This window comes from Microbulbifer maximicatervae (SeqCode), from assembly GCF_052468155.1.
This window is the reverse complement of sequence record NZ_CP174335.1, coordinates 1,792,501-1,848,784: the sequence shown is the minus strand read 5'-3', so window position 1 is coordinate 1,848,784 and position 56,284 is coordinate 1,792,501. Positions and strand designations below refer to the sequence as shown.

60 protein-coding genes, 5 tRNA genes and 2 rRNA genes (2 of these 67 running past the window's edge) are annotated in these 56,284 nt (G+C 52.4%); 8 read left to right on the top strand and 59 right to left on the bottom strand.

What is annotated here, in order from left to right:
• Together ACJJIY_RS07965 and ACJJIY_RS07960 are read right to left on the bottom strand one after the other, a co-directional pair.
• Positions 1 to 778, bottom strand: the 5' portion of a protein-coding gene (locus ACJJIY_RS07965) for an MFS transporter (RefSeq protein WP_444895274.1). The gene continues 374 nt to the left of window position 1, outside the view; 778 of the gene's 1,152 nt are visible here — the first part of the coding sequence; it begins with the start codon at positions 776 to 778; the stop codon falls past the left edge of the window.
• Positions 779 to 868: 90 nt separating this feature from the next.
• Positions 869 to 2,275: a mannose-1-phosphate guanylyltransferase/mannose-6-phosphate isomerase gene (locus tag ACJJIY_RS07960; protein ID WP_444895275.1), complete on the bottom strand. Its 1,407-nt coding sequence runs from the start codon at positions 2,273 to 2,275 to the stop codon at positions 869 to 871.
• A 159-nt stretch (positions 2,276 to 2,434) separates the two neighbouring features.
• Here ACJJIY_RS07960 and uvrA point away from each other — a divergent pair, with 159 nt between their 5' ends.
• The 6 genes from uvrA (at position 2,435) to ACJJIY_RS07930 (ending at position 10,295) form a co-directional block, all read left to right on the top strand.
• Entirely contained in the window at positions 2,435 to 5,260 is a 2,826-nt protein-coding gene (uvrA, locus tag ACJJIY_RS07955) for an excinuclease ABC subunit UvrA (RefSeq protein WP_444895276.1), read from the top strand.
• Between the two features lie 88 nt (positions 5,261 to 5,348).
• Positions 5,349 to 5,948 (top strand): hypothetical protein, encoded by a 600-nt coding sequence (locus tag ACJJIY_RS07950; RefSeq protein WP_444895277.1) that lies wholly within the window; start codon positions 5,349 to 5,351, stop codon positions 5,946 to 5,948.
• A gap of 66 nt (positions 5,949 to 6,014) precedes the next feature.
• Positions 6,015 to 6,764: a 5-oxoprolinase subunit PxpA gene (pxpA, locus tag ACJJIY_RS07945; protein WP_445359394.1), complete on the top strand. Its 750-nt coding sequence runs from the start codon at positions 6,015 to 6,017 to the stop codon at positions 6,762 to 6,764.
• Complete coding sequence (gene pxpB / locus ACJJIY_RS07940) at positions 6,761 to 7,489, top strand: 5-oxoprolinase subunit PxpB (protein WP_282934382.1); 729 nt, start codon at positions 6,761 to 6,763, stop codon at positions 7,487 to 7,489. Before pxpA ends, pxpB begins: the two co-directional genes overlap by 4 nt.
• 12 nt (positions 7,490 to 7,501) lie before the next feature.
• The gene (locus ACJJIY_RS07935) at positions 7,502 to 8,479 is read left to right on the top strand and encodes a 5-oxoprolinase subunit C family protein (protein ID WP_444895279.1); all 978 of its coding nucleotides are present in this window, start codon (positions 7,502 to 7,504) and stop codon (positions 8,477 to 8,479) included.
• A gap of 361 nt (positions 8,480 to 8,840) precedes the next feature.
• On the top strand, positions 8,841 to 10,295 hold the full coding sequence (locus ACJJIY_RS07930) for a pectin acetylesterase-family hydrolase (RefSeq protein ID WP_444895280.1): 1,455 nt from the start codon (positions 8,841 to 8,843) through the stop codon (positions 10,293 to 10,295).
• Positions 10,296 to 10,352: 57 nt separating this feature from the next.
• On the opposite strand, the gene ACJJIY_RS07925 is transcribed toward ACJJIY_RS07930, so the two are convergent.
• The 30 genes from ACJJIY_RS07925 to rpsJ form a co-directional block, all read right to left on the bottom strand.
• Positions 10,353 to 10,988: a hypothetical protein gene (locus ACJJIY_RS07925; protein WP_445359393.1), complete on the bottom strand. Its 636-nt coding sequence runs from the start codon at positions 10,986 to 10,988 to the stop codon at positions 10,353 to 10,355.
• A gap of 133 nt (positions 10,989 to 11,121) precedes the next feature.
• Positions 11,122 to 11,379 carry a YeaC family protein gene (locus ACJJIY_RS07920; RefSeq protein WP_444895282.1) on the bottom strand — a complete coding sequence of 86 codons (258 nt, stop codon included), beginning with the start codon at positions 11,377 to 11,379 and terminating at the stop codon, positions 11,122 to 11,124.
• Positions 11,380 to 11,451: 72 nt separating this feature from the next.
• Positions 11,452 to 11,838, bottom strand: coding sequence for a 50S ribosomal protein L17 (gene rplQ / locus ACJJIY_RS07915; protein WP_108731671.1), 387 nt, complete (start codon positions 11,836 to 11,838; stop codon positions 11,452 to 11,454).
• Between the two features lie 123 nt (positions 11,839 to 11,961).
• Positions 11,962 to 12,966, bottom strand: a complete 1,005-nt coding sequence (locus ACJJIY_RS07910; protein ID WP_282934387.1) for a DNA-directed RNA polymerase subunit alpha — start codon at positions 12,964 to 12,966, stop codon at positions 11,962 to 11,964.
• 44 nt (positions 12,967 to 13,010) lie between these two features.
• Entirely contained in the window at positions 13,011 to 13,631 is a 621-nt protein-coding gene (gene rpsD / locus ACJJIY_RS07905) for a 30S ribosomal protein S4 (protein ID WP_108731669.1), read from the bottom strand.
• 15 nt (positions 13,632 to 13,646) lie between these two features.
• Complete coding sequence (gene rpsK / locus ACJJIY_RS07900) at positions 13,647 to 14,036, bottom strand: 30S ribosomal protein S11 (protein ID WP_020411406.1); 390 nt, start codon at positions 14,034 to 14,036, stop codon at positions 13,647 to 13,649.
• 89 nt (positions 14,037 to 14,125) lie between these two features.
• Entirely contained in the window at positions 14,126 to 14,482 is a 357-nt protein-coding gene (rpsM, locus tag ACJJIY_RS07895) for a 30S ribosomal protein S13 (RefSeq protein WP_282934388.1), read from the bottom strand.
• A 344-nt stretch (positions 14,483 to 14,826) separates the two neighbouring features.
• A complete protein-coding gene (gene rpmJ, locus ACJJIY_RS07890) occupies positions 14,827 to 14,943 on the bottom strand; it encodes a 50S ribosomal protein L36 (RefSeq protein WP_010133825.1) in 117 nt (38 codons plus the stop codon).
• A 41-nt stretch (positions 14,944 to 14,984) separates the two neighbouring features.
• The gene (secY, locus tag ACJJIY_RS07885; RefSeq protein WP_282934389.1) at positions 14,985 to 16,331 is read right to left on the bottom strand and encodes a preprotein translocase subunit SecY; all 1,347 of its coding nucleotides are present in this window, start codon (positions 16,329 to 16,331) and stop codon (positions 14,985 to 14,987) included.
• An 11-nt stretch (positions 16,332 to 16,342) separates the two neighbouring features.
• On the bottom strand, positions 16,343 to 16,777 hold the full coding sequence (gene rplO / locus ACJJIY_RS07880) for a 50S ribosomal protein L15 (RefSeq protein ID WP_282934390.1): 435 nt from the start codon (positions 16,775 to 16,777) through the stop codon (positions 16,343 to 16,345).
• A gap of 1 nt (position 16,778) precedes the next feature.
• Complete coding sequence (gene rpmD, locus ACJJIY_RS07875) at positions 16,779 to 16,964, bottom strand: 50S ribosomal protein L30 (protein WP_020411402.1); 186 nt, start codon at positions 16,962 to 16,964, stop codon at positions 16,779 to 16,781.
• 38 nt (positions 16,965 to 17,002) lie between these two features.
• Positions 17,003 to 17,509, bottom strand: coding sequence for a 30S ribosomal protein S5 (gene rpsE / locus ACJJIY_RS07870; RefSeq protein WP_282934391.1), 507 nt, complete (start codon positions 17,507 to 17,509; stop codon positions 17,003 to 17,005).
• A 10-nt stretch (positions 17,510 to 17,519) separates the two neighbouring features.
• A complete protein-coding gene (gene rplR / locus ACJJIY_RS07865; RefSeq protein ID WP_282934392.1) occupies positions 17,520 to 17,870 on the bottom strand; it encodes a 50S ribosomal protein L18 in 351 nt (116 codons plus the stop codon).
• Between the two features lie 13 nt (positions 17,871 to 17,883).
• Positions 17,884 to 18,417 carry a 50S ribosomal protein L6 gene (rplF, locus tag ACJJIY_RS07860; RefSeq protein ID WP_282934393.1) on the bottom strand — a complete coding sequence of 178 codons (534 nt, stop codon included), beginning with the start codon at positions 18,415 to 18,417 and terminating at the stop codon, positions 17,884 to 17,886.
• Positions 18,418 to 18,429: 12 nt separating this feature from the next.
• A complete protein-coding gene (gene rpsH / locus ACJJIY_RS07855) occupies positions 18,430 to 18,822 on the bottom strand; it encodes a 30S ribosomal protein S8 (RefSeq protein ID WP_282934394.1) in 393 nt (130 codons plus the stop codon).
• A 40-nt stretch (positions 18,823 to 18,862) separates the two neighbouring features.
• Positions 18,863 to 19,168, bottom strand: coding sequence for a 30S ribosomal protein S14 (gene rpsN, locus ACJJIY_RS07850; protein ID WP_020411397.1), 306 nt, complete (start codon positions 19,166 to 19,168; stop codon positions 18,863 to 18,865).
• 9 nt (positions 19,169 to 19,177) lie between these two features.
• Positions 19,178 to 19,717, bottom strand: coding sequence for a 50S ribosomal protein L5 (gene rplE, locus ACJJIY_RS07845; RefSeq protein WP_020411396.1), 540 nt, complete (start codon positions 19,715 to 19,717; stop codon positions 19,178 to 19,180).
• Positions 19,718 to 19,748: 31 nt separating this feature from the next.
• Complete coding sequence (gene rplX / locus ACJJIY_RS07840) at positions 19,749 to 20,060, bottom strand: 50S ribosomal protein L24 (RefSeq protein WP_108731661.1); 312 nt, start codon at positions 20,058 to 20,060, stop codon at positions 19,749 to 19,751.
• A gap of 20 nt (positions 20,061 to 20,080) precedes the next feature.
• Positions 20,081 to 20,449, bottom strand: a complete 369-nt coding sequence (gene rplN / locus ACJJIY_RS07835; protein WP_067151032.1) for a 50S ribosomal protein L14 — start codon at positions 20,447 to 20,449, stop codon at positions 20,081 to 20,083.
• Between the two features lie 46 nt (positions 20,450 to 20,495).
• Entirely contained in the window at positions 20,496 to 20,759 is a 264-nt protein-coding gene (rpsQ, locus tag ACJJIY_RS07830; RefSeq protein ID WP_108731660.1) for a 30S ribosomal protein S17, read from the bottom strand.
• Between the two features lie 2 nt (positions 20,760 to 20,761).
• Positions 20,762 to 20,953, bottom strand: coding sequence for a 50S ribosomal protein L29 (gene rpmC / locus ACJJIY_RS07825; protein WP_020411392.1), 192 nt, complete (start codon positions 20,951 to 20,953; stop codon positions 20,762 to 20,764).
• Complete coding sequence (rplP, locus tag ACJJIY_RS07820; protein WP_282934395.1) at positions 20,953 to 21,366, bottom strand: 50S ribosomal protein L16; 414 nt, start codon at positions 21,364 to 21,366, stop codon at positions 20,953 to 20,955. Before rplP ends, rpmC begins: the two co-directional genes overlap by 1 nt.
• 11 nt (positions 21,367 to 21,377) lie before the next feature.
• A complete protein-coding gene (gene rpsC / locus ACJJIY_RS07815) occupies positions 21,378 to 22,058 on the bottom strand; it encodes a 30S ribosomal protein S3 (RefSeq protein ID WP_282934396.1) in 681 nt (226 codons plus the stop codon).
• Positions 22,059 to 22,077: 19 nt separating this feature from the next.
• Positions 22,078 to 22,410 (bottom strand): 50S ribosomal protein L22, encoded by a 333-nt coding sequence (gene rplV, locus ACJJIY_RS07810; protein ID WP_282934397.1) that lies wholly within the window; start codon positions 22,408 to 22,410, stop codon positions 22,078 to 22,080.
• Positions 22,411 to 22,425: 15 nt separating this feature from the next.
• On the bottom strand, positions 22,426 to 22,704 hold the full coding sequence (rpsS, locus tag ACJJIY_RS07805) for a 30S ribosomal protein S19 (RefSeq protein ID WP_069946924.1): 279 nt from the start codon (positions 22,702 to 22,704) through the stop codon (positions 22,426 to 22,428).
• A gap of 37 nt (positions 22,705 to 22,741) precedes the next feature.
• On the bottom strand, positions 22,742 to 23,566 hold the full coding sequence (gene rplB, locus ACJJIY_RS07800) for a 50S ribosomal protein L2 (RefSeq protein WP_108731657.1): 825 nt from the start codon (positions 23,564 to 23,566) through the stop codon (positions 22,742 to 22,744).
• A gap of 14 nt (positions 23,567 to 23,580) precedes the next feature.
• Positions 23,581 to 23,877 carry a 50S ribosomal protein L23 gene (rplW, locus tag ACJJIY_RS07795; protein WP_282934398.1) on the bottom strand — a complete coding sequence of 99 codons (297 nt, stop codon included), beginning with the start codon at positions 23,875 to 23,877 and terminating at the stop codon, positions 23,581 to 23,583.
• Positions 23,874 to 24,488 (bottom strand): 50S ribosomal protein L4, encoded by a 615-nt coding sequence (gene rplD / locus ACJJIY_RS07790; protein WP_020411385.1) that lies wholly within the window; start codon positions 24,486 to 24,488, stop codon positions 23,874 to 23,876. Before rplD ends, rplW begins: the two co-directional genes overlap by 4 nt.
• A gap of 18 nt (positions 24,489 to 24,506) precedes the next feature.
• On the bottom strand, positions 24,507 to 25,142 hold the full coding sequence (gene rplC, locus ACJJIY_RS07785; RefSeq protein WP_108731654.1) for a 50S ribosomal protein L3: 636 nt from the start codon (positions 25,140 to 25,142) through the stop codon (positions 24,507 to 24,509).
• 110 nt (positions 25,143 to 25,252) lie between these two features.
• Positions 25,253 to 25,564 (bottom strand): 30S ribosomal protein S10, encoded by a 312-nt coding sequence (rpsJ, locus tag ACJJIY_RS07780; protein ID WP_010133849.1) that lies wholly within the window; start codon positions 25,562 to 25,564, stop codon positions 25,253 to 25,255.
• Between the two features lie 174 nt (positions 25,565 to 25,738).
• Here rpsJ and ACJJIY_RS07775 point away from each other — a divergent pair, with 174 nt between their 5' ends.
• Entirely contained in the window at positions 25,739 to 26,215 is a 477-nt protein-coding gene (locus tag ACJJIY_RS07775; protein WP_282934399.1) for an aminoacyl-tRNA deacylase, read from the top strand.
• A 189-nt stretch (positions 26,216 to 26,404) separates the two neighbouring features.
• Here ACJJIY_RS07775 and tuf (ACJJIY_RS07770) read toward each other — a convergent pair whose 3' ends face one another.
• From tuf (ACJJIY_RS07770) to ACJJIY_RS07650, 25 genes are all read right to left on the bottom strand, one after another.
• Entirely contained in the window at positions 26,405 to 27,598 is a 1,194-nt protein-coding gene (gene tuf, locus ACJJIY_RS07770) for an elongation factor Tu (protein WP_108731642.1), read from the bottom strand.
• A 76-nt stretch (positions 27,599 to 27,674) separates the two neighbouring features.
• Positions 27,675 to 29,780, bottom strand: a complete 2,106-nt coding sequence (gene fusA / locus ACJJIY_RS07765; RefSeq protein WP_444892717.1) for an elongation factor G — start codon at positions 29,778 to 29,780, stop codon at positions 27,675 to 27,677.
• A gap of 90 nt (positions 29,781 to 29,870) precedes the next feature.
• Positions 29,871 to 30,341 carry a 30S ribosomal protein S7 gene (rpsG, locus tag ACJJIY_RS07760; protein WP_152451131.1) on the bottom strand — a complete coding sequence of 157 codons (471 nt, stop codon included), beginning with the start codon at positions 30,339 to 30,341 and terminating at the stop codon, positions 29,871 to 29,873.
• 110 nt (positions 30,342 to 30,451) lie between these two features.
• The gene (gene rpsL, locus ACJJIY_RS07755; protein ID WP_108731651.1) at positions 30,452 to 30,826 is read right to left on the bottom strand and encodes a 30S ribosomal protein S12; all 375 of its coding nucleotides are present in this window, start codon (positions 30,824 to 30,826) and stop codon (positions 30,452 to 30,454) included.
• A 250-nt stretch (positions 30,827 to 31,076) separates the two neighbouring features.
• The gene (gene rpoC / locus ACJJIY_RS07750) at positions 31,077 to 35,306 is read right to left on the bottom strand and encodes a DNA-directed RNA polymerase subunit beta' (RefSeq protein WP_282934401.1); all 4,230 of its coding nucleotides are present in this window, start codon (positions 35,304 to 35,306) and stop codon (positions 31,077 to 31,079) included.
• Positions 35,307 to 35,441: 135 nt separating this feature from the next.
• Positions 35,442 to 39,515: a DNA-directed RNA polymerase subunit beta gene (gene rpoB / locus ACJJIY_RS07745; protein WP_444892716.1), complete on the bottom strand. Its 4,074-nt coding sequence runs from the start codon at positions 39,513 to 39,515 to the stop codon at positions 35,442 to 35,444.
• 298 nt (positions 39,516 to 39,813) lie between these two features.
• Positions 39,814 to 40,182, bottom strand: coding sequence for a 50S ribosomal protein L7/L12 (rplL, locus tag ACJJIY_RS07740; RefSeq protein WP_282934403.1), 369 nt, complete (start codon positions 40,180 to 40,182; stop codon positions 39,814 to 39,816).
• A 77-nt stretch (positions 40,183 to 40,259) separates the two neighbouring features.
• Entirely contained in the window at positions 40,260 to 40,754 is a 495-nt protein-coding gene (gene rplJ, locus ACJJIY_RS07735) for a 50S ribosomal protein L10 (protein WP_282934404.1), read from the bottom strand.
• A gap of 277 nt (positions 40,755 to 41,031) precedes the next feature.
• Entirely contained in the window at positions 41,032 to 41,727 is a 696-nt protein-coding gene (gene rplA / locus ACJJIY_RS07730) for a 50S ribosomal protein L1 (RefSeq protein ID WP_444895283.1), read from the bottom strand.
• On the bottom strand, positions 41,728 to 42,159 hold the full coding sequence (gene rplK, locus ACJJIY_RS07725; RefSeq protein WP_108731645.1) for a 50S ribosomal protein L11: 432 nt from the start codon (positions 42,157 to 42,159) through the stop codon (positions 41,728 to 41,730). It abuts the gene before it with no gap.
• A 154-nt stretch (positions 42,160 to 42,313) separates the two neighbouring features.
• Positions 42,314 to 42,847, bottom strand: a complete 534-nt coding sequence (nusG, locus tag ACJJIY_RS07720; RefSeq protein ID WP_108731644.1) for a transcription termination/antitermination protein NusG — start codon at positions 42,845 to 42,847, stop codon at positions 42,314 to 42,316.
• Positions 42,848 to 42,857: 10 nt separating this feature from the next.
• Complete coding sequence (gene secE / locus ACJJIY_RS07715) at positions 42,858 to 43,226, bottom strand: preprotein translocase subunit SecE (protein ID WP_108731643.1); 369 nt, start codon at positions 43,224 to 43,226, stop codon at positions 42,858 to 42,860.
• A 116-nt stretch (positions 43,227 to 43,342) separates the two neighbouring features.
• Positions 43,343 to 43,418: transfer RNA gene (locus ACJJIY_RS07710), tRNA-Trp, on the bottom strand.
• A gap of 97 nt (positions 43,419 to 43,515) precedes the next feature.
• Positions 43,516 to 44,709, bottom strand: a complete 1,194-nt coding sequence (tuf, locus tag ACJJIY_RS07705; RefSeq protein WP_108731642.1) for an elongation factor Tu — start codon at positions 44,707 to 44,709, stop codon at positions 43,516 to 43,518.
• 129 nt (positions 44,710 to 44,838) lie between these two features.
• A tRNA-Thr gene (locus tag ACJJIY_RS07700) sits at positions 44,839 to 44,913 on the bottom strand.
• Positions 44,914 to 44,982: 69 nt separating this feature from the next.
• A tRNA-Gly gene (locus ACJJIY_RS07695) sits at positions 44,983 to 45,056 on the bottom strand.
• A gap of 56 nt (positions 45,057 to 45,112) precedes the next feature.
• Positions 45,113 to 45,196 (bottom strand) — tRNA-Tyr (locus ACJJIY_RS07690).
• A 108-nt stretch (positions 45,197 to 45,304) separates the two neighbouring features.
• Positions 45,305 to 45,380 (bottom strand) — tRNA-Thr (locus ACJJIY_RS07685).
• A 192-nt stretch (positions 45,381 to 45,572) separates the two neighbouring features.
• Positions 45,573 to 46,262: an SPOR domain-containing protein gene (locus ACJJIY_RS07680; RefSeq protein ID WP_444895284.1), complete on the bottom strand. Its 690-nt coding sequence runs from the start codon at positions 46,260 to 46,262 to the stop codon at positions 45,573 to 45,575.
• Between the two features lie 14 nt (positions 46,263 to 46,276).
• The gene (locus ACJJIY_RS07675; RefSeq protein WP_413664281.1) at positions 46,277 to 47,014 is read right to left on the bottom strand and encodes a type III pantothenate kinase; all 738 of its coding nucleotides are present in this window, start codon (positions 47,012 to 47,014) and stop codon (positions 46,277 to 46,279) included.
• On the bottom strand, positions 47,011 to 48,012 hold the full coding sequence (birA, locus tag ACJJIY_RS07670; protein WP_445359392.1) for a bifunctional biotin--[acetyl-CoA-carboxylase] ligase/biotin operon repressor BirA: 1,002 nt from the start codon (positions 48,010 to 48,012) through the stop codon (positions 47,011 to 47,013). The genes ACJJIY_RS07675 and birA overlap by 4 nt, the downstream gene beginning before the upstream one ends.
• Before the next feature lie 5 nt (positions 48,013 to 48,017).
• Positions 48,018 to 49,130 carry an alanine racemase gene (gene alr / locus ACJJIY_RS07665; RefSeq protein WP_444895287.1) on the bottom strand — a complete coding sequence of 371 codons (1,113 nt, stop codon included), beginning with the start codon at positions 49,128 to 49,130 and terminating at the stop codon, positions 48,018 to 48,020.
• A gap of 27 nt (positions 49,131 to 49,157) precedes the next feature.
• Complete coding sequence (locus ACJJIY_RS07660) at positions 49,158 to 50,348, bottom strand: ABC transporter permease (RefSeq protein WP_444895288.1); 1,191 nt, start codon at positions 50,346 to 50,348, stop codon at positions 49,158 to 49,160.
• Positions 50,345 to 51,082: an ABC transporter ATP-binding protein gene (locus tag ACJJIY_RS07655; RefSeq protein ID WP_444895289.1), complete on the bottom strand. Its 738-nt coding sequence runs from the start codon at positions 51,080 to 51,082 to the stop codon at positions 50,345 to 50,347. The genes ACJJIY_RS07660 and ACJJIY_RS07655 overlap by 4 nt, the downstream gene beginning before the upstream one ends.
• Positions 51,079 to 52,545 carry an alpha/beta fold hydrolase gene (locus tag ACJJIY_RS07650; RefSeq protein ID WP_444895290.1) on the bottom strand — a complete coding sequence of 489 codons (1,467 nt, stop codon included), beginning with the start codon at positions 52,543 to 52,545 and terminating at the stop codon, positions 51,079 to 51,081. Before ACJJIY_RS07650 ends, ACJJIY_RS07655 begins: the two co-directional genes overlap by 4 nt.
• A 136-nt stretch (positions 52,546 to 52,681) precedes the next feature.
• Between ACJJIY_RS07650 and ACJJIY_RS07645 the strand changes: the two genes are divergently transcribed.
• Positions 52,682 to 53,641: a hypothetical protein gene (locus ACJJIY_RS07645; RefSeq protein WP_444895291.1), complete on the top strand. Its 960-nt coding sequence runs from the start codon at positions 52,682 to 52,684 to the stop codon at positions 53,639 to 53,641.
• A gap of 771 nt (positions 53,642 to 54,412) precedes the next feature.
• Here the strand turns inward: ACJJIY_RS07645 and rrf are convergent.
• Together rrf and ACJJIY_RS07635 are read right to left on the bottom strand one after the other, a co-directional pair.
• Positions 54,413 to 54,528: ribosomal RNA gene (gene rrf, locus ACJJIY_RS07640) — 5S ribosomal RNA — on the bottom strand.
• Positions 54,529 to 54,729: 201 nt separating this feature from the next.
• A 23S ribosomal RNA gene (locus ACJJIY_RS07635) occupies positions 54,730 to 56,284 on the bottom strand; it runs 1,327 nt beyond the window's last position.

Here is a 56,284-nt window from a genome sequence, read left to right as displayed (position 1 = left end):
TTGGCAACATCAGCAAGAAGGTGCCGAGCATGAGTGGTCCATACAATTTCCAGTGCTCGCTAGCCGGCCAATCCAATCTATCGACTAGCACCAATGGCAAGGCGACGAACAATGCCGTGAGCAACAAGTGGGAGAAAAAGGCCCCAGAAACCAAGCGCCAAACAAGACCGCTTTTAACTACCGAACGAAAACCACTGCCATAAACTGCGGGCCGCCGAGCCGCCTCCGGAGTCGGCACCAGGCGCCAAACCAATAATCCACCCAGCAGTGCTAATCCAGCAGTGACCCAGAAAATTGCCGGCAAGCCGCCCACACCGGCTAGCGCTGGCCCCAGGATCACCGCCAGCATAAATGCGACGCCAATAGACGCTCCGATAATCGCCATCGCAATACCGCGCTTTTCATCGCGGGTTAAGTCGGCAACCAGCGCCATCACCGCAGCGGCAATAGCACCACAACCTTGCAGTACCCGCCCCACAATAAGTCCGTAAACCGAATCCGTCAGTGCAGCGATGACACTGCCCAGGGCAAACAGTGCAAGGCCGGTATAAATAACCGGCTTGCGCCCCCAGCGATCGGACAGGAGCCCCAGAGGAATTTGGAGTATCGCCTGACTCAGGCCATAGGCGCCCATTGCCAGCCCCAGCAGCATGGGCGTGCTATCGCGATAGCCCTCGCCGTACACAGTGAGAACCGGCAGGACCATAAACAGGCCCAGCATACGAAAGACATACAGGGAAGCCAGCCCACCCAGGGCGCGGCGCTCAATGGAATTCATGCAAATCCCGGAACAGCATCAAATAGGGCGCGCATTGTACAGTGAGCCGCCTCCCGGCTGTAGGGGAAACAGCACAACTTTTATCCACAACTAGTTACGACCGTACTCATCATCGAGGCGGACAATGTCATCCTCTCCGAGATAACTGCCGGATTGCACCTCAATCAGCTCCAAGGGAATCGTGCCGGGGTTCTCCAGGCGGTGGACCACCCCCAGGGGGATATAAGTCGATTGGTTCTCGGTGATCAGGACCTCTTCTTCACCCCGGGTAACCTTCGCAGTTCCCTGCACCACAACCCAGTGTTCAGCGCGGTGGTGATGCATCTGCAGGGATAGCTGCTGGCCCGGCTTCACCACAATACGCTTCACTTGAAAGCGTGGACCCGCATCAATCGAGTCGTAGTAGCCCCAGGGCCTATATACCTTGCGGTGCCTTTGGGCCTCACTGCGACCAGTGTTCTTGAGGTTACTGACCAGTTTTTTGACTTCCTGGACCCGTTGCCGGTCAGCGATCAGAAGCGCATCGTCAGTATCGACAACCACTAGGTCGGATACACCGAGAAGGCTGACCAAGCGGCTCTCACCACGCACCAGGCAGCGCTGGGAGTCTTCTAGCAACACATCACCCTGAAGCAAATTGTCATTGGCATCGCGTTTTGCCAACTCCCATAGCCCCTGCCAGGAGCCCACATCGCTCCAACCCGCATCCATAGGTACAACTGCCGCGGATTCCGTCGGCTCCATTACTGCATAATCCACAGACTCATCTGCGCAGGCTGCAAAAGCCTCTCTATCCACCCGGGTAAAATCCAGATCCCTCGCGGCACTCTTATAGGCACTGCGGCAGGCTGTGAGAATATCTGCACGGTACCGCTCCAACTCCTCCAGATAGCGGGAAGCTCGGAACAGGAACATGCCACTGTTCCAGGAGTAATCCCCGGAGGCCAGGTAAGCTTCAGCGGTTTCAGTGTCCGGCTTTTCGACGAACTCCGCCACTTTCCAAGCAGTTTCCGCCAATTTATCCCCGCGCCGAATGTAGCCGTATCCGGTCTCCGCCCGGGTCGGCACAATACCAAAGGTGACCAGATACCCCTGCTCAGCCAGGGCTCGGGCCGACTCTACAGACTCCTGAAAATTTGCCTCGTCGGAAACGGCGTGGTCTGCCGGTAATACCAGCAGTAAAGGGTCAGCTCCTGACTCCAGTGCTGCCAGGGCAGCCAGGGCAATAGCCGGTGCAGTATTGCGCGCGCAGGGCTCCAGTAAAATGGACTGGGCTCCGTGGCCGATTTCCTGCAATTGCTCGGCAGCGGCAAAACGATGCTCTTCGTTGCATACCAGGATCGGCGCCTGTAATGGCTCAATGCCCTCCAGGCGCCTTACGGTTGCCTGTAACATCGTTTCACCACCGATAAGGGGTAAGAACTGTTTAGGGTAGGCCTCGCGAGAGAGTGGCCACAGGCGCGAGCCAGTGCCACCACAGAGAATCACAGGAATCATCGAATGCTATCTGCCTGAATGTCGGGTATTGCGAAAGACAATTTTCGCACATCAGGTGGCGAGTTTATACTTGACTGTTTTTCCGGCACCGCAGTTGTGATCGCCCCGCGCGGAGCAAGTCCGAGGCCCGGCCCAGTATTAGCAGCATATAGGTAGAGCGTGGACACGATTTATGTAAGGGGTGCTCGCACCCACAATCTGAAGAATATCGATCTGGACATTCCCCGCGATAAACTGATCGTTATCACCGGCCTGTCCGGTTCCGGCAAATCTTCCCTGGCCTTTGACACCCTCTACGCAGAGGGGCAGCGCCGCTACGTGGAATCACTCTCCACCTACGCCCGTCAATTCCTGTCGATGATGGAAAAGCCGGATGTGGATACCGTCGAAGGGCTATCACCGGCTATTTCAATCGAGCAGAAGTCCACCTCACACAACCCCCGCTCCACTGTGGGCACCATCACAGAGATCTATGACTACCTGCGGCTGCTATTTGCCCGGGTTGGAGAACCCCGCTGCCCCGAGCACGACGAACCCCTGCAAGCCCAGACAATCAGCCAGATGGTGGATCAGGTACTGGCTTTACCGGAAGGCAGCAAGATTATGTTGCTGGCGCCGGTAGTTCGCGATCGAAAGGGTGAGCACCAGCACGTATTTGAACAATTGCGCCGGGACGGATTTGTGCGGGCACGGATCGACGGAGTTATCTGTGACCTGGACGACACCCCCAAGCTGGATAAGCGCCGCAAGCACACCATTGAGGTGGTGGTAGACCGCTTTAAGGTGCGTGAGGACCTGCAACTGCGTTTGGCGGAATCCTTCGAAACTGCCCTGAATCTCACCGACGGTATCGCCTCCATCAGTTTTATGGATGGAGACCAGGAAGATCGCCTCTTCTCTGCCCGCCACGCCTGCCCCGTCTGTGATTACTCACTGGATGAGCTAGAACCGCGCCTGTTCTCCTTCAACAACCCCGCCGGTGCCTGCCCCAGCTGTGACGGCCTGGGCGTCAAACAGTTCTTCGATGAAGACAAGGTAATTATCGATTCGGAAAGCAGTATTTCCGAGGGGGCCATTCGCGGTTGGGACAGACGCAACATTTACTATTACCACATGCTCGACTCCCTCGCCGAGCACTACGGTTTCGATCTGGATAAGCCCTGGAAAAAATTACGCAAAGCCCACCGCAAGGTTATCCTGCAGGGCAGTGGCGATGAAGAGATAGACTTCAGCTACGTCAATGATCGCGGCGATGTCACCGTGCGCCAGCACACCTTCGAGGGCATTATCCCCAATTTCCAACGCCGCTATCGGGATACCGAGTCCCAATCGGTACGGGAGGAGTTAGCCAAGTATCTGAGTACACAAAAATGCCCAGAGTGCCACGGTACCCGCCTGCGCCGCGAGGCCCGTCATGTCTTTGTGGATAACCGCACCCTGGCGCAAATTACTGAGCTGCCTGTAGGCGATGCGTTCGAGTATTTCGACCATGAGCTGGCTTTTAAAGGCGCCCAGAAAGAGATTGCCGATAAGATTCTCAAAGAGCTTCGCGATCGATTCCGCTTCCTCGTCGATGTCGGCCTGAATTACCTAACCCTAAACCGCAGTGCAGAAACCCTCTCCGGCGGCGAAGCACAGCGCATTCGCCTCGCCAGCCAGATCGGCGCCGGCCTCGTGGGCGTAATGTATATTCTCGACGAGCCCTCTATCGGCCTACACCAGCGGGACAACGAGCGCCTGCTCAACACCCTTACCCACCTGCGCGATATCGGCAACACGGTTATTGTGGTGGAGCACGATGAGGATGCCATTCGCAGTGCCGACTTTATCGTCGATATTGGCCCCGGTGCCGGAGTCCATGGTGGAGAAGTCGTGGCAGCGGGTACCGCCGATAAAATTACCAAATGCAAGAAATCCCTAACCGGTCAGTACCTCTCCGGCAAAAAGAAAATTGCCGTACCGGAAGAACGCTACGTACCCGACCCGGACTATTTGTTGCGCCTCGAAGGGGCCAGTGGAAATAATTTACAGGACGTCGATCTGGAGATCCCAGTAGGATTATTTACCTGTGTAACCGGTGTATCCGGCTCTGGTAAGTCCACCCTGATTAATACAACCCTCTATCCACTTGCCGCCACTGCACTTAACAAAGCAACAACCCTTAAGGCCTCTCCCTATAAAGAGGCGCACGGTCTGGAGCACTTCGACAAATGCGTGGATATTGATCAGAGTCCTATCGGGCGCACTCCTCGCTCAAACCCGGCAACCTATACCGGTATTTTTACCCCAATTCGCGACTTGTTTGCTGGCACCCAGGAAGCCCGCTCACGGGGCTATAAACCTGGACGCTTCAGCTTTAACGTCAAGGGTGGGCGCTGTGAAGCCTGCCAGGGCGACGGGGTGATTAAGGTAGAAATGCACTTTTTGCCGGATGTCTATGTACCCTGTGATACCTGTCACGGCAAGCGCTACAACCGCGAGACCCTGGAGGTACACTACAAGGGCAAGAATATCCACGAAGTATTGGAAATGACCGTGGAAGATGCACGGGAATTCTTTGACCCTGTGCCCGCAATCGCGAAGAAGTTGCAAACCCTAATGGATGTCGGCCTCTCATATATCAAGCTAGGCCAGGCTGCCACCACTCTCTCAGGTGGTGAAGCCCAACGGGTAAAACTCTCCCGCGAGCTATCCAAACGAGACACTGGGCAAACCCTGTACATCCTCGACGAACCGACTACCGGCCTGCACTTTGCCGATATCCAATTACTGCTGGATGTTCTCCATCGCCTGCGCGATCACGGCAATACCATCGTAGTGATCGAACACAATCTGGACGTGATCAAAACTGCAGACTGGATTGTAGACCTGGGCCCGGAGGGTGGCTCTGGCGGCGGGCAAATTATTGCCACGGGGACACCTGAGGATGTTGCAGAAATGGACATTTCCCATACCGGGCGCTTTCTAAAAACCATGCTGAACTAATTGAATAGGAAAGGATGCCAATCTATAGACCGGCATCCTTTCTAGCTCAATTCACTTAAAAATAACTAGTAGGTAGGTGCGACAAGATATGAAGTTATTCAATCGTGACCGCTTAAACTCAGTGATCGCAGTAAGTGCAATTATGATTTCTCTGGCATCCTTCTATGCCACCTATTTACAAGCCAGAGCTGCCAACCAACAAGTCAAAATAATGACAATGCCGGTTATCCAGTTCAGCCATGGAAACTATGATGAGAAGAGAAATCAGAATAGGATCACTTTTAATTTTCACAATGCTGGAGCTGGCCCAGCCATCCTAAAATCCGTTAGTTTTAAATATAGAAATGTAGAATACTCAAGCACCCATGATTTTTTGCAAGCCTGCTGTCAGGAGGAGCATAAAATGATGAAAAATAAATTTAATAGAAACCATAGAAATCACCACCCACCCCTTGATGAAGGCTTTCAAAGCTCTTCAGAAATAAATGAAGTTATCATTCCCGCACAATCTGAGTATCCTTTCTATTCGTTAAGTCGTGGCACTGCAACTTCTGAACTATGGGAAAAAATTAATCAAGAAAGATGGAAACTTTCGGTTTCCGCCTGCTTCTGCTCACCGCTGGGAAATTGCTATGAGTCAAATTCAAAGAAAATTTCAATGGAAGTCAGCCAGTGCCCTAACAATTAACCACTTTAATAGGCGGGTTCTTAGCGTTAAAACGCATTCGAAATATATTACAGGCAGGATGCCACAGTGAATATTGATATCAACTGCGATCTGGGTGAAGGTGCTGATTTGCGCAGCTGTGACAGGGACGCCCAAATCATGCCGTTTATTTCCCGCTGCAATATAGCTTGCGGCGGCCACGCTGGCACTCCCGAGATCATGGGTAGATCAATCGAAAACGCCCTAAAAAATAGTTTAAAAATCGGCGCGCACCCCAGCTACCCCGACAGGGAAAATTTTGGCCGCAAATCTCTAGTTATTCCTCAAAATAAATTACTCGATTCTCTTTGCGCACAAGTAAACCAACTAGAAAATATCGCGCGTAGCCTAGGAGCAACTTTAGACCATATTAAACTACACGGCGCTCTCTACAATGATACAGAGTCAAACAGAGAACTCGCTAAAAGTATTATTACCCTACTCGACAAAGAATATCCTTCACTGAAAATTATTGGGTTAGCCAACGCTGCCATGCAGTTCGCTGCTGCCAAACAAAATAAAACATTTATTCGCGAAGGATTTATGGATAGGCAGTACCTCAGCAATAACCAACTAGCTCCACGCTCAATGGCGGGTGCTGTTATTGCTGAGACAGAACAGTGCTTACAGCAGGCTATCTGCTTGGCAAAGGGCTTAGAATTTAACGATTATCTTGGTGAAAAATTGCAATTCTCTGTGGATACCATCTGCCTCCACGGCGATAATCCCCAAGCGCCCATTATCGCCAGACAACTTAATCAACATCTCAATGCAAACGGCGTGAGTATAGCTCGGTGACACACCCTGCCCCCCATATACCACTAGCTATTACCATTAACGGAGATTGTGCAGTAGATATCCGCTTTTCCGGCAAACCATGCAAAGCTCTTAGCCGGACAATTATCGGTTTGAGAGCGGCTCTATTAAATGAAGTGCATCCAGGTATCATTGATATCATTCCTGCATACCAGTGCTTAACTGTTATTTTCAATCCTTCCCTATGGGATCACAAAACCTTATACCAATTACTCACTAAAACTACCGAGGACTTTCTAAACAACCCTGCCCCCTTCACCAGTAGACCACGCATAGTGCGTATTCCCGTATGCTACGAAGAAGGCTTTTCTCCAGACCTTGAGGCATTATCAGAACATACCAAATTATCGTCACAGGAAATCATCAAACGACATACCGCACAACGTTACTTAGTGCATATGTTGGGCTTTACTCCAGGCTTCTTATACCTTGGCGGACTTGACCCAAAGCTATATTGCCCCAGAAAAGAAACTCCCCGAACCAGAATTCCCGCAGGCGCTGTCGGGATAGGTGGAGAACAAACAGGCATCTACCCACAAGCTACACCGGGGGGATGGCAAATTATTGGCCAGACACCCCTTAGTCTTTTTCAACCTGCGGAACCCTCCCCATTTATCGCTGCACCTTTAGATGAAATTGAGTTTTATGCAATAGATTCTCAGCAATTTCATATACTCTCGCAGAGTACTAAAAGTAGTTCACCCTAAAAAGGAGGGTCTATGGGTATTCACTTTCTTCGAGCAGGGCTACAGACAAGTATTCAGGACCTGGGTCGTCCAGGCATGATGCACTGTGGAATTCCATGGGGAGGTGCTGCCGACCCACTATCGATGAAAATAGCCAACCTGTTATTAGGAAACCCGTTAGGGCACCCAACCTTTGAGATCACCCTGCTCGGTCCTAGAATCGAATTCCTCTGCAATCTCACTATCGCTATAGCCGGAGGCCAATTCAGAGGTTCCTTAAATAACGAGTCAATTGATAATTTCCGAACCTATAGGGTTAAGCCTGGTGATATTTTGGATATAGCTCAAGCTATTTCCGGTGCAAGAACCTACCTTGCGATTTCTGCCAAGATAGACGCACCCAATATCTTAGGTAGCTCTGCAACTCACGTTATAAGTAAATTTGGCGCAAATAGTGGCAAACCGATCACATCTAACGAAGTCATCCACTTTAAAGAAGTCCACACCGCAAAAGAATCTGTACTAAATAAAAGGTTTCACCTTCACTACTCACATAATTCAAAGCTACGACTAGTGGCTGGACCAGAGAGCAATTTATTTTCCAAGAAATTTATTGAACACTTTTACGGCTCAACCTATCTGGTTTCTACCCAAAGCAATCGTATGGGCATTCGTCTATCCACTAAAAACAATTCTACAATTCATAAAATTACAAACGGAAAGACACAACTATCATCAGCAGGACTCTATCCCGGCAGCATTCAAGTACCACCCGATGCCAATCCTATTATTTCCTTTATTGAGGGACAGACTATTGGCGGGTACCCCCGAATAGGCCATATTATAAAATCGGAACTTCATCGCCTGGGTCAGCTAGCCCCAAAAAACAAAATCACATTTCAAGAAATAAGTATTGAAGAATCGCGTGAAATTTTCAAAAAGAAACAAGACCTAATTAAAAAACTCCAACAGAGCCTGAATCTTAATCACAGGGAGGCACTATCCCTTTAATGCAAGCATAAACATTATCAGATACAGAACTATTTAATACTCAAAAATAACAGCATAAAGTAGAGAATAAAAATTACGCCAAAATAGACAAAATAATTTTATTAAAAATTTAAATGGAATATTTTTGGACAAAAAAAGAAAAAATATTACAGAAATTCTGTGACCGGCAAGTTTCCCCTCATATCTTTCTAGACCAAAACATCATTATTAACTAACCTCATTGGGTTTTACCCAAACAGCGATTTGGACTAGCGTGCAAGTTGATTATCTATAGGGAGCAAATAAATCTCCAAACAATTATTTCAGGATCAACAAAGCACATTCCAAAGAGAAAACACACAATACCTTAAGGGGATTAATAATGATAAAAATTCTCCGCGGTTTTATTTCAATACTCTTAGCGAGTTCTCTACTTATCACAGGTCATGCAAATGCAGAACCGGGTGATTACAACTTCTGGACTACCCTAAAGCATTTGTTTGATCCACCCAATGCCGATGCGCCAGTCACCTCGCAGCAAGCTGAAGGGATGTATCCACTAACTATGGATGATCCCAGTTTTAATGATGATTTTGATCCTGGCGACTACAACACCTGGCAAAAAATTGATGTACCTACCAGTACAGGTGCCATGTGTGGGAATGGATCACCCTATAAGTTCTTTGTTCACCGTGTTCCAGATACCAGTAACACCATTTTCTATTTCGAGGGTGGAGGGGCATGCTGGGACTATGAAAGCTGCTCAGGACAAGCTGGTATTCGCGGGGCTCGCAACCCCAATGGCATTCCCGATGATTACCTAAGCAATGTGCACTTGTTAGATTTTACAAATTTCGAAAATCTTACTACCGCTGGCGTATCCCCTTTGATTTATACACATCACCCCTACGACCAGTATAAAACTGGCGAGTGGAATATGGTTTATGTACCGTATTGCACAGGGGATATCTACGTAGGCGATAAAACTGAAATATACGAGGATACTACTGGCGAGAACCCCGACCTTATCTGGCACCACAATGGATTACGCAACGTTCAGGCAGTTACTTCCTGGGTGAAAAATAATTTGCAAAAACCGAAGCAGATGCTCGCTGCGGGTTGTAGTGCAGGTAGTATTGGTGCTCTGTTTAATTATTCGAAGTTGCGCGAGGATATGAATGTCGATTATGGCTATCTCCTCGATGATTCAGGCCCTCTCTATCAGGCACCTTTAGACGGGAGTGACAGCACCCAATATCCCTCTTTACCGCTACATAAAGAAGTGCTGCGCTCTTGGACTACCTATACCGCCGATAGCGATGAAAGCTCGGAAAACCCCATCACTATGTTAAAAGCCATAACACCGGGATTCGAAGCCAATCAGCTAGCCTCACTTTATGCAGCGCTTTCCAATAAATTCCCCTCAGATCGACTGGGTATTACGCACTTTCTTGCTGACGGGAATTTTTCATCCTACTCCTACGAGAGATTTTATGAGGATATTTATAATGATCCCGATGCAGACTCCCGTTTAAATAAATTGCGACAGCGCTGGCAGAAAGATACCCATGAAAATTTGATTCCGCTGCTGGATCAAACTAGTAACTGGGGCTATTACTTCCCGATGTTCCGCAATTTAAACGAGAGCCACTGCACAACCATTATCGATTTAAACTATGGTGAGATTGCCGAGCACGGGCTTGAATTAAAAGATTTCCTCGACAACATCGTCAATCATAACGGTGGAGGCATGATTCGGGCATACGAAACCGATGAGGTTTCAGATTATGAGGACAACAGTAACTGGTTCTATGATCTGATCGGCTTGTTTATGTAATTAAAATACCCCCAGCGCTGCCGGTAACTCGCTGGCAGCGCTGAAGTGATAGAAAACCTAACTGCCATATACCGCCTCACGGGCGTCCTGAAGACGTTTACGTAAGTATTCATGTCTACTCATGCCATCGGGAAAGGACGTCATCTGCTGAACTTCCTCAACGATCGAGCGCTCAAGATCCTTATAGGTGGAAAAGCCCGGAACCTCGACATGAGGGTCGTAATCCCTGATCACCGTTTGCGCTTTATCCCGATAAATATTAAATAGCTCTTCAGCTCTTTGGGTGAACTCTGCCTGGTTAAGACTATTTTTTTCCAGCCAGGCCAACTTCATTGAAAGCGCTTCATAGCCTGTAATACGCGATTCCCGCTCTATTTTTTCAATTGCATCCCAGGCCTCTTCACCAGAGAGATTGCCCAGGTCTGCAAAGTAGTCTTTGAGCGCCTGCTTAACATTCTCACGATCCAGATAAGCCTGAACCCGAGGATGATTTAATAACTCTTCGACTTCCCCATGTTCCAGCTGGGACCAGAGTATGCTGTCAGAAATATTCTTTACTAATTCACTATCATCTTTTAGCGGCTCTATTATCTGGCGCACCTTGGCCACACTTGAGCGCACATCAATATCGTAGTGATCAACCCCTACAACGGCGAGCGTTACTGCTCCGGCAAGCAAAATCAGCTTTTTCATAATTAGTTACCGAGCAAATTAGAAATTATGTATTTGTCTGTCGGTAACTATCTAAGCAGAGAATTGGGAGAGCATGAAAGAAAATAACGCCCTCACCAATGAATAAAGTGCCAATATCTTACAGACTGATTAGCTAGCCAACCCAGTTAACAGCTTGCTCATCGTCTTTTTTTCCTACACAGGGCTCATCCTTGGTCTTCGGCGCCACATAGCCTAGCTGTTGCTCCCGCGGAAGGTTTGCGGACTCCCAATTGGAAACCGCTTCTGCGCAGAGGCTGCGCTGCTCAGGGGATAGCGCAACACCATTGGGCCATTTTCCAAGCTCAATGGCCCGCTTTAAGCTGCCCACAATCTCGGGATTCAAACTCTTTAATAGTTGCTCAAAAGACATACAAAAATCTCCTTATGGCAAAAAAAAGGCCGGTCAAAGACCGGCCTTCCGTAGCGCTATGGCTAATAACGCTTAAGCTTCAGCAGCTTCGTCTTCTACTTGAGGACGGTCTACCAGCTCAACGTATGCCATCGGCGCCTTATCACCAGCGCGGAAACCACACTTCATGATACGGATGTAACCACCAGGACGGGCTTCGTAACGAGGACCCAGCTCGTCGAACAGCTTACGCACAGCATCCTTATCACGGATACGAGCGAAAGCCAGACGGCGGTTAGCAACACTGTCTTTCTTAGCCAGAGTGATCAGCGGCTCGGCAACGCGGCGCAGTTCTTTGGCTTTGGCCAGTGTGGTTTTGATCAGTTCGTGCTCCACCAGAGAGGCGCTCATGTTCTTGAACATGGCCTTGCGGTGAGCGCTCGTGCGGCTGAATTTACGGCCACTATAGCGATGACGCATGACTCAATTCCTTACGACCTAAGTTGCTGTCACAGCAGGTCGTTCTGGAGCGGTGTCGCGCTAAGCTGTAGCACCGCTCGGGTTCTTTCTACTAATCACGACACCGTCGCGACTACCAAATGCTTACAGGGGGCTTAACTTGCTGTCGCCTTTCAGGCTGGCCGGCGGCCAGTTTTCCAGGCGCATACCCAGGGACAAACCACGGGAAGCCAGTACGTCCTTGATTTCAGTCAGAGACTTCTTACCAAGATTCGGCGTCTTCAGCAGTTCTACTTCAGTGCGCTGAATCAGATCACCGATGTAGTAAATATTCTCTGCCTTCAGACAGTTCGCCGAACGTACAGTCAACTCCAGGTCGTCTACCGGGCGCAGTAGTACCGGATCAACTTCAGGCTCTTCAGCCTTCGGCTGTGCATCCTTCTCGCCTTCCAGGTCCACAAATACTGCGAGCTGTTGCTGCAGAATAGTGGCGGCGCGACGAATAGCCTCTTCCGGGTCCAGGGTACCGTTGGTCTCCAGATCCAGAACCAGCTTATCCAGGTCAGTGCGCTGTTCTACACGCGCGCTTTCCACGCTGTAGGAAACGCGACGCACTGGGCTGTATGAAGCATCCAGCTGCAGACGGCCAATTGCACGGCTTTCCTCTTCCTCGCCACGACGAGCATCGGCGGGCTGGTAGCCACGGCCGCGCGCTACAGTGAGACGCAGGTTGAGCTCGACATCACCAGTAATATTGGCGATCACGTGCTCAGGATTAACGATCTCGATGTCGTGATCTACCTGGATATCTCCAGCAGTCACCGCACCTGGGCCCTTTTTGCTCAGGCTCAATACCGCCTGATCCTTACCGTGCATAACAACGGCGATTTCTTTCAGGTTGAGCAGGATTTCAATTACATCTTCCTGCACACCTTCGATCGCGCTGTACTCGTGCTCGACACCTTCGATTTCCACCTCGGTGACGGCGCAGCCCGGCATGGAGGACAGCAGGATGCGACGCAGCGCATTGCCAAGAGTGTGGCCAAAGCCACGCTCCAGGGGCTCCAAAATCACTTTGGCGTGATTCGGATTGTACTCGGTGACGTCAATACGACGCGGTGTCAAAAACTCGTTGACAGCAGTCTGCATAGCCATACCTGTTTACAGTTGCATTCCTTAAAGTGGACTTATTGTTACTTGGAGTACAGTTCCACGATAAGGTTTTCGTTGATCTCTGCCGGCAGATCGACACGATCCGGAGTGCGCTTGAAAGTGCCTTCCAGTTTGCTCGCGTTTACGTCTACCCACTCGACATCGCCACGCTGGGCAGCGAGGGAAACGGAATTCTGGATACGCAGCTGCTTCTTGGCTTTCTCACGTACAGCGATAACGTCGCCTTCTTTAACCTGGAAAGAAGGGATGTTAACGGTAGTGCCGTTTACAAGAATCGCTTTGTGGGAAACCAGCTGACGCGCTTCAGAGCGAGTTGAGCCGAAGCCCATGCGGTAAACCACGTTGTCCAGACGCTGCTCGAGAAGTTGCAGCAGGTTTTCACCTGTAGCGCCCTTCAGACGTGCTGCTTCCTTATAGTAGTTACGGAACTGCTTTTCCAGTACGCCGTAGATACGACGAACTTTTTGCTTTTCACGCAGCTGAATACCGTAGTCGGACAGACGACCGCGACCAGCGCCGTGCTGACCGGGTTTGGATTCTGCGCGACACTTGGAGTCGTGCGGACGAACACCACTCTTCAGCTGCAGGTCAGTCCCTTCACGACGGGACAGTTTACATTTTGGTCCAATATAACGTGCCATTTTGTCAGCCCCCTCTTACACGCGACGCTTTTTAGGTGGACGACATCCGTTATGCGGGATAGGCGTCACGTCGGTGATGTTGGTGATCTTGTAGCCGCAGTTGTTCAGTGCACGAACGGCAGATTCGCGACCGGGGCCAGGGCCCTTAACTTCTACGTCGAGGTTTTTCAGGCCGTATTCCTGAGCTGCAGTACCTGCGCGCTCAGCGGCAACCTGGGCTGCAAACGGGGTGCTCTTACGCGAGCCACGGAAGCCAGATCCACCTGCGGTGGCCCAGCTGAGGGTATTACCCTGGCGATCAGTGATCGTCACGATCGTGTTGTTGAACGATGCGTGGATGTGGGCAATACCGTCGACAACGGTCTTTTTGACCTTTTTGCGAACAGTAGTTTTTGGCTTAGCCATACCAGTATCCTAAATCCTGTATCAAATCCCCTCGGCGATTAGCCGGACGGGGCATCTTGAACCGCGATTTCGCGCCTTTTAGTTAAGGCTTACTTGCGAATCGGCTTGCGCGGACCCTTACGGGTGCGAGCATTGGTCTTGGTGCGCTGACCACGCAGCGGCAAGCTGCGACGGTGACGCAGACCGCGATAACAACCCAGGTCCATCAAACGCTTGATGTTCATGGATATTTCACGGCGCAGGTCGCCTTCCACGGTCAGTTTTGCAACTTCACCACGGATGGTTTCGATCTGCTCTTCAGACAGTTCGCGGATTTTGGTGGATTCAGCGATACCAACCGCTGCCAAAATAGACTTAGCCGTAGTGCGACCAACCCCATAAATGTGGGTCAGGGAGATTACGGCGTGCTTGTGGTCTGGTACATTGACACCAGCAATACGTGCCATAGAGGCGTACTCCACGTATTGGAGTCACTGCTTTATATTAAGTATGTGACTCTACTTTGATTTCGGCGCTGACAGCGACTAAAAAACCGGCGGCGCCACCAAAAAGGCGCGCAAGAATAGCTTTTCAGACACTAATTTGCAATAGCCAACGTCCGCATCGGTCCCCCGAAGCGGATGAAGACGACAGTCAACGCCCCCAGTTGGAAGTTTGCTGTTGCTAACTTCCCACCCCAAAAAACTTCCCGGGGTGTTGCCATTCGATACGGGGCTGTATCGAGTAGCGAATTTTTCCAGCTTTTACAGAGGCGCCCTGTGGGCGCTCTCCGCAAGGGGCTGGCCCCTTCTTAGCCTTGACGCTGCTTGTGACGTGGCTCAGCGCTGCAGATTACCCGCAGAACACCCTTGCGACGCACGATTTTGCAGTTACGGCAGATCTTTTTTACAGAAGCGCGTACTTTCATGACCTTACCTCAATTCAATCAAACTGCGAGCAGGCGACGCCCTAGCGACGACCGTAGCTTTGCAGGTTAGATTTTTTCATCAAACCCTCGTACTGGTGCGACAGCAGATGCGATTGTACCTGTGCCATAAAGTCCATCACTACGACTACAACGATCAGCAGTGAGGTACCCCCCAGATAGAAGGGAACGTTAAACCCAACCACCAGGAACTGCGGCAGCAGGGATACCAGTGCGATGTATACAGCACCCACCAGAGTGAGGCGAGTCAGCACGCTATCGATATAGCGGGCCGTCTGCTCTCCAGGGCGAATGCCTGGCACATAAGCACCGGACTTTTTCAGGTTATCCGCAACTTCATTCGGGTTGAACATCAACGCCGTGTAGAAGAAACAGAAGAAACCAATCAACAGTGCGAACAGAATAATGTTCAGCGGTTGCCCTGGTCCAAGCTGCAACGCCATCCACTGCAGGATCTCTGCACCGAGACCTTCCCCGCCCTGACCAAACCACTGTGCCAGTGTGGCCGGGAACAACAGGATACTGCTGGCAAAGATTACCGGAATTACACCGGCCATATTTACCTTCAGCGGCAAGTGGCTCGCCTGTGCAGCTGGAGCCGCAGAGTAGCGTCCCGCTTGGCGCCTGGCGTGGTTGATCGTAATGCGGCGCTGGCCGCGTTCCATAACAACCACAAAGAACACTACAGCAAGAGCGATGACGCCAATCATCAACAGCATGAGTATGTGCAGCTCACCCTGTCTCGCCTGCTCAAATGCCTGGCCGATGGCACCGGGTAAACCGGCGACGATACCGGCAAAAATCAGCATGGAAATGCCGTTGCCAACACCGCGCTCAGTGATCTGCTCACCGAGCCACATCATAAATACAGCACCAGTCACCAGTGACGTTACCGCCACAAAGTAAAAACCAAACGCGGGCTCAGATGAGTAAGCCAGGTTCTGCCCTGCCAGGCCGAAAGTCATACCGATCCCCTGAATCAGGGCCAGTATTACCGTCAGATAGCGGGTGTACTGGTTGATCTTACGTCTTCCGGCCTCCCCTTCCTTCTTCAACGCTTCCAGAGAGGGAGTCACCGCGCTCATCAACTGCATGATGATGGACGCGGAGATGTAGGGCATGATGCCCAGCGCCAGAATACTCATCCTTTCCAGGGCGCCGCCTGAAAACATGTTAAACAGGCCAAGGATGGTTCCCTGGTTCTGGTTAAACAGGTTTGACAGCTTTTCCGGATCAATGCCGGGCACCGGAATATGTGTCCCCAGTCGATAAACAAGAATCGCTAGAAACAGAAAACGAAGGCGAGCCCAAAGCTCGCCCAATCCCTTGCTGTTGCCCAGGGGATTTCCACCGGATCCTGGTCGTGCCATTGGCGCCTCGATTAGTCTTCTATTTTACCGCCAGCAGCTTCAATCGCTGCCTTTGCACCTTTGGTAACTCCCAGACCCTTAACGGTAACAGCTTTGGTCAGCTCACCTGAGAGGAACACTTTGGCGCGTTTAATATGGCTGCCGATAATATCGGCATTCTTAAGCGCTGCCAAATCGATTACGTCATTTTCTACCTTCGCCAGCTCAGCCAGACGTACTTCTGCGGTAAAGCGAGAAACACGAGCGGTGAAACCGTACTTAGGAAGACGCTTCTGCAAAGGCATCTGACCGCCTTCGAAGCCCGGACGAACACTGCCGCCGGAACGCGCTTTCTGACCTTTGTGGCCGCGGCCACCGGTCTTACCAATTCCGCTACCAATACCGCGACCAACGCGCTTGGCGCTGTGCTTGTGGCCTGGTGCTGGAGACAAGTCGTTCAAACGCATGTTATTCCCCCTCAACCTTAACCAGGTAGTTTACTTTGTTGATCATACCGCGCACGGAGGGAGTATCCTCCACTTCCACTGTGTGGCCGATGCGGCGCAGGCCCAGACCCGCAACGCACGCCTGATGACTTTTCAGGCGTCCGTTGATGCTTTTGGTCTGGGTCACTTTTATGGTCTTCTTAGCCATGGTCTTAACCCACCAATAACCTTAAATCCGAGCTGTAATTAGCCCAGAATCTCTTCGACAGATTTACCGCGCTTGGCAGCTACATCTTCCGGGCTCTGCATTTGCTCCAGAGCTTTGAAAGTTGCACGTACTACGTTCACCGGGTTGGTGGAGCCGTAACACTTAGCCAATACGTTGTGTACACCAGCCATTTCCAGAACGGAGCGCATAGCACCGCCGGCAATTACACCGGTACCCTGGGAAGCGGGCTGCATGTAAATCTTGGAACCGCCGTGGCGACCATTGGTAGCGTACTGGATGGTGTCACCATTCAGGTCTACCTGGATCATGTTGCGGCGTGCAGATTCCATCGCCTTTTGAATCGCTACAGGCACTTCACGTGCCTTGCCACGACCAAAGCCAACACGGCCATTGCCATCACCAACTACGGTCAGTGCGGTAAAGGCGAAGATACGACCACCTTTAACAGTCTTGGCAACGCGGTTGACCTGGACCAGCTTCTCCTGCAGGCCTTCGTCGTTGCTTTTGTCTTTCTCTCTAGCCATAACTCAACCCTTAGAATTTCAGACCGGCTTCGCGGGCAGCGTCAGCCAGAGCCTTAACACGGCCATGGTATCTGAAGCCGCTACGATCGAAGGCAACTTGTTCAACGCCAGCGGCTTTCGCGCGCTCAGCGATCAGTTTGCCAACTGCGGCAGCAGCGTCAGCGTTGCCAGTTTTACCAGAGCGCAGGTCCTTGTCCAGGGTAGAGGCGGAAGCCAATACCGCGCTGCCTTCGGCAGACAGGATCTGTGCGTAAATGTGGCGCGGGGTGCGGTTCACGGTGAGGCGAACGGCGCCCAGCTCACGGATCTTGGCGCGGGCACGACGTGCACGACGCAAGCGAGATGCTTTCTTAACGTTCATATCTATGCCCTACTTACTTCTTCTTGGCCTCTTTGCGATACACGCGCTCGTCGGCATAACGGACACCCTTACCTTTGTAGGGCTCCGGCGGACGGAACGAGCGGATCTCAGCGGCCACTTGGCCCAGCAGCTGTTTATTGCTGCTCTTCAGTACGATTTCAGTCTGGGATGGAGTTTCCGCAGTCACACCTTCCGGCAACTGATAATCGATCGGATGGGAGAAGCCCAGGGTCAGGTTAACCGCTTTACCGGCTGCTTTCGCACGATAACCAACACCCAGCAACTGCAGCTTCTTCTCGAAGCCCTTGCTTACGCCTATCACCATGTTATTGACCAAAGCACGGGTGGTACCCGCCAAGGCTCTGGCCTGCTTGGAGTTATTGCGCGCGGCAAAAGTCAGCTGGCTTTCAGCCTCGCTCACTTCTACATCACCGTGAATAACCATATCCAGGTTACCGCTACCGCCTTTAACAGCGATATTTTGACCTTTCAGGTCTACGGTTACACCTGCGGGGATAACTACCGGACTATTTGCTACTCGAGACATTGCAACCCCCGCTTAGAATACGGTGCAAAGCACTTCGCCACCGATACCAGCCTGACGTGCAGCGCGGTCAGTCATCACACCATTAGAGGTGGAAACGATCGCGACACCCAGGCCACCACGTACGGTAGGCAGAGCTTTTTTACCAGTGTAAGCGCGCAGGCCCGGACGGGAAACGCGATTGAGCTCGGCAATAACCGGCTTGCCCTGGAAGTATTTCAGAGCAATGGTCAGTTCCGGCTTAGCGCCTTCGCTTACGTTTAAATCAGTAACGTAACCTTCGTCTTTCAGGACTTTGGCCACTGCTACTTTCAGTTTGGATGATGGCAGGGTGACTTCCGCCTTTCCGCGCGCCAGGGCATTGCGGATGCGAGTCAGCATATCTGCCAACGGATCTTGCATACTCATCTTATGAGACTCCTCAAATCTGCCTTAAACCAGCTGGTAATTACCAGCTGGACTTCACGAGGCCAGGAACATCACCACGCATCGCAGCTTCACGAAGCTTGTTACGGCACAGGCCGAACTTGCGGTATACAGCGTGGGGGCGACCAGTAATACGACAGCGGCGTTGCTGACGTACCGGGCTTGCATCGCGCGGCATTTTCTGCAGCTTGAGTTGAGCCTCCCACTGCTCCTCTTCGGAAGCAGTGGAACTGGCGATGATCGCCTTCAGCTCTTGACGCTTCTCGGCGTACTTAGCTGCGGTTCGAGCGCGCTTGTTTTCGCGCGCAATCATGGATTTCTTCGCCATGGAATCCTCTTAACCCTTGAAAGGGAAGTTGAACGCTTTCAGCAGCGCACGACCTTGATCGTCGTTTGCAGCTGTAGTGGTAATACAAATATCCAGACCGCGGAGCTTGTCTACTTTGTCGTAGTCAATTTCCGGGAAGATGATTTGCTCAGTCACGCCCATAGAGAAGTTACCGCGGCCGTCGAACTGCTTCGGGCTAATGCCACGGAAGTCGCGGATACGCGGAATCGCGATGTCAACCAAACGCTCCAGGAACTCATACATGCGCTCACCGCGCAGAGTTACCTTGCAGCCGATCGGCCAACCGTCACGAATCTTAAAGCCCGCAATAGACTTGCGCGCTTTAGTAACGATGGGCTTTTGACCAGTAATTGCTGTCATATCGTTGACAGCGTGCTCCAGCACCTTCTTATCACCAATCGCTTCACCAACACCCATGTTGATGGTGATCTTGGTGATGCGCGGCACTGCCATCACATTCTCGAGACCAAGCTCTTCTTTTAGCTTGGCCACGAGGTCCTTAGTGTAGAGCTCTTTAAGCTTTGCCATGATCTACCAACCTGCTTTTGCGTCAAGAGCCTTAGATGGCTTCGCCGCTGGATTTGAAGACGCGAATCTTAGTGCCGTCTTCCAGTACTTTAAAGCCCACCCGGTCAGCCTTCTGGGTGTTAGGGTTGAAGATGGCTACGTTGGAAGCTTGGATAGCAGCTTCTTTCTCAACGATGCCACCTGCAATACCCATCTGTGGGTTTGGCTTTTGGTGCTTTTTGATCATCTGTATGCCGGAGACAATCAGACGACCGTCGTTCAGTACTTTACGTACTGAACCACGTTTGCCCTTGTCACGACCGGCGATAACGATCACTTCGTCGTCACGCTTGATCTTGCGCATAACTCTTCTCCGCTCGAGGCCTAGATAACTTCGGGAGCGAGGGAGATGATCTTCATGAACTTCTCACCGCGCAATTCGCGAGTTACCGGACCAAAAATACGGGTGCCAACCGGCGCCAGTTGCTGGTTCAGCAGCACCGCTGCGTTATCGTCAAATTTAATCAGGGAACCGTCCGCGCGACGCACACCTTTTTTGGTGCGAACCACAACGGCGTTCATTACCTGACCTTTCTTCACTTTACCGCGGGGGATGGCTTCCTTAACGGTTACCTTGATAATGTCGCCCACGCCGGCATAACGACGATGGGAGCCGCCCAGCACCTTGATGCACATGACGCGGCGAGCCCCACTGTTGTCAGCTACTTCTAAGTAGGATTCCGCTTGAATCATTGTCTCTCTCCGAAACCTTTCAATTCGGCAGTCAATGCGCTAGGGGTTATACCTTCGCCGCACGCTCTACAATTTTCTGTAAAGCCCAAGATTTGCTCTTGGACAGAGGACGAGATTCCTCGATGGTTACAACATCACCGATGCTGCAATCATTGTTCTCATCATGTGCCTTGAGCTTTGTGGACTTGTTTACAATTTTGCCGTAGATCGGGTGCTTAACACGGCGCTCGATCAAAACGGTGATGGTTTTATCCATCTTGTCACTCACAACCTTGCCGGTCAGAGTACGCTTCAGTTTTGCTTCAGCCATGATTAATTACCTGCCTTCTCGGTCAACACAGTCTTTATGCGAGCAATGTCGCGACGAGTCTGCTTCAGCAGATGAGTCTGAGCCAGTTGACCGGTGGATTTTTGCATACGAAGCTTAAATTGAGCTTCGAGCTGGTTCAGCAGTTCCTGGTTCAGCTCTTCAACTGACTTTTCGCGTAGATCTGCAGTCTTCATTACATCACCGAACGCTTAACGAAAGTTGTTTTTACAGGCAGCTTGGCCGCAGCTAGTGCGAAAGCCTCACGAGCCAGCTCCTCGGACACACCCTCCATCTCATAGAGGACCTTGCCCGGCTGGATCTGAGCTACCCAGTATTCAACGCCACCTTTACCTTTACCCATTCGAACTTCGAGGGGCTTATTGGTAATTGGCTTGTCTGGAAACACACGAATCCAGATTTTACCGCCACGTTTAATGTGACGAGTCATTGCGCGACGAGCCGCTTCGATCTGGCGCGCAGTAATGCGTCCACGACCGGTAGCCTTAAGGCCAAACTCGCCAAAGCTCACTTTAGAGCCGCGCTGAGCAAGACCGCGGTTGCGACCCTTCTGTACCTTGCGGAATTTTGTACGCTTTGGTTGCAGCATTTGCGTACCCCTTATTTAGCAGCTTTTTTGCGGCTCTTTACCGGCTTCTCATCGGGCACTTCGTCACCGATTACCTCGCCTTTAAAGATCCACACCTTGATACCGATGATGCCGTAAGTAGTCTTCGCTTCAACATTGGCGTAGTCGATGTTGGCGCGCAGGGTGTGCAGGGGCACACGGCCTTCGCGATACCATTCGGTACGCGCGATTTCTGCACCGCCAAGACGGCCACTTACTTGAATCTTGATACCTTCGGCACCCTGACGCATAGCGTTCTGTACGGCACGCTTCATAGCGCGACGGAACATAACACGGCGTTCCAGCTGCTGGGCAACGTTCTGGCCAACCAGAGCCGCGTCCATATCAGGCTTGCGCACTTCTTCGATGTCGATGTGCACAGGTACGCCCATCTGCGCGCTTACTTCTTTGCGCAGACGTTCTACGTCTTCACCTTTTTTACCGATCACGATGCCCGGACGTGCAGTGTGAATCTTCACACGCGCAGTGTTTGCCGGACGTTCGATCTCGATACGGCTCACAGAAGCGTGGGCCAGTTTTTTGCGAATGTATTCGCGAACTTTCAGATCCGTGTACAGCTTGTCTGCGTACTCGTCGCTGCCGGCATACCAAACAGAGGTATGCTTTTTAACGATACCCAGACGAATGCCGGTAGGATGTACTTTTTGTCCCATGGTTTTCTCGCCTGCTCTCTTATTTCTCGGCCACTTTCACAGTGATGTGACAAGTACGCTTAAGAATGCGATCAGCACGACCTTTAGCACGCGGCTTAATGCGCTTCATGGTCATACCTTCGTCCACAAAAATTGTGGAAACCTTCAGCTCGTCAACGTCAGCACCTTCGTTGTGCTCAGCGTTGGCAATGGCCGACTCCAGTACTTTCTTAATGATCGCCGCACCCTTTTTAGTACTGAAAGCCAGTATATCCAGGGCCTCTTCAACGCCTTTGCCGCGAACCTGATCAGCTACCAGTCGCGCCTTTTGCGCCGATAGACGTGCGCCGCGTAATTTTGCTGCTACTTCCATCTTTATAACCTCGGCTTAGCGCTTCTTCGCTTTCTTGTCCGCAGCATGACCGCGGTAAGTGCGGGTAGCAGCGAACTCGCCCAGTTTATGGCCAACCATTTCTTCGTTAACCAAAACGGGCACGTGTTGACGACCGTTGTGCACGGCAATCGTCAGTCCAACCATTTCCGGCATAATCATGGAACGGCGGGACCAGGTTTTAATCGGCCGACGATCGTTTGCTGCAATCGCTGCCTCCACCTTCTTGATCAAATGCAGATCAATAAAGGGACCTTTCTTTAATGAGCGTGGCACTGTCGATTCCTCTCTAGCTGCTCAGACATCGCGCGGCTTACTTGCCGCGACGACGTACTATCATCTTATCGGTGCGCTTGTTCTTGCGCGTTTTCTTACCCTTGGTCGGAACGCCCCACGGAGTAACCGGATGACGACCACCAGAGGTACGGCCTTCACCACCACCGTGCGGGTGATCTACCGGGTTCATCGCCACACCGCGAACGGTAGGACGAACACCACGCCAGCGTGCAGCACCAGCTTTACCCAGCTTGCGCAGGCTGTGCTCGGAGTTGCTCACTTCACCCAGGGTTGCGCGGCACTCAGCGAGAACCTTGCGCATTTCGCCGGAACGCAGACGAATGGTCGCATACTGACCTTCACGAGCTACCAGCTGCACAGAGGCACCAGCAGAACGGGCCAGCTGAGCGCCTTTGCCTGGCTTCAGCTCGATCGCGTGGATTACAGAACCTACCGGAACGTTGCGCAGAGGCAGAGTGTTACCCACAACAATCGGTGCGGCATCGCCGGACTGAATGGTGGCACCTGCTTTCAGGCCTTTCGGTGCGATAATGTAACGACGCTCACCGTCGGCGTAACACACCAGAGCGATGTGTGCGCTGCGGTTGGGATCGTACTCCAGACGCTCAACTTTAGCCGGAATACCGTCTTTGTTGCGCTTGAAGTCGATTACACGGTAGTGCTGCTTGTGGCCACCACCGATGTGACGGGTAGTGATACGACCATTGTTGTTACGGCCACCACTTTTGCTCTTGCTCTCCAACAGAGGAGCGTAAGGAGCACCCTTGTGCAGGTCGGTGTTAACAACCTTAACCAGGTGACGACGGCCGGCGGAGGTCGGTTTTGTTTTTACAATTGCCATTGTAACGGTCCCCTTTACTCAGCAGCTTCAAAATTAATGTCGCTGCCCTCAGCCAGGCGAACGTAGGCTTTTTTCCAATCGCTGCGCTGGCCCATGCCATTGCGAGTGCGCTTGGTTTTGCCCTTTACGTTCACGGTGCGAACCTGCTCAACGGAAACGTTAAACAGCTTCTCAACCGCAGCCTTGATCTCAGCTTTTTCGGCGTCGGTGGTAACCTTGAAAACTACCTGATTGGCGCTATCCGCCAGTCCAGCAGCTTTTTCGGAAATTACCGGGCCCAGCAGTACTTTGTAGAGTCGCTCTTGGTTCATCCCAGCACCTCTTCAATTTTCTTGAGCGCAGAAACGGTAACCACGACCTTATCAAAGCGAATCAGGCTTACTGGATCGATCGCCTGTACATCGCGGACGTCGATCTTGTGCAAGTTGCGTGCGGCCAGGTAGAGGTTTTCGCTAACCTCTTCAGTCACGATCAGCGCATCGGACAGGTCAAACTGAGCCAGTTTGCTTACCAGCTGCTTGGTCTTGGGTGCGTCCACATCAAAGGACTCAACCACTACCAGGCGCTCCTGACGAGCCAGCTCAGACAGAATGCAACGCAGTGCAGCGCGGTACATTTTTTTGTTCAGCTTAACGCTATGATCGCGTGGATCAGCGGCGAAAGTTACGCCACCGGAACGCCACAGCGGGCTGCGGATAGTACCGGCACGTGCGCGGCCAGTACCTTTTTGGCGCCATGGCTTCTTACCACCACCAGAAACATCGGAACGATTTTTCTGCGCCTTGGTACCCTGGCGAGCGCCGGCCATGTAGGCCACAACTGCCTGGTGTACCAGATCTTGGTTGAACTCACGTCCGAAAGTCACTTCAGAGACAGCTACTGTGCCTTTAGCGCCTTCGGGAGTAGCGATATTCAGTTCCATATCTATTTCCCCTCAGACTTAGGCTTTAACTGCCGGACGAACGATAACGTTGCCACCGGGTGCACCGGGTACAGCGCCTTTAACCAACAGCAGGTTGCGTTCGGCATCGACACGAACCACTTCCAGGTTTTGCACGGTTACGCGCTCAGCACCCATATGTCCGGCCATCTTCTTGCCTTTCCATACGCGGCCAGGAGTCTGACATTGACCGATAGAACCGGGTGCGCGGTGAGACAGGGAGTTACCGTGGGTTGCGTCCTGGGTGCGGAAATTCCAACGCTTAACGCCGCCCTGGAAGCCTTTACCTTTGGAAGTGCCGGTTACGTCGATCATCTGGCCAGCTTCGAAGCTGGAAACAGTAATTTCAGAACCGATTTCGAAAGTCTCTTCGGAACCGTCAGTGCGCAGTTCGAAAAGATTTGTGCCAGCCTCTACATTGGCTTTGGCGAAGTGGCCCGCTGCGGGCTTGGAGACACGGGAAGCTTTGCGGCTGCCTACTGCTACTTGAACAGCGCTGTAACCGTCAGTTTCCTGAGTTTTCACTTGGGTGACGCGATTCGGAGCAACCTCAACAACGGTTACCGGAATGGATACGCCATCTTCAGTGAAGATGCGAGTCATGCCGCTCTTGCGGCCGACAATACCTATAGTCATCTTTTTTAACCTCTCAGTGCACGGGGCTTTAACCCACTGCGGCCGCCCAATTTCAGAGCGTTACACTACCCGGACCGTTTTCGCCCGGGATTCGGTAGTTAGTAAAAGTGTTAGCCGAGACTAATTTGGACCTCAACACCGGCCGCCAGATCGAGCTTCATCAGCGCGTCGACGGTTTTCTCGGTAGGCTCAACGATGTCCAGCAAACGCTTGTGAGTACGGATCTCATACTGATCGCGAGCGTCTTTATTAACGTGCGGGGAAATCAGTACGGTGTACTTCTCTTTGCGAGTCGGCAGCGGGATAGGACCGCGAACTTGTGCGCCAGTGCGCTTAGCCGTCTCTACGATCTCCTGAGTGGACGCATCGATCAGCTTGTGATCGAAGGCCTTCAGGCGAATACGGATACGTTGACCCTGCATGGAATCAAACTCCAATTATTAACTAAAGAACGTCCTCTTACGCAGCCCCGAGGGCGGGCGAAAAGGAGCGCGAATTCTACGGGGAGCGCAGCAGGCTGTCAACTGTACAGGCTGATCAAATTTCAATCTGCTGAAACTACAATTGAGTACCCCAAGCGGAACGAGGTATCCACAATGACTATCGCCGCAACACTGAGTCAATATTTAAATGACCAATCGGTCGATTATCATCTGATTCAGCATCCACACACTCGCACCAGCCGGGAAAGCGCCCGCGCCGCCCATGTGCGTGAGGATCAGGTGGCAAAAGCGATTTTGCTTCAGGATATAGAGGGTTACGTAATGGCTGTGATCCCTGCCAGCAGCAGCCTCGATATGCGCTCGCTTCACAATGAGACAGGGCGAAACTCACTGCAAATGGTCTCGGAAACCGAACTCGGCGCCATATTCCCTGACTGTGAACTGGGCGCCCTGCCCGCCCTAGGCCAGGCTTACGGAATTACCACCCTGCTAGACACTAGCCTTGGACACCGTGAAACCATTTACTTTGAGGCCGGTGACCACGAAGAGCTAGTCGAGATGAGCGGCCCTCAATTCACCAAGCTGTTTGCGGGCAGCAGAAGCTGTGATTTAAGCCGGGATTGGCCATAAGCTCGCTAGATTAAAAGTAAATATTAGCGGCCGCAGATATGCCGGAAAGGATTCAATATTGAGCCGTTACAAAGAGGGGTGATGCTCGCAGCACCAAACAACACCAGTTGGTGTAAGCAGGCAATTATCGGGCACAAAAAAAGCCGCAGCGCGTCCGCTGCGGCTTTTTATTTAGATCAGGAGTAACTATTACTCGATGATCTTGGCAACAACGCCCGCACCTACGGTACGACCACCTTCACGGATAGCGAAGCGCAGGCCGTCTTCCATGGCGATCGGAGCGATCAGGGTAACAACCATTTGAATGTTGTCGCCCGGCATTACCATTTCAGTACCTTCCGGCAGCTCTACCGCACCAGTTACATCGGTAGTACGGAAGTAGAACTGAGGACGGTAGCCTTTGAAGAACGGGGTGTGACGACCACCTTCGTCCTTGGACAGTACATACACTTCCGCTTCGAACTTGGTGTGCGGAGTGATGGAGCCCGGCTTAGCCAGTACCTGACCACGCTCTACTTCGTCACGCTTGGTGCCGCGCAGCAGTGCGCCGATGTTCTCACCAGCACGACCTTCGTCGAGCAGCTTGCGGAACATTTCAACACCAGTACAGGTAGTAGTAGTGGTTTCTTTGATACCAACGATTTCGATCTCGTCACCAGTGTTGATCACACCGCGCTCTACACGACCAGTTACAACAGTACCACGGCCAGAGATAGAGAATACGTCTTCGATCGGCATCAGGAACGGCTGATCTACAGCGCGCTCTGGCTCAGGGATGTACTCGTCCAGAGTCTCTACCAGCTTCTTAACAGCGGTAGTACCCATTTCGTTGTCGTCTTCGCCGTTCAGGGCCATCAGAGCGGAACCAACGATGATCGGAGTGTCGTCACCTGGGAACTCGTACTGGTCCAGAAGTTCGCGAACTTCCATTTCTACCAGCTCGAGCAGCTCTTCGTCGTCTACCATGTCCGCTTTGTTCAGGAATACAACGATGTAAGGTACACCTACCTGACGGGAAAGCAGGATGTGCTCACGAGTCTGCGGCATGGGGCCGTCAGCTGCGGAACATACCAGGATAGCGCCGTCCATCTGAGCAGCACCGGTGATCATGTTCTTAACGTAGTCGGCGTGTCCCGGGCAATCTACGTGAGCATAGTGGCGAGTCGGGGACTCGTACTCAACGTGAGAAGTAGCGATGGTGATACCGCGCTCACGCTCTTCCGGTGCATTGTCGATACCGTCGAAAGCAACAGCGTCACCGCCCCAAACTTCCGCACATACGCGGGTCAGAGCAGCAGTCAGGGTGGTTTTACCGTGGTCAACGTGACCGATGGTGCCCACGTTCACGTGGGGCTTGGAACGTTCAAACTTTTCTTTTGCCATCTTTAGATGTCCTCTAGCTAAAAGTTTGCCAAAGGGGCCCCAGCTGTTGGCCCGACCCCCTTTAAGCAGAAGTTAATTAGGCCTTAGTCTTGGCGATGATCTCATCGGCAACATTTTTCGGCGCTTCGGCGTACTTCAGGAATTCCATGGTGTAGGTAGCACGCCCCTGAGTAGCAGAACGCAGGTCGGTTGCGTAACCGAACATTTCTGCCAGAGGTACTTCCGCATTGACAACCTTACCGGAGGGGTTGTCTTCCATACCCTGGATGAGGCCACGGCGACGGTTGAGGTCACCAACCACATCACCCATGTTCTCTTCCGGAGTTACCACTTCCACCTTCATCATCGGCTCGAGCAGTACCGCACCGCCCTGACTGGACAGCTTCTTGGTCGCCATAGAACCGGCGATCTTAAACGCCATTTCATTGGAGTCCACATCGTGGAAGGAACCGTCGTACAGAGTCGCCTTCAGGCCCAGCAGCGGGTAGCCGGCCAGAACACCGTTCTTCATCTGCTCTTCGATACCTTTCTGTACCGCAGGAATGTATTCCTTCGGTACCGCACCGCCCACGATTTCGTTAACGAATTCCAGACCTTCCTGAGACTCGTCTTCGGCGGGCTCAAACTTCACCCATACATGACCGTACTGACCGCGACCACCGGACTGACGAACGAACTTACCTTCGATCTCAGAGGTGTTGCGGATAGTTTCACGATAGGCAACCTGAGGCTTACCGATGTTCGCTTCAACGTTGAACTCACGCTTCATGCGGTCAACGATGATATCCAGGTGCAATTCACCCATACCGGAGATAATGGTCTGACCGGTTTCCTCGTCAGTCTTCACGCGGAAGGACGGATCTTCCTGGGCCAGCTTGCCGAGGGCAATACCCATTTTTTCCTGGTCCGGCTTGGACTTGGGCTCAACCGCAACAGAAATTACCGGCTCGGGAAACTCCATACGCTCCAGAACAATCTTGTTGTCTTCGGCACACAGGGTGTCACCAGTGGTTACGTCTTTCAGACCAATCGCAGCAGCGATGTCACCAGCCAGTACTTCTTTAATTTCCTGACGATCGTTGGAGTGCATCTGCACCATACGACCGACACGCTCTTTCTTCATTTTTACGGAATTGTATACCGCAGTACCGCTCTCCAGCTTACCGGAGTAAACACGGAAGAAAGTCAGGGTACCAACGAAGGGATCGGTAGCAATTTTGAACGCCAGTGCAGCGAACGGCGCGTTGTCGTCAGCTTCGCGGCTCTCAACAGTTTCGCCATCTTCCAGAGTACCTTCGATCGCCTTAACTTCAGTCGGCGCCGGCAGGTATTCGATAACTGCGTCCAGTACAGCCTGTACACCCTTGTTCTTGAACGCAGAACCGCCCAGAACCGGTACGATTTCGTTGGCCAGGGTACGCTGACGGATAGCTGCCTTGATTTCTTCTTCGGACAGCTCACCTTCTTCCAGGTATTTTTCCATCAACTCTTCGCTGGCTTCAGCGGCCGCTTCTACCAGGTACTCGCGCATTTCGTCGCACTCGTCCTGCAGCTCAGCGGGGATGTCAGCGTAGTCGAAAGTCATGCCCTGGTCGGCTTCATTCCACAGAATGGCCTTCATCTTCACCAGGTCAACAACACCCTTGAACTCGTCCTCAGAGCCGATGGTCATCTGCAGAGGTACAGCATTCGCGTTCAAGCGATCTTTCAGCTGGCTCACAACGTTGCGGTAGTTCGCACCGGCGCGGTCCATTTTGTTTACGAATACCATGCGCGGTACTTCGTATTTGTTCGCCTGGCGCCATACGGTTTCAGTCTGAGGCTGAACACCAGAGGAGCCACACAGTACAACAACAGCACCGTCGAGTACGCGCAGGGAGCGCTCAACTTCAATAGTGAAGTCAACGTGTCCTGGGGTATCGATGATGTTTACGCGGTGCTGGTCGAACTGCTGCTGCATGCCAGACCAGAAACAGGTAGTTGCAGCAGAAGTAATGGTGATACCACGCTCCTGCTCCTGCTCCATCCAGTCCATGGTGGCAGCACCTTCGTGTACTTCACCAATTTTGTGGGATAGACCAGTGTAGAAAAGTACGCGCTCGGTAGTAGTGGTTTTACCGGCGTCTACGTGGGCACAGATACCGATGTTACGGTAACGTGCGATGGGCGTTTTACGTGCCACAGTTGTATCCTCGATATAACGGCAAAAGGCAGCCTGGAAATTTCCGTGCTGCCTTTCGGTATTAATTTCCGATGTTGGTATTCATCAGACTTAGAAGCGGTAGTGAGAGAATGCCTTGTTGGCTTCTGCCATGCGGTGTACATCTTCACGCTTCTTGACCGCGCCACCCTTGTTTTGGGCTGCGTCGATCATTTCGTTGGCCAGACGCTGAGCCATAGATTTCTCACCGCGCTTACGGGAGAACTCCACCAACCAACGCATTGCCAGAGCCGTACGACGCGAGGGGCGCACTTCTACAGGCACCTGATACGTCGCACCACCAACACGGCGGGACTTTACTTCCACCATAGGCGCGATATTTTCCAAAGACTCCTCGAATACTTCGATCGGATCTTTGTTCAATTTTTCAGAAATAGTTTCAAGTGCACCGTATACGATACGCTCTGCAACTGACTTCTTGCCGCTGATCATGACGTGGTTCATGAACTTGGCCAGGGTGACGTTCCCGAACTTGGGGTCCGGTAGCACTTCGCGCTTGGCGACTACTCGTCTTCTCGGCATGGGTATTGCCTCTCTTCAGGGTTATTCTGAGACGCCGCCGTAAAACATTACAATCCGGCGAGCTCAGCCTTACTCCGGTTGGAAACCGAAACGCAAATCGTTAAAGGTGATTAACCTTTAGGACGCTTGGCGCCGTACTTAGAACGGCCCTGCTTGCGATCGTTTACGCCGGCACAGTCAAGTGCACCGCGTACAGTGTGGTAGCGCACACCCGGCAGGTCTTTTACACGACCGCCGCGAATCAGTACCACGCTGTGCTCTTGCAGGTTGTGGCCTTCACCACCGATGTACGAAGTTACTTCGTAACCGCTGGTCAGACGCACACGGCAAACCTTACGCAGTGCAGAGTTCGGCTTCTTCGGTGTAGTGGTGTACACACGAGTGCAAACTCCGCGACGCTGCGGGCTAGCCTGCAGAGCAGGAACGTCGCTTTTTTCAACTTTGCGTTTTCTCGGCTTACGAACCAACTGGTTGATCGTTGCCATTAAAAATCACTCCAAAAATAAAATGCCCCCAGCTCTAACAGTGAGGGCCTATCGTCTGTGTGTATCGTCCGATCCTGGGATCAAACGGAACACCCCACATAAGCGGGGGCCGCATTCTATAAGCGACAACCCGCCTAGTCAATCGGCGACGGAAGTAAGTGCTTACATCACAGACAGTCGCCAATATCAGATCGGGCACCTAAGTGCCCCAACCTACCCCACTCCACCGACAGATAGAGTGAGATACGCCTTATTCGCCTGAGGACTTCAGTGCCTCAGTCAGAGCCGCTTCAACCTCAGCTGCGGAAGGTCCTTCACCGAAGGCCTCTTCCAGCTGCAGGCTGCGCTTGCGCTTGCGCTCGCTGTGGTAAGCCAGACCGGTACCAGCCGGGATCAAGCGACCCACAACCACGTTCTCTTTCAAGCCACGCAGGTTGTCTTCCTTACCAGTTACCGCCGCTTCGGTCAGAACGCGAGTGGTTTCCTGGAACGAAGCCGCTGACAGGAAGGACTCAGTTGCCAGGGACGCTTTGGTAATACCCAGCAGCAGGCGCTCGAACTGAGCGGGCTGCTTGTTCTCGGCACGCAGCTGTTCGTTCTCTTCGATCACGCGCTGGTATTCAACCTGGTCGCCCTTAATCAAGCTGGAATCACCCATCTCGGTGACTTCAACTTTACGCAGCATCTGACGCACGATGGTTTCGATGTGCTTATCGTTAATACCTACACCCTGGAGGCGGTAAACCTCCTGGATCTCGTTGGTGATGTAGCGAGCCAGCTCTTCAACACCTTTCAGGCGCAGAATATCGTGCGGGTTGGACGGGCCATCGGAGATAACCTCACCCTTCTCTACGGTTTCACCTTCGAACACGGTCAGCTGGCGATGCTTTGGAATCAGAACCTCGTAGTGGTCCTTACCATTGGCCAGCGGCTTGCCGTCGCGCGGAGTAATCTGCAGACGAACCTTGCCTTTGGTCTCCTTACCGAAGGAAACGGTACCGGAGATTTCCGCCAGAATGGACGGCTCTTTCGGCTTACGCGCTTCAAACAGGTCGGCAACGCGGGGCAGACCACCGGTGATATCCTTGGTACCGCCGGATTCCTGCGGAATACGTGCAATTACGTCACCCACGTTCACCTGCTTACCTTCAGCCAGGCTGAGGATTGCACGCGGCGGCAAGGCGTAGTGCGCAGGCGCATTACTGTTAGCCAGAGTCAGCTCTTCGCCGTTCTCATCCAGCAGGGTTACCGCTGGGCGCAGATCTTTACCCGCTGCCGGGCGCTCGGCCGGATCGATAATCTCGATAGAAGACAAACCAGTGATATCGTCGGTCTGCTTGCGGATGGAGAGCCCTTCTTCCATACCGGACAGTTTCACCCAACCGGCAACCTCGGTGATGATCGGGTGGGTGTGCGGGTCCCACTTGGCCACGATCTGGCCACCATCTACCTCAGCACCTTCATAGACGCTGATCACAGCACCGTAAGGCAGCTTGTAGCGCTCGCGCTCGCGACCGGCGCTGTCGGCAATCGCCAGCTCACCGGAACGGGACACGGCTACCAGAGTGCCGACTTCGGTTTTAACCGTCTTAACATTGTGCAGACGTACGGTACCGCCCTGCTTCACCTGGATGCTGTCCGCAGCGGAGGCACGGCTTGCAGCACCACCGATGTGGAAGGTACGCATGGTCAGCTGGGTGCCCGGCTCACCGATGGACTGTGCGGCAACAACGCCCACAGACTCACCCGGGTTGGCGCGGTGGCCACGGGCCAGGTCGCGGCCGTAACACTGGGCACAGATACCGTGTGCAGTCTCACAGGTGATCGGGGAGCGAACCAGAACCTCATCGATGCCCATGGCTTCGATGCGCTCTACCCACTTCTCGTCGATCATAGTGCCGGCAGAAACGGCGATTTCATCACTGCCCGGTTTCAGTACATCGCGGGCCACTACACGGCCGAGGATACGGTCACCGAGAGATTCGATAACGTCACCGCCCTCGATTACCGGCGCCATGGTCAGACCGTCGTCGGTGCCACAATCCAGCTCGGTAATTACCACGTCCTGGGCCACGTCAACCAGACGACGGGTCAGGTAACCGGAGTTAGCGGTTTTCAGTGCGGTATCCGCAAGACCTTTACGAGCACCGTGGGTCGAGATGAAGTACTGCTGTACAGTCAGACCTTCACGGAAGTTTGCCGTAATGGCGTTTTCGATAATGGAGCCATCCGGACGGGCCATCAGACCACGCATACCAGCGAGCTGACGGATCTGAGCTTCAGAACCACGAGCACCGGAGTCTGCGTACATATATACGGAGTTGAAGGAGTCCTGCTTGGTCTCGTTGCCCTCGCGGTCGATCACCTTCTCTTTCTTGATACCGGCCATCATCGCCTGGGTTACCTTGTCGTTGGTGCGGGACCAAACGTCGATAACCTTGTTGTACTTCTCACCCTGGGTTACCAGGCCGGAAGCAAACTGGCTTTCAATCTCTTTCACTTCCGCTTCAGCGGCATCGATCAGCTCAGCTTTCTCAGCTGGAATCTCAAAGTCGTTCACACCAATGGAGGAACCGGACTTGGTAGAGAAATCGAAACCGGTGTACATCAGCTGGTCGGCAAAAATAACCGTCGCCTTCAGGCCTACCTTACGGTAGCACTCGTTCAGGGCGCGAGAGATCGCCTTTTTCTTCATCGGCTGGTTGACGTGCGCAAACGGCAGGCCTTCCGGCACGATGTTCCACAGCAGCGCGCGGCCTACAGTGGTGTCCTGAATGGAGATAGTCTCGTGCTTCTCACCGTCTTCGCCGACGATATTTTCGCGGATACGTACTTTGATCTTCGCTTGCAGACCAACCTGCTTGGCGTAGAAAGCGCGGCTCACCTCTTTGATGTCGGAGAAGAACATGCCTTCGCCTTTATCGTTAACGCGCTCGCGGGTCATCCAGTACAGACCCAGTACCACGTCCTGGGACGGTACGATAATCGGCTCACCGTTGGCAGGCGACAGGATGTTGTTGGTGGACATCATCAGCGCGCGGGATTCCAGCTGCGCTTCGATCGTCAACGGTACATGTACCGCCATCTGGTCACCGTCGAAGTCGGCGTTATAGGCCGCACAAACCAGCGGGTGCAGCTGGATTGCCTTACCTTCAATCAGTACCGGTTCAAACGCCTGGATACCCAGACGGTGAAGGGTCGGTGCACGGTTAAGCAGTACCGGGTGCTCGCGGATCACTTCGTCGAGGATATCCCAAACGACAGCTTCCTCGCGCTCAACCATCTTCTTGGCAGCTTTGATCGTAGTGGCCAGGCCACGGGATTCCAGCTTGCCAAAGATAAACGGCTTAAACAGTTCCAGTGCCATCTTCTTGGGCAGACCACACTGGTGCAGACGCAGGGTCGGACCTACCACGATCACGGAACGACCGGAGTAGTCAACACGCTTACCCAGCAGGTTCTGACGGAAACGACCCTGCTTACCTTTAATCATGTCAGCCAGGGACTTCAGCGGGCGCTTGTTGGAGCCGGTGATGGCGCGACCACGACGGCCGTTATCCAGCAGTGCGTCAACAGATTCCTGCAGCATGCGCTTTTCGTTGCGCACGATAATGTCTGGCGCGTTCAGCTCAAGCAGACGCTTCAGACGGTTGTTACGGTTGATCACACGACGGTAGAGGTCGTTCAGATCGGAGGTCGCGAAACGGCCGCCATCCAGCGGTACCAGCGGACGCAGATCCGGCGGCAGAACCGGCAGAGCCTTCATCACCATCCACTCCGGGTTGTTGCCGGACTTGTAGAAGGCTTCCAGCAGCTTCAGGCGCTTGGACAGTTTCTTGATCTTGGTTTCGGAGTTGGTCGCAGGGATCTCTTCACGCAGGCGCTGGATTTCCGCTGGCAGCTCGATGTCCGCCATCAGCTCCTGGATCGCCTCGGCACCCATCTTCGCTTCAAACTCGTCGGCGAACTCTTCCATCGCCTCAAAGTACTGCTCGTCATTCAGCAGCTGGCCGCGCTCCAGGGTGGTCATACCCGGCTCGGTAACCACGTAAGATTCGAAGTACAGCACGCGCTCGATATCGCGCAGGGTCATGTCCAGCAGCAGGCCGATACGGGACGGCAGGGACTTCAGGAACCAGATGTGTGCAACCGGGCTGGCCAGCTCGATGTGACCCATGCGCTCACGGCGAACCTTGGCCTTGGTCACTTCAACGCCACACTTCTCACAGATAATGCCGCGGTGCTTCATGCGCTTGTACTTACCGCACAGGCACTCGTAGTCTTTTACCGGGCCAAAGATCTTGGCACAGAACAAGCCTTCACGCTCAGGCTTGAAGGTACGGTAGTTGATGGTCTCCGGCTTTTTCACTTCGCCGTAGGACCAGGAGCGAATCATGTCCGGTGATGCCAGACCGATACGAATCGCATCAAACTCTTCCAGCTGCTCCTGGGACTTCACCAGATTTAATAAATCTTTCAAGGCCTTTCCTCCACTAGGGGGTAGTCAACCCGGCACTCGCACTAGCCGCCGGGCTAGCCAGCTGCCCCACTGCTTCGAGGGGCGCTGGCACTTGTCTCATTTCACCTGCCAACAGGCTTCGGTACGGGTTCGGATTTACTCGTGCTCAAGCTCGAAGTTCATACCGAGAGAGCGGATTTCCTTAACCAGTACGTTGAAGGATTCCGGCATGCCCGGCTCCATGCGGTGGTCGGAGTCCACGATGTTCTTGTACATCTTGGTACGGCCTTCCACGTCATCGGATTTAACCGTAAGCATTTCCTGCAGGGTGTATGCTGCGCCGTAAGCTTCCAGCGCCCACACTTCCATCTCCCCGAAACGCTGACCACCGAACTGGGCTTTACCGCCCAGCGGCTGCTGGGTTACCAGGCTGTAGGAACCGGTAGAACGCGCGTGCATTTTGTCGTCTACCAAGTGGTTCAGCTTCAGCATGTACATGTAGCCCACAGTTACCGGACGCTCGAAAGCATCGCCGGTACGGCCGTCGTGCAGGGTGATCTGACCGGAGTCCGGGATATCGGCAAGACGCAGCAGCTGCTTGATCTCACTTTCATCGGCACCGTCAAATACCGGGGTCGCCATAGGTACACCGCGACGCAGGTTTTGCGCCATGGTCATGACTTCCTCATCGGAGAACTCGTCGAGTTCTTCCTTGCGTCCGCCAGTGGAGTTGTAGACCTCTTCCAGGAATCCGCGCACCTTGGCGATTTCCTGCTGCTCCTTGATCATCTTGTCGACTTTAACGCCGAGGCCTTTAGCGGCCATGCCCAAGTGCATTTCCAGAACCTGACCAACGTTCATCCGCGAGGGAACGCCCAGCGGGTTCAGGACGATATCTACCGGCTCACCGTTTTGGTCATATGGCATGTCCTCAACGGGCTTGATTACGGAGATAACACCTTTGTTACCGTGACGACCGGCCATCTTGTCGCCCGGCTGGATGCGGCGTTTGATCGCCAGGTAAACCTTGACGATTTTCAGCACGCCCGGAGCCAGGTCATCGCCGGACTCCAGTTTCTTCTTCTTGTCTTCGAAGGCTTCGTCGAGCAGCTTGCGACGCTCTTTCAGCTGAGCTTCCGCTTTTTCCAGCTGATCGTTCAGGCTGTCGTCTTCCATACGCAGCTTGAACCAGTCTTCGCGCGGCAGGGCGGCGAGGACTTCAGCGGTCATCTCATCGCCCTTCTTAACGCCCTTACCACCGGCGGCCTTTTGGCCCAGCAGAGCTTGTTGCAGACGCTCGAAGGTCGCACCTTCTACAATGCGATATTCCTCGTTCAGATCCTTGCGGACCTCGTCCAGCTGTGACTTCTCGATATCGAGGGAGCGCTGGTCTTTCTGCAGGCCGTCACGGGTAAATACCTGCACGTCGATCACCGTACCGCGAGTGCCACTGGGCGCGCGCAGGGAGGTGTCTTTAACATCGGAAGCTTTCTCCCCGAAGATTGCGCGCAGCAGTTTTTCTTCCGGAGTCAGCTGGGCTTCGCCCTTCGGAGTGACCTTACCTACCAGGATATCGCCAGCGCCTACTTCTGCGCCGATGTATACGATGCCGGACTCGTCCAGCTTATTCAGGGCAGATTCGCCAACATTGGGGATATCCGCAGTAATTTCCTCACTGCCCAGCTTGGTATCACGGGCAATACAGGTCAGCTCCTGAATGTGGATGGTGGTGAAGCGGTCTTCCTGTACAACGCGCTCACTGATGAGGATGGAGTCCTCAAAGTTGTAACCATTCCAGGGCATAAATGCGATACGCATATTCTGGCCCAGAGCCAGCTCACCCAGGTCTACAGAGGGACCATCGGCAAGGATATCGCCACGGACTACACGATCGCCGGTATTAACGATCGGGCGCTGGTTGATACAGGTATTCTGGTTGGAGCGGATGTATTTGGTCAGGTTGTAGATATCCACACCTGCATCACCGGCTTCCACCTCAGCGTCGGCCACGCGAACAACCACACGGCTGGAATCAACGCGCTCAATAATGCCGCCGCGCTTAGCAACCACACACACGCCGGAGTCGCGCGCTACAGTGCGCTCCATACCGGTGCCCACCAGCGGCTTTTCAGCGCGCAGGGTCGGTACCGCCTGACGTTGCATGTTCGATCCCATCAATGCACGGTTGGCGTCATCGTGCTCGAGGAATGGAATCATCGCCGCAGCTACGGAAACCACCTGCTTGGCGGAAACATCCATATACTGGATTTCGCCCGGTGCTTTCAGGGTAAATTCGCCCTGGTGACGCACGCTGATCAGGTCATCAACAAAGTTACCGTTGTCATCTACTTCCGCAGACGCCTGGGCAATAATGAAGTTGGCTTCATTGATCGCGGACAGGTACGCAATTTCATCAGTTACCTTGCCATCGACCACTTTGCGGTAGGCGCTCTCGAGGAAACCGTAATGGTTGGCGCGGGCGTAAGTAGCCAGGGAGTTAATCAGACCGATGTTCGGCCCTTCCGGCGTCTCAATCGGACATACGCGGCCGTAGTGAGTCGGGTGCACGTCGCGCACCTCAAAGCCAGCGCGCTCACGGGTCAAACCACCCGGGCCGAGGGCGGAAACACGACGCTTGTGAGTCACTTCCGACAGCGGGTTGTTCTGGTCCATAAACTGGGACAGCTGCGAGGAACCGAAGAATTCCTTCACGGCAGCGGCAACCGGCTTGGCATTGATCAGGTCCTGAGGCATCAGGCCTTCGGACTCCGCCATGGACAGGCGCTCTTTAACAGCGCGCTCTACACGTACCAGGCCAACGCGGAACTGGTTTTCAGCCATTTCGCCTACGGAACGCACGCGACGGTTACCCAGGTGATCGATATCGTCGACCATGCCCTGACCGTTGCGGATATCGATCAGAGTCTTCAGAACTTCGACGATATCTTCTTTGCTCAGAGTGCCGGGGCCAGTCTCATCTTCGCGACCCAGGCGGCGGTTGAACTTCATGCGGCCAACAGCGGACAGGTCGTAACGCTCGTCGGTAAAGAACAAGTTCTCGAACAGCGCTTCTGCGGACTCCTTGGTGGGCGGTTCGCCCGGGCGCATCATACGGTAGATCTCTACCAGCGCTTCCAACACAGTGCGAGACGGCTCTGCACGCAGGGTGTCGGAGATAAACGGACCGCGATCCAGATCGTTGGTGTACAGGGTTTGGAAACTCTTAACGTTCAGTACACGCAGCTTGGCGATTACTTCATCAGTAATCTCGGTATTACAGTCGATCGCGATCTCACCGGTGGACTCATCGATGATGTCGTTCGCCAGTACACGGCCAAACAGGTACTCAAGCGGTGCTTCCAGCTTTTCTACGCCGGCCTTTTCCAACTGGCGGATATGACGCGGGGTAATACGGCGACCCTCTTCGACAATCACCTTGCCCTGACCATCTTTGATGTCAAAGGAAGCAACATCACCGCGCAGGCGGGATGGAATCAGCTCCAGGCTGACACGGTCTTCCAACAACTCAAAGGTGCTGGTCTCGAAGAACATTTCCAGCATTTCCTGGGAGGTGTAACCCAGGGCGCGCAGCAGAATAGTCGCTGGCAATTTACGGCGACGATCGATACGAACGAATACCAGGTCTTTCGGATCGAACTCGAAGTCCAGCCATGAGCCACGGTAGGGGATGACACGCGCGGCGTACAACAGCTTACCGGAAGAGTGAGTCTTGCCTTTGTCGTGATCGAAGAATACACCCGGGGAACGGTGCAGCTGGGATACGATAACGCGCTCGGTACCATTGATTACGAAGGTACCGTTGTCGGTCATGAGCGGAATCTCGCCCATGTAAACTTCCTGCTCTTTAATGTCCTTAATGGACTTATTCGCAGATTCTTTATCGTAAATAATCAGACGCACACGCACGCGCAGCGGACATGCATAGGTTACGCCGCGCAGGGTACATTCCTTAACGTCAAAAGCGGGCTTACCCAGCGTATAACTTACGTACTCCAGGGCGGCATTGCCGGAATAGCTGACAATCGGAAATACAGATTTAAACGCCGCTTGCAGGCCAACGTCCATACGGTCGTCGGGGCGCTTGTCGGCCTGTGTAAAGTTGCGATAAGAATCGAGCTGTATCGCAAGCAGAAAGGGCACATCCATGACCTTAGGCAGTTTGCCAAAATCCTTGCGGATACGTTTTTTCTCAGTATATGAGTAAGCCATTCAAATTCCCCAGCTTGATCAGTGACAAGACTTCGTGGGACTCCAGTCCAGAGCCCCTCCGGGCGAGAAGCCTCTGGTCAATGCAACTTGCCTGCACTGGCCAGAAACCTCTCCGCTTGCTTTTGGGTAGCGCTACTGCGCTATGGTTAAATGAGGTTTGCCACGGTTTTTCAATTCCGCCGGCACCGGTAAAAACCTCAGTACCGCAAACGGCAAAAAGGCCGGCGGACAAAAGTCCACCAGCCTTACCGCTACCCGCCGCTTTACGCGACAGCTAGCGGGAGACGCAAGAACCGAATTACTTCAGTTCTACAACTGCGCCAGCTTCTTCCAGCTCTTTCTTAGCTGCTTCAGCTTCGTCTTTGCTTACGCCTTCTTTCAGCGGGCTCGGAGCGCCGTCTACCAGACCTTTAGCTTCTTTCAAGCCCAGGCCAGTGATGCCGCGAACAACTTTGATCACGTTCACTTTCTTGTCGCCTGGGGAGGTCAGGATTACGTCGAAAGAGTCTTTCTCTTCAGCGGCAGCTTCGCCACCAGCCGGGCCAGCAACAACTGCTGCAGCAGCAGTTACGCCGAATTTCTCTTCCATTGCTTCGATCAGCTCAACAACATCCTTAACGGACATTTCGGCAACAGCATTGATGATATCTTCTTTAGTCAGAGACATGATTCAGTACCTGAATTGGTTTGAGCAGTAGCTGCTCGTATTTCGTTTTGAAACTGCGATTCGCTCTAGCGAAAAAATTACGCAGCTTCCTGCTCTTTTTGGTCGCGAACGGCCGCAATAGTGCGAACCAGCTTGCCAGCAGATGCTTCTTTCAACACGCTCATCAGCTTGGCGATCGCCTCGTCGTAAGTCGGCAGGCTTGCCAACAATGCGACGTCGGTGATCGCGCCTTCGAAGGCAGCACCTTTCAGTTCCAGCTTGTCATTGCCTTTAGCGAACTGGCTCAGGATGCGCGCGCCGGCACCTGGGTGTTCGTTAGAGAATGCAATGATGCTAGGACCTACGAATTTGTCAGTCAGACATTCGTATTCGGTACCTGCCAGAGCGCGACGCGCCAGAGTGTTGCGGACGACTTTCAACCAAACGCCGTTCTCGCGAGCCTCTTTGCGCAGAGTGGTCATGTCATTCACGGTTACGCCGCGGGAATCCGCAACAACCGCAGACAGAGCACCTTCAGCAGCTTGCTGGACATCTGCGACAATCGCTTTCTTGTCTTCGAGTCCAATAGCCATAGTGTCACTCCTGGATTTGAAAAAAACCGGACTTAAACGTCCGATCCGTTCCGGTGCATAAAGCTCAAATCCAGTAAAAATACTGGTTTGGGCGACACCGTCTGCGTAGGCTCGAACCTCGCAATGGCCAACCTGGCCGAAGTTCGGATTAAGCCAGGCACGTTAAACCTCAACGCACCTGACACCTACGGTCTTTGACGGCCCACCTTCTGCCGAAGCATTCAGGTGGACCCCAAAGTTCGATTTACTGAGAGGTGATCACACCCCGCAGTGATATTTAGATATTCAGGGAAGACTGATCGATAACCAGACCCGGGCCCATAGTGGTGCTCAGGGTGATCTTCTTCAGATATACACCTTTTGCAGAAGCCGGCTTGGCTTTCTTCAGGTCGGCAACCAGAGCTTCCAGGTTCTCTTTCAGAGAGTTCGCATCGAAAGCCACTTTACCGATACCACCGTGGATAATGCCGCCTTTGTCAGCGCGGAAACGCACCTGACCAGCTTTGGCATTTTTAACCGCAGTAGCAACGTCTGGAGTTACGGTGCCAGTCTTCGGGTTCGGCATCAGGCCGCGCGGGCCGAGGATTTGACCCAGTTGACCTACAACGCGCATCGCATCGGGGGAAGCGATTACTACGTCGAAGTCCATCTTGCCTGCTTTAACGTCGGCAGCCAGCTCGTCCATACCGATCAAGTCAGCGCCCGCTTCTTTAGCGGCGTCAGCGTTAGCACCCTGGGTGAAAACAGCTACGCGAACTTCTTTACCAGTACCGTGCGGCAGAGTAGTTGCACCGCGAACAGCCTGGTCGGATTTACGTGGGTCGATGCCCAGGTTTACAGAAGCGTCTACAGTTTCTGCAAACTTAACGTTGGACAGCTCCTTCAACAGAGCTACGGCTTCTTCCATGCCGTAAGCTTTACCAGCTTCAACTTTTTCAGCGATTACGCGCTGACGCTTGCTCAATTTAGCCACTTAGAGACCCTCCACTTCGATACCGGCGCTGCGAGCGGAACCGGCGATAGTGCGCACGGCCGCGTCCAAGTCGGATGCAGTCAGGTCTGCTTTCTTCATTTCTACGATCTCTTCCAGCTGAGCGCGGGTTACTTTACCCACTTTCTCAGTGTTCGGACGACCGGAACCGCTCTTGATCTTGGCAGCCTTGCGCAGCAGTACAGCGGCGGGCGGCGACTTCATGATGAAGGTGAAAGAGCGGTCGTTGTATACAGAGATTACAACTGGAACTGGCAGACCTGGCTCGAGGCTCTGGGTCTGGGCGTTGAACGCCTTACAGAATTCCATGATGTTCACACCGTGCTGACCCAGTGCGGGACCAACGGGCGGACTCGGGTTGGCCTGACCGGCCTTAACTTGCAGCTTGATATAAGCTTCTACTTTCTTAGCCATTACAGCTCTCCTCTAGTTGGGTATTAACGCCCGCCACTCAGCCATAAGGTTTAAGGGCAAGCTCCCCGAACCCCGAAATGAAAACTCATTTTTCGGGGACGCGAAAACCCCCTTCCACCTCACGGCGAAAGGGGGCAAAAAATTTATACTGGAATCAGGTCTTCTCTACCTGACTGAACTCCAGTTCAACCGGGGTGGAACGTCCGAAGATCAACACAGCCACTCGCAAGCGACTCTTCTCGTAGTTAACCTCTTCAACCACACCGTTGAAATCATTAAACGGACCGTCGATAACTCGAACCATTTCACCAGGCTCAAACAGAGTCTTGGGCTTGGGCTTATCGGCGGAATCGTCGATGCGATTCAGGATAGCCTGCGCTTCGCGGTCAGTGATCGGGGCTGGCTTATCCGCCTTACCGCCGATAAAACCCAGTACTCGGGGAGTTTCTTTCACCAAGTGCCAGGTATCGTCATTCAATTCCATTTCTACCAGGACATAGCCCGGGAAAAACTTGCGCTCACTCTTACGCTTTTGCCCTGCGCGCATTTCAACCACTTCTTCCGTGGGAACCAGGACTTCACCAAACAGGTGGTCCATTTCGTTCAGCTCAATGCGCTCTTTCAGGGAGCTGGCGACACGCTTCTCATAGCCCGAGTAAGCCTGGACCACATACCAATTCTTTGACATGTATCAACCTTTAGCCGATAAATTTGGAAGCCGCCCAACCCAGAGCCGAATCAAGCGCCCACAAGATAAGCGCCATAATCAACACGAAAACAACCACAATCGCTGTGGTCTGGGTTGCTTCTTGGCGGGTCGGCCAAACCACACGCCTGACTTCAGTTTGCGCTTCGCGCAACAGTTGCCACAACGCATTGCCTTTGGCGGTATTTACAGCCACAACCAGAGCTACCAGACAGATGGCAGTTACTGCCAACACTCGGTAAAACAAAGGGAATTCGGCGTAATATGAATTGCCTGCAACAGCACCGCCCACCAGCAGCACTATTAACAACCACTTCAGACCGTCAAGACGAAAGGTTTTCGCTTCTGTTTTAGCATTCATATAAGAAGCCCTTAGCGCACTATAGATAATCTTTTAGCGCTCATAAACACAAAAGCCCCACTGACAAGTAGGGTTTTGCGACACCCCTAAGCTTATCTAAGCGGAGTGATTAAAAATGGCAGGCCAGGAGGGACTCGAACCCCCAACACCCGGTTTTGGAGACCGGTGCTCTACCAATTGAACTACTGGCCTGTACAGTGTGAGCACTTTCGCACTCAAAGATGAGAGAGCTACAGGAACTCTCCCACCTGGTGCACCACATAGAATATTGTGATGCAGAAATCAAAGATTACTCAATGATCTTAGCAACAACGCCCGCACCTACGGTACGACCACCTTCGCGGATAGCGAAGCGCAGGCCGTCTTCCATGGCGATCGGAGCGATCAGGGTAACAACCATTTGAATGTTGTCACCCGGCATTACCATTTCAGTACCTTCCGGCAGCTCTACCGCACCAGTTACGTCGGTAGTACGGAAGTAGAACTGAGGACGGTAGCCTTTGAAGAACGGGGTGTGACGACCACCTTCGTCCTTGGACAGTACATACACTTCCGCTTCGAACTTGGTGTGCGGAGTGATGGAGCCCGGCTTAGCCAGTACCTGACCACGCTCTACTTCGTCACGCTTGGTGCCGCGCAGCAGTGCGCCGATGTTCTCACCAGCACGACCTTCGTCGAGCAGCTTGCGGAACATTTCAACACCAGTACAGGTAGTAGTAGTGGTTTCTTTGATACCAACGATTTCGATCTCGTCACCAGTGTTGATCACACCGCGCTCTACACGACCAGTTACAACAGTACCACGGCCAGAGATAGAGAATACGTCTTCGATCGGCATCAGGAACGGCTGATCTACAGCGCGCTCTGGCTCAGGGATGTACTCGTCCAGAGTCTCTACCAGCTTCTTAACAGCGGTAGTACCCATTTCGTTGTCGTCTTCGCCGTTCAGGGCCATCAGAGCGGAACCAACGATGATCGGAGTGTCGTCACCTGGGAACTCGTACTGGTCCAGAAGTTCGCGAACTTCCATTTCTACCAGCTCGAGCAGCTCTTCGTCGTCTACCATGTCCGCTTTGTTCAGGAATACAACGATGTAAGGTACACCTACCTGACGGGAAAGCAGGATGTGCTCACGAGTCTGCGGCATGGGGCCGTCAGCTGCGGAACATACCAGGATAGCGCCGTCCATCTGAGCAGCACCGGTGATCATGTTCTTAACGTAGTCGGCGTGTCCCGGGCAATCTACGTGAGCGTAGTGGCGAGTCGGGGACTCGTACTCAACGTGAGAAGTAGCGATGGTGATACCGCGCTCACGCTCTTCCGGTGCATTGTCGATACCGTCGAAAGCAACAGCGTCACCGCCCCAAACTTCCGCACATACGCGGGTCAGAGCAGCGGTCAGGGTGGTTTTACCGTGGTCAACGTGACCGATGGTGCCCACGTTCACGTGGGGCTTGGAACGTTCAAACTTTTCTTTTGCCATTGCAGCCTCCTATATATAGGCGAGCCGATAACGGCACCACCCACGTCCAGAACATGCACATCCGACCCGGAAAATCCGACCCCGGACACAAACAACCGCAAGAGCTTTCACTCTTGCGGTCATATAAAATGGAGCTCATGGGCGGATTTGAACCGCCGACCTCACCCTTACCAAGGGTGTGCTCTACCCCTGAGCTACATGAGCTAAAATCTTGCCGATAACGGCATCTTAAAATGTTGCACCCTGGAGAGCATTCCAACCAACCCCAAAACTTGGAGCGGGCAGCGGGGATCGAACCCGCATCATCAGCTTGGAAGGCTGAGGTTCTACCATTGAACTATGCCCGCTTTCGGGACCTCCATGCGAAACCATTCGATTTCGCGCAACACCCTAAGGTGTAATATGGTGCAGGGGGGTGGATTCGAACCACCGAAGCTTTCGCGTCAGATTTACAGTCTGATCCCTTTGGCCACTCGGGAACCCCTGCTCAAAGCGGTGTGCATTGTCTACACATCTCGCTGCGCTGTCAACAATTTTTCTTTAAATTTCACATACTTAGCAGCGAAACCTAATTTTGACAGCAACGGGATGAAAATGGAGCTGGCGAGAGGAGTCGAACCCCCGACCGGCTGATTACAAGTCAGCTGCTCTACCAACTGAGCTACGCCAGCCCTATCCCGTTCATTGCCGAAGTTGTTAAGTCACCCTCGTCAATGGAGGCGGGATTCTATGGGAACTTATCTCGACACGCAACACCCTTTTTGCAGATAAATCATATTTTTTATGTCGCCTATTCCAACTTGTTGAAAAAAACAGCGATTCGAGACGCCACCTGATGGTTTTCTGATAAATCTGCTTTTTTGTTAGCCAAGCACTTCAGAACAAAGATTTGGGCGCCGATCCAGATCCGGGTATTCACTTTGCAGTTGTCGCCAAAATTCTTCTGCAAGACTTTCTGTGCTGCCAGGGGGCATAACTATCCACCGCTCCATATAGGTTTGCGGCTCCTCCTTGAACTGCGCGGTAACCCCCCTCTCCTTCAAAACGCTGGTATGGGACTCAGCTCGGGCTCGCTCACTGAAAATCCCAAATGAAATGCCATTTTCCAATGCGCCTTTGGGAATGACATAGCTGTCGATCCCCTGAGACTGTAGTTCACGCAAGCGGTTGTAGGCCTCCCGCCTCGAACTCAGTGGCGGCAGATATACCCAGTAGCGCATCTGCCCCTGCATTTCTATATCACGCAGCTCGGCTTTAACCTGAAGGGACCGGATTCGCTGCAAGAGATCCTCGCCCTGGTACTCCTCCGCGAAAGGCCCCAACAGCGTACAAAGCTGCTCAACCTCAAAGGACTCCTTGCTCAGTGCCCCGGCCTTCTCTGGAGCAGGCAGCTCTTCAGGGGATATTTCGCTAACGAGGGTAATTTTCTTTCCCTCCGACTCGTGAGGGATCGGGCTCTTGCCGCTACTTAACTGCGGAGACGGCGCTACCAACATATACCAGGCAAAAAGCACAGCGTTCAGGGCGACTAAAGAAAGGGCTATCCAGCGCATAACAGAGTAAATTTTTATGGATTACTAAGGGCCAACCCATCCATCACCAAATCGGGAACCAGGCGATGTTCGTGCTGGTAAACTGCGGAGAGCAACTGCGCATCTCCACCGGTTAACCACAATAAAGGGGGGGAACCGGAGTGGACCTGCAATTCTTCCATTGCTCGATCAACCGCACCCAACACCATCAGCAAGAGGCCACGGTTTATCGCCTCATTGGTATTGCGTCCCGCGCCCAATGTTTTTGTCAGGGCCAGTGCCTCACGACTCTTTGCTGCATGAGTATCGACACTGAGAACGCGATTCATCAATCCGAAACCGGGAACGATATATCCCCCAATGTGGCGCCCGCTATTGTCCAGCAAATCTAAGGTGACCGCACTGCCGCAATCCACAATTAATGATGCTCGGGGAGATTGCTGGTAGGCCGCCAACATTGCCAGCCACCGATCCACCCCCAGGGCGGAGTGGTCTTCATACCCACAGATAACGCCGGCACATTGGGGCGCTACTGCCGAGAATTCAGCCTCCAGTGTGAACAGGTCTCGGGCCACCTGACTCAAGAATTCAGCAACAACGGGACCGGCGACATTCACTACCCGAAAACGGTAGGGGGTTAAGTCTGCCCAACCCTCAGGCAAAACCTGCTGGCGCAACTGCCCAGTTTCGATATCACCACGGGCTATCACCTCGCCTTCGACCAGGTAGCGCCACTTACCCCGTGTATTGCCGACATCCAGCTCTAGAATCACACCTGCCCCCGCAACGAGATTTCCCCCCCATGAAATGACTTTTGCCCTTTATCAGTGTCGAGTAACAAGGCTCCTTTTTCATCGACACCGGCCGCAACACCTTCCCAGCTCAAATTACCTGACCGCAACTGAACTGGCTGCCCGGCAAACTGGTCTAGGGTTGACCACGATTCCCGGTAAGCGGCGAAGCCCCCTTCCGGGTAAGTTTCCAGCATCGGTAACAGCTCGCTGAGTATCGCCGCAGTTAATTCACTGCGGCCAATACCAGGACGGACTTGCTGGAGATCTGCCCATGGTTGATCAATCTCCTCAGCTGTCTTTGCATTGAGACCATTATTCAACCCGATACCGATAACCACTGAACAGCGATCGGTTAAATCCCCTTTTAGCTCAAGTAATACACCGGCCAATTTACGGCCCTGGCACCACACATCATTTGGCCACTTCAGGCGCACGCCCGGTACAGAAAAACGCTCGAGCGCTTTTGCCACAGCAACACCGACGGCAAGACTCAACCCCTCCAGGCTTAGTACACCACCATTAAACTCCCAGCCCACTGAGAGGCTGATACTTGTGGCATACGGGCTGACCCAATTGCGACCACGGCGACCCCGACCGGCACTTTGCCGCTCGGCGAGAATCGCTACAGCATGCCCCTTACCTTCTTCAAAACGTTCCAGTAACAGCGAGTTCGTTGAACTCAATTCATCAAAAACCCGCAACTCGCGCAGTAGCGCTCGGGCTGAATCATCCAGCTGAGCGGTAACAGTCTGCGCAGATAGCAAGTCGAGACCTCCCGGCAAGCGATAACCTCGCCCCTTAACAGACTCAAGCGTCAGGCCGTAGCTCTCGAGCTTTTGTAGTTGTTTCCAAACAGCGGCTCGGCTGACACCAAGCGCATTCCCGAGGGATTCTCCCGAGTGTATTTCCCCATCCGCCAGCAGCTCCAGCACCGGGCGAAGCTGTTCTAATGGTGTTTTTGCGGCGACGTCCTGCAATTTGTTCAACCTTTTACATAATGGCGGCCATAGCGATGCCCGAGGCTCGTCAGGACTTCATAACCGATAGTCCCGGCATACCCAGCGACCTCATCCACCGTAAGCTGGTCATTGAGAATCTCGATCGACTGAAGGGAGTCCCGCTCCTCTTCGCTGAGACCCGAAATATCGAAAGTGGTAGAGTCCATTGATATACGCCCGACAATTGGCAGAGGGCGGCCGTGCCCCCATCCGCGCCCCCGCCCCCCTTGGGCTCGTATAATGCCATCGGCATATCCACCCCGAGCTACCGCAAGCCAACTATCTCCGGGAACTTCCTGGGTCGCACCATACCCCACAGACCGGGACTGACTGACATAGCGCTTTTGGACAATTGGCAAGCCCAAAGTCACCGTTGGACGCATCGGGTTTTCAGCCTCAGGGACAGGGTTAAGGCCGTATAGTGCGGAGCCCGGTCGGGCAATATCAAAGTGATAGTCCTCACCCAAAAAGATGCCGGATGAGTTCGCAAGGCTGAGCTGAATATCCGGGCACAGTTCCCGCAAGCGATCGCCCGCGGTCTTAAACTCGTTCAACTGAAGCTTGTTATGCGGATGCTGGGGCTGATCTGCACAGGCAAGATGACTGAAGAACATCCGAACATCGGCGGACTCCAAGAGAGGGCGGTCCTTGAGCAGCAATTCGAACTCATCTGGGGTCAATCCCAGCCGAGTCATGCCGGTATCAATTTTTACGGCGCAAGGGGCCTCCAACTGAGCTTTCTCGCAGATTTCAACCCAGCTCTTCAATTGATCCAGAGTAAACAATGTGGGGATCAAACCCGCGCGAGCGCACTCTAGTTCAGCACCAGGCCTGACACCGGTAAAAATGACTATATTCACATCGTTGCCGAGGTCACTGCGCAAGCGCTCCCCCTCGACTTGGGTGGCCACAAAGAAATCGCGGCATCCCTGAGCGTATAGCGCCGGTGCAACATGAGCCATTCCCAAGCCGTAAGCATCCGCTTTAACCACAGCACCGCACCGGGTGCCGGCTTTCAAGCGATTAGCCAGATCCTGATAGTTATCTGCTATAGACCTCAGGTTGATACTTAATAACCCTTCACGAAAGTCACTCATACCAGTACAACTCTCTAAATCAGTAAGCTAGGTAGCTCCGAGCAGACTCTCTCGCTGCAGCGCTCGGGCACCGCCTAATATACACCCAACAACCAACAAAAGGCTGACCAGTGAGCCAGCGATCATTAGTGATATGGAGACCGTATCCCCAACCAGTAGAGCCTTAAACCACTGCTGTTGCGCGACCAGCGGGACCAACTGCCAGACAGGTTCCTCTAGCTCTATGGATGACATATCCAATATTAACAACATAGTGACAGGTAAAATCTGCAATATACTCAATTGAGTTTGAGCATCTTTAAATGACTGGGAACGCAACGCTAACAATATTTGCAGTACAGCAACCAATAGAGCCAATGGCAGCAGGGCAAGCGCCATAGCGACCATTCCACTTAGCGTAGTTGCATGTTGTATCCCCATTTCAGCCAAGGGCAAAAATGGAAAAACAGCCATTAGCGAAACTAACGCAAGAATAGAAGATAACCAACTGATACTGGCTACAGCGAGCACCTTGGCCAGGACCACCTGCCAGGCGGCCAGAGGTTGTTGCAGCAATACCTCAAAACTCATTCTCTCCCGCTCACCGGCAGAGGCATCAATGGACGAGGACAAGCAACCTATAAACAGCGTCATTATCAGGAGTGCCGGTATTGAACCAACAATCCAGGCACTGCGGGTAGAGGGGGTACTGACATCCCTGACCTGTACTTGCCAGGGTGCCATTGTTTTTAGTGGGACTCCCCTAGCGACCATTCTTTGTTGAATAACGAGCTGTTGTAGCTCACCCAGCTTTTGTTGAACATGGCTCGCGCCTTGCCCGCTGAAACGATCGGAGCTATCAACATACAAATAAATCTTGGGGCTGCGGAAATTGCGATAATCGGTAGAAAAGCCTTCGTCAATTTTCACAACTGCATCGTAACCTTCATCAAGTAAAGCCATCGGGTCCCCTTCTGACAGGCTATCCAGTTCCACCCGCCCTTTACTCAGCTGCTGCTCCAATACTGGTAAATCCTGACCGCCTAACAACGCTAGCTGAAATGTCCTCTCTCCTTGGGACTTAAACATAAACAGAGTCATTGATGCGATCATTCCGGGAAATAAAATGGCAAAAAACAACGATAAATACAGTGCTCGCCGGTCACGCCAAACCTCTAATAACTCCTTTTTCAAAAGAGCAGACATGGCGGGAGTAAATAATAGGTTTAAAAATTTCATGCCATCACCTCCCCTTTAACCCCGTAAGCCAGAGTGACAAAACTATCTTCCAGGTTTTTACAGCCTGTGCGCTCTACAAGCTCATCTGGGGTACCACTGTCGACAATAGCACCGTTAGCCATCACCAACACTCTATCTGACAACTCAGTGACTTCAGCCATAATATGGCTGGAAAATAAAATGGCTACGCCCTCAGAGCGCAACCGCAGAAGTGTTTTCCGCAGCAGTCTCGCTGCAAGGACATCAAGACCGCGAGTCGGTTCATCTAGTATCAAATGCGTAGGCCGGTGGACTAGTGCCCGCGCCAGCGACACTTTCATTCTCTCCCCCTGGGAAAAGCCTTTTGTCCGACGTTGCCACAAATCTTCTAATTCCAGCTCTTCTCGAACAGAATTCAATGCGCGCTTAAGCTCTGCCCCAAATAATCCTTGCGCACTGGCAAAAAATGATAAGTACTCCGCTACAGTAAGTCGTTCATACAAGCCTTCACGATCGCCGACAACGCCCAATTGCCGCTTTATTTCTAATGGCTTTTCGGCCACATTAAGCCCACTAACAAATACTGTACCTTCATCCGGTTTTACCAACCCCGCTATAATTCTCAGGCAAGTAGTTTTACCGGCTCCATTAGCCCCCAGCAAAGCGGTTATTTGGCCATCAGGTATATTGAAGTTCAGGTCTTTGAGTACTTTCTTTCCAGAGAATTGCTTGTGAATAGATTTAACAGCAATCATTTGTTATCCCCTTGGCTCGATAGCAACTCACTGGATACCGCTTTATCAATTTCAGGTCCAAAAGCACCCGCCATAAAAGGTGGTCTTTGAATATCCGCAATACAATCACTATCTAAAGAAGCAAGTGGAGATTTTAGAAAATCATCTATTAGCTTTGGTATACAACCGCGCATACTATTGATATGCCCACCACCTGGAACCACTACCTGTGTTAATTCTGAAAGATACCCCAAGCTTTGTTCAGCATAATAATGTGGGGTAATAGGGTCAGCCTCCCCGGAAATAATTAACACAGGATGATTTCTTTCTTCCGGGACTTCGTAAGTGATAGGAGATACGGGCCACACCTTGCAACCCTCAGCAAAAATCTCAAAAAAAGCATCACCTAAAAAGCTATTGCGAATATCTGCAGCCAGCTCTTCCTCTGTAGTGCGATTTAACTCTTCAGCGCAAGCAACTGATAAGGTGAGCCCCATAGACATACTTCCATCATCAGATAAAAGTCCAGCCAATCCCGATAGCGGCAAATAATTACCTTCCTCAGCCTGGCTAATAGCGTATGGTAACTGCGCTGCCATTTCAGGTGTGTAGAGCGCGGTCCTTATCAGGTTTTGTATGAAGCTCCGGGGAACACTTGTTTCCATTGTGCGACCAGAGTGGGGGTCCGGGAAATTCGATGCTCTTCCATCCCAGTCCCTAAGCAAGCTATCCAGGTCAGATCTCCAATCGCCAAATTCGGAGCACACCGGATCCTGACTGCAGTCTTTCTCCAATTTTAGCAGCGCCTTTTCAGCAGCTTGCGCAGTAAGAAAAACTTTTGAATCAATCGGGGCTACGGCATCCAGGATCAGGACACTCAAACTTTCGGGATACCATTGCTGGTAAAGAAGCGCTGTGCGAGTTCCCCAAGAACCTCCCCACAAAGCAATTTTTTTATGCCTCAACTGGAGGCGCACTTCCTCCAGATCATCAACCGCTTGACGGCTATGCAGGGCTTTCGCAAAGGAAGAGTTTTCAAGGTAGCAAGTTGAGAATTGATCGGTGACCGCCTCCAGATCCATATGGACTTCTCCGTCGATCCCACAATCAAATGCAGCCGAGTAACCCGAGCCGCGCCTATCGACAAGAACGATCGCCCTACTCTGATTGACTTTATATAAGGCATTTAGAATTGGGGTCAGATAACTGGCTGCCTGGCCGGGGCCACCGGCCAGTAAATAAAGTGGCTCCAGTCCAATGTCATTAACTGCTGGGGCTATCGTTACCGCTAGATCTACTGCAGCTTCTCCTTCACCAACCGGTATCTTTGTACAGTGCAGAGCATGGCTCCAGCCGTCCAGGTAGCAGGGCGAGAAGTTACTCTCTTCTCTCTCCTCTGCAACTGCTGGAGATAGCCCTATAAACAAGCCGATCGCGAAGATCGCAAACCTCTGTATCCAAACCACTGACAACTCCCTATCCATCTAATTTATCCCAGCCAGTGTATCGAACCATTTTCAACATGTCGCCATTCAACAAAAGACAGATAATTGCATTTGCATTAGCACCCACCCCTGCACAGTGGTATGGTTTCTTATTTACTTGCCCATGATTGCACCCATGAGCTTTTCAGACCGAGAAAAACACCTAATCCGAGCCGCCTTTGCCTGGGGCCAAATCACACAACAGGAAGGCTATACACTTTCTGATCTTGAAATTGAAAAATCGGTTCTCTTCCGACGATTACTTGGCGGCCGGCCGCCATTGGCATTCCCGCCGCCATTGCGTCACGGATTTCCCTGGTATGACGTTATTGAAGGGCGTAGCGAACACTTAGTGAGTGCGTCCGAAGCCTCACCTGAATGCAGCATCATTGCTCCGGGCTGCAAGCTCGGGGATACCTGCATTCTTATTGACGGCGCCTTTTGGCGCGTAGTCGAAACTGTTCGCGAGCACGAAGAATATATCGTTGAATGGGGCCAATACCCAATGCAGTGGCGCTTGAAAAAGCACTGGGAAGTAAACTATGAAATGACACAACAGCTTCATAGTTTTCGTAAAGATAACCCCAATGCCGAAGTCAGCTTTGACAACTATTTAAGCCAAAGGGAGTACCGGGAATTTCGCATAGACGATGATCAGACGGTATGGCTCTGTGAATGGCAATTAAGCCGCACCAGCCTCTCTGGTTGGGTATGGGTGGGGACAATACTACCTGTTCCCGGTTATCAGCTCATTCCAGTATTCGACGATGATCAAGGTCCGGTTATTCTCGGCGAGGATGGTAATTCCAATGGGCAGGCCTGGCTGCGTATTGAAGATGCCACGGATGAATACCGCTTCGTTAAACTATTGGGAACCTACGACTACCAGTCGCTAATTACTGCGAGCACCACTGAGCTGAAGACCTTTTTACAAGATCTACAGCAAGAAGAGTTAGCAGACATTGAAGTATTGGATTGGCACCAGAACAATGCCGCACGACGCTTTGCTCTCCCTGCCGAGCTAGTTCCACTGGAAGACCTCAGTTTGAATGATATGAACTTTGAGCTCGTTCCAGATAACGCCTTTGCTTGCTAGCCCACCCAAGCCCCACCTGGTGGGGCTTTTTTTATCCCCAAATTTTTCTTCTCTCGCATACTGGCGTACCAATCAGCCGCAGTAATCCACAGATTTATCGCTCATAACACTGTTAATAACTGATGTCCGTTTTATGGCGTCTTTGTTACCAACAGAAACCATGGATAGAGCTGTGTATAACTCTTGGATATCCCCGGCCAGCCCCGTGGTTGCTTGGCTCTATTGAAGGCGGGTAAAAAAGCAGCACTTTTTGCACGGATTTCCACAGCCAGAGGTTACTAACAGAAAGTCTGGATAGAGTTGTGCATAACTTTAATAAACGGGCTACAGGCCCCGTGGTTACAGGGGATTACTGCAGAGACTAAAAAATCACCGATATTTTTATGGGCTAATTTTAATTTTTGGCGGGAGTGGTATGGGTACTTTTCTGGTATTTACGAGGGTTATTTTTGTTGGATTATTTTTTGAGTGAACGCAAAGGCGTTTGCTACGGAGGTCGGTAAAGACCTATTTTTATAGGCTTTTTAGGAGAGCGTCTGTTTAAGGTACTCAGGTAATTTTAGCTTTTTCTTTTTTATTTACTGACTGACTTTTTAAGAGAAAGTGGAGCATTAAAGTTTTTCAGAATTACTTTTATTTTTTCTATTTAATTTTTACTAAGTATTTTCTACTTTCTCTCTCTTATTTTTTTAGCTTTTGTTTTTGTTTTTTTAAATATTTTCAGCCATAAAAAAAGGGCCACCCTATTGGGTGGCCCTTTTCGGATTAGAAGCCTGACGATGACCTACTCTCACATGGGGAAGCCCCACACTACCATCGGCGATGTTGCGTTTCACTTCTGAGTTCGGCAAGGGATCAGGTGGTTCCACAACTCTATTGTCGTCAGGCAAACTGGCTTGGGTTGGCATTGGTCTTATAAGCAAAGTGCTTGGCCTGCCGTGTTATCGCTGTTTGCCTTGGTCATTATTGACCGGCGATAACCCCAAATAAGTCGGTAAAACAATCTGTAGTAATACACCGCAAGGGATCGTATGTCTCTAACTCACAATCCGCTAGCTTAGCTAGTCGTTAGTAACCATCTCTGTTGTATGGTCAAGCCGCACGGGCAATTAGTACTGGTTAGCTCAACGCCTCACAACGCTTCCACACCCAGCCTATCAACGTGGTAGTCTTCCACGGCCCTTCAGGAGGCTCAAGGCCTCAGGGAGATCTTATCTTGAAGGAGGCTTCCCGCTTAGATGCTTTCAGCGGTTATCCCGTCCGAACATAGCTACCCGGCAATGCCACTGGCGTGACAACCGGAACACCAGAGGTTCGTTCACTCCGGTCCTCTCGTACTAGGAGCAACTCTTCTCAAATCTCCAACGCCCACGGCAGATAGGGACCGAACTGTCTCACGACGTTCTAAACCCAGCTCGCGTACCACTTTAAATGGCGAACAGCCATACCCTTGGGACCGGCTTCAGCCCCAGGATGTGATGAGCCGACATCGAGGTGCCAAACACCGCCGTCGATGTGAACTCTTGGGCGGTATCAGCCTGTTATCCCCGGAGTACCTTTTATCCGTTGAGCGATGGCCCTTCCATACAGAACCACCGGATCACTATGACCTACTTTCGTACCTGCTCGACATGTCTGTCTCGCAGTCAAGCGCACTTATACCATTATGCTCATTGCATGATTTCCGACCATGCTGAGTGCACCTTCGTACTCCTCCGTTACTCTTTGGGAGGAGACCGCCCCAGTCAAACTACCCACCATACACTGTCCTCGATCCGGATAACGGACCAGAGTTAGAACCTCAAACATACCAGGGTGGTATTTCAAGGACGGCTCCACAACAACTAGCGTCGCTGCTTCAAAGCCTCCCACCTATCCTACACAAATAGGCTCAAAGTTCAGTGCAAAGCTGTAGTAAAGGTTCACGGGGTCTTTCCGTCTAGCCGCGGGTACACTGCATCTTAACAGCGATTTCAATTTCACTGAGTCTCTGGTGGAGACAGCGTGGCCATCGTTACGCCATTCGTGCAGGTCGGAACTTACCCGACAAGGAATTTCGCTACCTTAGGACCGTTATAGTTACGGCCGCCGTTTACCGGGGCTTCGATCAAGAGCTTCGCCGAAGCTAACCCCATCAATTAACCTTCCGGCACCGGGCAGGCGTCACACCCTATACGTCCTCTTACGAGTTTGCAGAGTGCTATGTTTTTAATAAACAGTCGCAGCCACCTGGTCACTTCGACCGGCCTCAGCTTAGGGAGCAAGTCCCATCACCAAAACCGGCGTACCTTCTCCCGAAGTTACGGTACCATTTTGCCTAGTTCCTTCACCAGAGTTCTCTCAAGCGCCTTGGTATTCTCTACCTGACCACCTGTGTCGGTTTAGAGTACGATTCACTATTACCTGAAGCTTAGAAGTTTTTCCTGGAAGCAGGGCATCAACCACTTCACCCACTAAGTGGGCTTCGTCATCAGTTCTCAGCCTTAGGGACCCGGATTTGCCTAAGTCCCCAGCCTACAACCTTAAACATGGACAACCAATCGCCATGCTGGCCTAGCCTTCTCCGTCACTCCGTCGCAGTAATAGCGAGTACAGGAATATTAACCTGTTTCCCATCGACTACGGCTTTCGCCCTCGCCTTAG

Coding starts and splice junctions, on each gene's coding strand:
- ACJJIY_RS07960 (WP_444895275.1), bottom strand. CDS start 2,275: ATGATTCCTGTGATTCTCTGTGGTGGCACTGGCTCGCGCCTGTGGCCA.
- ACJJIY_RS07950 (WP_444895277.1), top strand. CDS start 5,349: ATGAAGTTATTCAATCGTGACCGCTTAAACTCAGTGATCGCAGTAAGT.
- ACJJIY_RS07935 (WP_444895279.1), top strand. CDS start 7,502: ATGGGTATTCACTTTCTTCGAGCAGGGCTACAGACAAGTATTCAGGAC.
- ACJJIY_RS07930 (WP_444895280.1), top strand. CDS start 8,841: ATGATAAAAATTCTCCGCGGTTTTATTTCAATACTCTTAGCGAGTTCT.
- ACJJIY_RS07925 (WP_445359393.1), bottom strand. CDS start 10,988: ATGAAAAAGCTGATTTTGCTTGCCGGAGCAGTAACGCTCGCCGTTGTA.
- ACJJIY_RS07920 (WP_444895282.1), bottom strand. CDS start 11,379: ATGTCTTTTGAGCAACTATTAAAGAGTTTGAATCCCGAGATTGTGGGC.
- rplQ (WP_108731671.1), bottom strand. CDS start 11,838: ATGCGTCATCGCTATAGTGGCCGTAAATTCAGCCGCACGAGCGCTCAC.
- ACJJIY_RS07910 (WP_282934387.1), bottom strand. CDS start 12,966: ATGCAGACTGCTGTCAACGAGTTTTTGACACCGCGTCGTATTGACGTC.
- rpsD (WP_108731669.1), bottom strand. CDS start 13,631: ATGGCACGTTATATTGGACCAAAATGTAAACTGTCCCGTCGTGAAGGG.
- rpsK (WP_020411406.1), bottom strand. CDS start 14,036: ATGGCTAAGCCAAAAACTACTGTTCGCAAAAAGGTCAAAAAGACCGTT.
- rpsM (WP_282934388.1), bottom strand. CDS start 14,482: ATGGCACGTATTGCTGGTGTCAATGTACCAGACCACAAGCACGCCGTA.
- rpmJ (WP_010133825.1), bottom strand. CDS start 14,943: ATGAAAGTACGCGCTTCTGTAAAAAAGATCTGCCGTAACTGCAAAATC.
- secY (WP_282934389.1), bottom strand. CDS start 16,331: ATGGCACGACCAGGATCCGGTGGAAATCCCCTGGGCAACAGCAAGGGA.
- rplO (WP_282934390.1), bottom strand. CDS start 16,777: ATGCGTTTGAACGACTTGTCTCCAGCACCAGGCCACAAGCACAGCGCC.
- rpmD (WP_020411402.1), bottom strand. CDS start 16,964: ATGGCTAAGAAGACCATAAAAGTGACCCAGACCAAAAGCATCAACGGA.
- rpsE (WP_282934391.1), bottom strand. CDS start 17,509: ATGGCTAGAGAGAAAGACAAAAGCAACGACGAAGGCCTGCAGGAGAAG.
- rplR (WP_282934392.1), bottom strand. CDS start 17,870: ATGAACGTTAAGAAAGCATCTCGCTTGCGTCGTGCACGTCGTGCCCGC.
- rplF (WP_282934393.1), bottom strand. CDS start 18,417: ATGTCTCGAGTAGCAAATAGTCCGGTAGTTATCCCCGCAGGTGTAACC.
- rpsH (WP_282934394.1), bottom strand. CDS start 18,822: ATGAGTATGCAAGATCCGTTGGCAGATATGCTGACTCGCATCCGCAAT.
- rpsN (WP_020411397.1), bottom strand. CDS start 19,168: ATGGCGAAGAAATCCATGATTGCGCGCGAAAACAAGCGCGCTCGAACC.
- rplE (WP_020411396.1), bottom strand. CDS start 19,717: ATGGCAAAGCTTAAAGAGCTCTACACTAAGGACCTCGTGGCCAAGCTA.
- rplX (WP_108731661.1), bottom strand. CDS start 20,060: ATGCGCAAGATCAAGCGTGACGACGAAGTGATCGTTATCGCCGGTCGT.
- rplN (WP_067151032.1), bottom strand. CDS start 20,449: ATGATTCAAGCGGAATCCTACTTAGAAGTAGCTGACAACAGTGGGGCT.
- rpsQ (WP_108731660.1), bottom strand. CDS start 20,759: ATGGCTGAAGCAAAACTGAAGCGTACTCTGACCGGCAAGGTTGTGAGT.
- rpmC (WP_020411392.1), bottom strand. CDS start 20,953: ATGAAGACTGCAGATCTACGCGAAAAGTCAGTTGAAGAGCTGAACCAG.
- rplP (WP_282934395.1), bottom strand. CDS start 21,366: ATGCTGCAACCAAAGCGTACAAAATTCCGCAAGGTACAGAAGGGTCGC.
- rpsC (WP_282934396.1), bottom strand. CDS start 22,058: ATGGGACAAAAAGTACATCCTACCGGCATTCGTCTGGGTATCGTTAAA.
- rplV (WP_282934397.1), bottom strand. CDS start 22,410: ATGGAAGTAGCAGCAAAATTACGCGGCGCACGTCTATCGGCGCAAAAG.
- rplB (WP_108731657.1), bottom strand. CDS start 23,566: ATGGCAATTGTAAAAACAAAACCGACCTCCGCCGGCCGTCGTCACCTG.
- rplW (WP_282934398.1), bottom strand. CDS start 23,877: ATGAACCAAGAGCGACTCTACAAAGTACTGCTGGGCCCGGTAATTTCC.
- rplD (WP_020411385.1), bottom strand. CDS start 24,488: ATGGAACTGAATATCGCTACTCCCGAAGGCGCTAAAGGCACAGTAGCT.
- rplC (WP_108731654.1), bottom strand. CDS start 25,142: ATGACTATAGGTATTGTCGGCCGCAAGAGCGGCATGACTCGCATCTTC.
- rpsJ (WP_010133849.1), bottom strand. CDS start 25,564: ATGCAGGGTCAACGTATCCGTATTCGCCTGAAGGCCTTCGATCACAAG.
- ACJJIY_RS07775 (WP_282934399.1), top strand. CDS start 25,739: ATGACTATCGCCGCAACACTGAGTCAATATTTAAATGACCAATCGGTC.
- tuf (WP_108731642.1), bottom strand. CDS start 27,598: ATGGCAAAAGAAAAGTTTGAACGTTCCAAGCCCCACGTGAACGTGGGC.
- rpsG (WP_152451131.1), bottom strand. CDS start 30,341: ATGCCGAGAAGACGAGTAGTCGCCAAGCGCGAAGTGCTACCGGACCCC.
- rpsL (WP_108731651.1), bottom strand. CDS start 30,826: ATGGCAACGATCAACCAGTTGGTTCGTAAGCCGAGAAAACGCAAAGTT.
- rpoB (WP_444892716.1), bottom strand. CDS start 39,515: ATGGCTTACTCATATACTGAGAAAAAACGTATCCGCAAGGATTTTGGC.
- rplL (WP_282934403.1), bottom strand. CDS start 40,182: ATGTCTCTGACTAAAGAAGATATCATCAATGCTGTTGCCGAAATGTCC.
- rplJ (WP_282934404.1), bottom strand. CDS start 40,754: ATGGCTATTGGACTCGAAGACAAGAAAGCGATTGTCGCAGATGTCCAG.
- rplK (WP_108731645.1), bottom strand. CDS start 42,159: ATGGCTAAGAAAGTAGAAGCTTATATCAAGCTGCAAGTTAAGGCCGGT.
- nusG (WP_108731644.1), bottom strand. CDS start 42,847: ATGTCAAAGAATTGGTATGTGGTCCAGGCTTACTCGGGCTATGAGAAG.
- secE (WP_108731643.1), bottom strand. CDS start 43,226: ATGAATGCTAAAACAGAAGCGAAAACCTTTCGTCTTGACGGTCTGAAG.
- tuf (WP_108731642.1), bottom strand. CDS start 44,709: ATGGCAAAAGAAAAGTTTGAACGTTCCAAGCCCCACGTGAACGTGGGC.
- ACJJIY_RS07680 (WP_444895284.1), bottom strand. CDS start 46,262: ATGCGCTGGATAGCCCTTTCTTTAGTCGCCCTGAACGCTGTGCTTTTT.
- alr (WP_444895287.1), bottom strand. CDS start 49,130: ATGAGTGACTTTCGTGAAGGGTTATTAAGTATCAACCTGAGGTCTATA.
- ACJJIY_RS07660 (WP_444895288.1), bottom strand. CDS start 50,348: ATGAAATTTTTAAACCTATTATTTACTCCCGCCATGTCTGCTCTTTTG.
- ACJJIY_RS07655 (WP_444895289.1), bottom strand. CDS start 51,082: ATGATTGCTGTTAAATCTATTCACAAGCAATTCTCTGGAAAGAAAGTA.
- ACJJIY_RS07650 (WP_444895290.1), bottom strand. CDS start 52,545: ATGGATAGGGAGTTGTCAGTGGTTTGGATACAGAGGTTTGCGATCTTC.
- ACJJIY_RS07645 (WP_444895291.1), top strand. CDS start 52,682: ATGAGCTTTTCAGACCGAGAAAAACACCTAATCCGAGCCGCCTTTGCC.